General features: G+C 57.2%; 51 protein-coding genes, 1 rRNA gene and 1 pseudogene. 34 read left to right on the top strand and 19 right to left on the bottom strand.

Features of this window, described 5'->3' with window-relative positions:
* The 9 genes from LUQ43_RS10500 to LUQ43_RS10540 form a co-directional block, all read left to right on the top strand.
* Window positions 1-512: cation transporter (locus LUQ43_RS10500; protein ID WP_299967277.1), on the top strand; the 512-nt coding region annotated here is incomplete at its 5' end.
* 211 nt (window positions 513-723) lie between these two features.
* Entirely contained in the window at window positions 724-1,050 is a 327-nt protein-coding gene (locus LUQ43_RS10505; RefSeq protein ID WP_299967279.1) for a PadR family transcriptional regulator, read from the top strand.
* Window positions 1,037-1,630 (top strand): DUF1700 domain-containing protein, encoded by a 594-nt coding sequence (locus LUQ43_RS10510; protein WP_299967281.1) that lies wholly within the window; start codon window positions 1,037-1,039, stop codon window positions 1,628-1,630. The genes LUQ43_RS10505 and LUQ43_RS10510 overlap by 14 nt, the downstream gene beginning before the upstream one ends.
* On the top strand, window positions 1,627-2,475 hold the full coding sequence (locus tag LUQ43_RS10515) for a toast rack family protein (protein ID WP_299967284.1): 849 nt from the start codon (window positions 1,627-1,629) through the stop codon (window positions 2,473-2,475). The genes LUQ43_RS10510 and LUQ43_RS10515 overlap by 4 nt, the downstream gene beginning before the upstream one ends.
* A complete protein-coding gene (locus tag LUQ43_RS10520; protein ID WP_299967286.1) occupies window positions 2,472-3,773 on the top strand; it encodes an S-layer protein in 1,302 nt (433 codons plus the stop codon). Before LUQ43_RS10515 ends, LUQ43_RS10520 begins: the two co-directional genes overlap by 4 nt.
* The gene (locus LUQ43_RS10525) at window positions 3,755-4,969 is read left to right on the top strand and encodes an FtsX-like permease family protein (protein ID WP_299967289.1); all 1,215 of its coding nucleotides are present in this window, start codon (window positions 3,755-3,757) and stop codon (window positions 4,967-4,969) included. The genes LUQ43_RS10520 and LUQ43_RS10525 overlap by 19 nt, the downstream gene beginning before the upstream one ends.
* Before the next feature lie 2 nt (window positions 4,970-4,971).
* Entirely contained in the window at window positions 4,972-5,667 is a 696-nt protein-coding gene (locus LUQ43_RS10530; protein WP_299967292.1) for an ABC transporter ATP-binding protein, read from the top strand.
* Window positions 5,668-5,739: 72 nt separating this feature from the next.
* Window positions 5,740-6,411 (top strand): SprT family zinc-dependent metalloprotease, encoded by a 672-nt coding sequence (locus LUQ43_RS10535; RefSeq protein WP_299967295.1) that lies wholly within the window; start codon window positions 5,740-5,742, stop codon window positions 6,409-6,411.
* 52 nt (window positions 6,412-6,463) lie between these two features.
* Entirely contained in the window at window positions 6,464-7,000 is a 537-nt protein-coding gene (locus LUQ43_RS10540) for an N-acetyltransferase (protein ID WP_299967298.1), read from the top strand.
* 3 nt (window positions 7,001-7,003) lie between these two features.
* Here LUQ43_RS10540 and LUQ43_RS10545 read toward each other — a convergent pair whose 3' ends face one another.
* The gene (locus tag LUQ43_RS10545) at window positions 7,004-7,783 is read right to left on the bottom strand and encodes a SagB/ThcOx family dehydrogenase (protein ID WP_299967301.1); all 780 of its coding nucleotides are present in this window, start codon (window positions 7,781-7,783) and stop codon (window positions 7,004-7,006) included.
* Between the two features lie 106 nt (window positions 7,784-7,889).
* On the opposite strand from LUQ43_RS10545, the gene LUQ43_RS10550 reads away from it, so the two are divergent.
* From LUQ43_RS10550 to LUQ43_RS10565, 4 genes are all read left to right on the top strand, one after another.
* Entirely contained in the window at window positions 7,890-9,134 is a 1,245-nt protein-coding gene (locus LUQ43_RS10550) for a DNA methyltransferase (protein ID WP_299967304.1), read from the top strand.
* An 88-nt stretch (window positions 9,135-9,222) separates the two neighbouring features.
* Window positions 9,223-10,347: a hypothetical protein gene (locus LUQ43_RS10555; RefSeq protein WP_299967307.1), complete on the top strand. Its 1,125-nt coding sequence runs from the start codon at window positions 9,223-9,225 to the stop codon at window positions 10,345-10,347.
* Entirely contained in the window at window positions 10,344-10,808 is a 465-nt protein-coding gene (locus LUQ43_RS10560) for a hypothetical protein (protein WP_299967310.1), read from the top strand. The genes LUQ43_RS10555 and LUQ43_RS10560 overlap by 4 nt, the downstream gene beginning before the upstream one ends.
* 107 nt (window positions 10,809-10,915) lie before the next feature.
* Window positions 10,916-12,583 carry an AarF/ABC1/UbiB kinase family protein gene (locus LUQ43_RS10565; RefSeq protein WP_299967313.1) on the top strand — a complete coding sequence of 556 codons (1,668 nt, stop codon included), beginning with the start codon at window positions 10,916-10,918 and terminating at the stop codon, window positions 12,581-12,583.
* Between the two features lie 666 nt (window positions 12,584-13,249).
* Here the strand turns inward: LUQ43_RS10565 and LUQ43_RS10570 are convergent.
* From LUQ43_RS10570 to cofG, 4 genes and pseudogenes are all read right to left on the bottom strand, one after another.
* On the bottom strand, window positions 13,250-13,771 hold the full coding sequence (locus LUQ43_RS10570) for a DNA-deoxyinosine glycosylase (RefSeq protein WP_299967316.1): 522 nt from the start codon (window positions 13,769-13,771) through the stop codon (window positions 13,250-13,252).
* Window positions 13,772-13,780: 9 nt separating this feature from the next.
* On the bottom strand, window positions 13,781-14,065 hold the full coding sequence (locus tag LUQ43_RS10575) for a ferredoxin-thioredoxin reductase catalytic domain-containing protein (protein ID WP_299967319.1): 285 nt from the start codon (window positions 14,063-14,065) through the stop codon (window positions 13,781-13,783).
* A 337-nt stretch (window positions 14,066-14,402) separates the two neighbouring features.
* Window positions 14,403-15,104: pseudogene (gene purC, locus LUQ43_RS10580) on the bottom strand (phosphoribosylaminoimidazolesuccinocarboxamide synthase); the annotation flags it as partial.
* Window positions 15,101-16,090, bottom strand: coding sequence for a 7,8-didemethyl-8-hydroxy-5-deazariboflavin synthase CofG (cofG, locus tag LUQ43_RS10585; protein WP_299967409.1), 990 nt, complete (start codon window positions 16,088-16,090; stop codon window positions 15,101-15,103). The pseudogene purC and the gene cofG, both read right to left, overlap by 4 nt.
* A 162-nt stretch (window positions 16,091-16,252) precedes the next feature.
* Between cofG and LUQ43_RS10590 the strand changes: the two genes are divergently transcribed.
* From LUQ43_RS10590 to LUQ43_RS10600, 3 genes are all read left to right on the top strand, one after another.
* Window positions 16,253-17,008, top strand: coding sequence for a HAMP domain-containing sensor histidine kinase (locus LUQ43_RS10590; protein WP_299967322.1), 756 nt, complete (start codon window positions 16,253-16,255; stop codon window positions 17,006-17,008).
* Between the two features lie 148 nt (window positions 17,009-17,156).
* Window positions 17,157-18,194: a hypothetical protein gene (locus LUQ43_RS10595; RefSeq protein ID WP_299967324.1), complete on the top strand. Its 1,038-nt coding sequence runs from the start codon at window positions 17,157-17,159 to the stop codon at window positions 18,192-18,194.
* A 91-nt stretch (window positions 18,195-18,285) separates the two neighbouring features.
* Window positions 18,286-18,843: a phosphatidate cytidylyltransferase gene (locus LUQ43_RS10600; protein ID WP_299967327.1), complete on the top strand. Its 558-nt coding sequence runs from the start codon at window positions 18,286-18,288 to the stop codon at window positions 18,841-18,843.
* A gap of 17 nt (window positions 18,844-18,860) precedes the next feature.
* Here the strand turns inward: LUQ43_RS10600 and LUQ43_RS10605 are convergent, their stop codons facing one another.
* Window positions 18,861-19,394: a GyrI-like domain-containing protein gene (locus LUQ43_RS10605; protein ID WP_299967330.1), complete on the bottom strand. Its 534-nt coding sequence runs from the start codon at window positions 19,392-19,394 to the stop codon at window positions 18,861-18,863.
* Between the two features lie 63 nt (window positions 19,395-19,457).
* Here LUQ43_RS10605 and cofC point away from each other — a divergent pair, with 63 nt between their 5' ends.
* Both cofC and LUQ43_RS10615 read left to right on the top strand, forming a co-directional pair.
* Complete coding sequence (gene cofC, locus LUQ43_RS10610; RefSeq protein WP_299967333.1) at window positions 19,458-20,084, top strand: 2-phospho-L-lactate guanylyltransferase; 627 nt, start codon at window positions 19,458-19,460, stop codon at window positions 20,082-20,084.
* Between the two features lie 33 nt (window positions 20,085-20,117).
* Window positions 20,118-20,855, top strand: coding sequence for a putative dsRNA-binding protein (locus tag LUQ43_RS10615; protein WP_299967336.1), 738 nt, complete (start codon window positions 20,118-20,120; stop codon window positions 20,853-20,855).
* Between the two features lie 7 nt (window positions 20,856-20,862).
* Here the strand turns inward: LUQ43_RS10615 and LUQ43_RS10620 are convergent, their stop codons facing one another.
* Complete coding sequence (locus LUQ43_RS10620; RefSeq protein WP_299967339.1) at window positions 20,863-21,345, bottom strand: YkgJ family cysteine cluster protein; 483 nt, start codon at window positions 21,343-21,345, stop codon at window positions 20,863-20,865.
* 377 nt (window positions 21,346-21,722) lie between these two features.
* Here LUQ43_RS10620 and LUQ43_RS10625 point away from each other — a divergent pair, with 377 nt between their 5' ends.
* The 3 genes from LUQ43_RS10625 to LUQ43_RS10635 are packed head-to-tail and all read left to right on the top strand — an operon-like array spanning window position 21,723 to window position 24,980.
* Window positions 21,723-23,063, top strand: a complete 1,341-nt coding sequence (locus tag LUQ43_RS10625) for a hypothetical protein (RefSeq protein WP_299967342.1) — start codon at window positions 21,723-21,725, stop codon at window positions 23,061-23,063.
* Window positions 23,064-23,073: 10 nt separating this feature from the next.
* Window positions 23,074-23,757, top strand: coding sequence for an ABC transporter ATP-binding protein (locus LUQ43_RS10630; protein WP_299967345.1), 684 nt, complete (start codon window positions 23,074-23,076; stop codon window positions 23,755-23,757).
* Window positions 23,754-24,980: an ABC transporter permease gene (locus LUQ43_RS10635; protein WP_299967348.1), complete on the top strand. Its 1,227-nt coding sequence runs from the start codon at window positions 23,754-23,756 to the stop codon at window positions 24,978-24,980. The genes LUQ43_RS10630 and LUQ43_RS10635 overlap by 4 nt, the downstream gene beginning before the upstream one ends.
* 573 nt (window positions 24,981-25,553) lie before the next feature.
* Here the strand turns inward: LUQ43_RS10635 and LUQ43_RS10640 are convergent.
* Window positions 25,554-26,120, bottom strand: coding sequence for an archaellin/type IV pilin N-terminal domain-containing protein (locus LUQ43_RS10640; RefSeq protein ID WP_299967350.1), 567 nt, complete (start codon window positions 26,118-26,120; stop codon window positions 25,554-25,556).
* A 1,140-nt stretch (window positions 26,121-27,260) separates the two neighbouring features.
* Between LUQ43_RS10640 and LUQ43_RS10645 the strand changes: the two genes are divergently transcribed.
* Window positions 27,261-27,653: a hypothetical protein gene (locus tag LUQ43_RS10645; RefSeq protein ID WP_299967353.1), complete on the top strand. Its 393-nt coding sequence runs from the start codon at window positions 27,261-27,263 to the stop codon at window positions 27,651-27,653.
* 307 nt (window positions 27,654-27,960) lie between these two features.
* On the opposite strand, the gene LUQ43_RS10650 is transcribed toward LUQ43_RS10645, so the two are convergent.
* Both LUQ43_RS10650 and LUQ43_RS10655 read right to left on the bottom strand, forming a co-directional pair.
* Window positions 27,961-30,015: a protein kinase gene (locus LUQ43_RS10650; RefSeq protein ID WP_299967356.1), complete on the bottom strand. Its 2,055-nt coding sequence runs from the start codon at window positions 30,013-30,015 to the stop codon at window positions 27,961-27,963.
* Window positions 30,008-30,775 carry an FHA domain-containing protein gene (locus LUQ43_RS10655; RefSeq protein WP_299967358.1) on the bottom strand — a complete coding sequence of 256 codons (768 nt, stop codon included), beginning with the start codon at window positions 30,773-30,775 and terminating at the stop codon, window positions 30,008-30,010. Before LUQ43_RS10655 ends, LUQ43_RS10650 begins: the two co-directional genes overlap by 8 nt.
* Before the next feature lie 439 nt (window positions 30,776-31,214).
* On the opposite strand from LUQ43_RS10655, the gene LUQ43_RS10660 reads away from it, so the two are divergent.
* The 4 genes from LUQ43_RS10660 (at window position 31,215) to LUQ43_RS10675 (ending at window position 34,590) form a co-directional block, all read left to right on the top strand.
* A complete protein-coding gene (locus LUQ43_RS10660) occupies window positions 31,215-31,370 on the top strand; it encodes a hypothetical protein (protein WP_299967360.1) in 156 nt (51 codons plus the stop codon).
* Window positions 31,367-33,685, top strand: a complete 2,319-nt coding sequence (locus LUQ43_RS10665) for a glycosyltransferase family 39 protein (RefSeq protein WP_299967362.1) — start codon at window positions 31,367-31,369, stop codon at window positions 33,683-33,685. Before LUQ43_RS10660 ends, LUQ43_RS10665 begins: the two co-directional genes overlap by 4 nt.
* Before the next feature lie 24 nt (window positions 33,686-33,709).
* The gene (locus LUQ43_RS10670; protein ID WP_299967364.1) at window positions 33,710-34,111 is read left to right on the top strand and encodes a GtrA family protein; all 402 of its coding nucleotides are present in this window, start codon (window positions 33,710-33,712) and stop codon (window positions 34,109-34,111) included.
* A gap of 92 nt (window positions 34,112-34,203) precedes the next feature.
* Complete coding sequence (locus LUQ43_RS10675; protein WP_299967366.1) at window positions 34,204-34,590, top strand: hypothetical protein; 387 nt, start codon at window positions 34,204-34,206, stop codon at window positions 34,588-34,590.
* A 29-nt stretch (window positions 34,591-34,619) separates the two neighbouring features.
* Here LUQ43_RS10675 and LUQ43_RS10680 read toward each other — a convergent pair whose 3' ends face one another.
* Together LUQ43_RS10680 and LUQ43_RS10685 are read right to left on the bottom strand one after the other, a co-directional pair.
* Entirely contained in the window at window positions 34,620-35,051 is a 432-nt protein-coding gene (locus LUQ43_RS10680; protein WP_299967369.1) for a universal stress protein, read from the bottom strand.
* 31 nt (window positions 35,052-35,082) lie between these two features.
* Window positions 35,083-36,864 carry an MFS transporter gene (locus LUQ43_RS10685; RefSeq protein ID WP_299967372.1) on the bottom strand — a complete coding sequence of 594 codons (1,782 nt, stop codon included), beginning with the start codon at window positions 36,862-36,864 and terminating at the stop codon, window positions 35,083-35,085.
* Between the two features lie 319 nt (window positions 36,865-37,183).
* Between LUQ43_RS10685 and LUQ43_RS10690 the strand changes: the two genes are divergently transcribed.
* Window positions 37,184-38,008: a class I SAM-dependent methyltransferase gene (locus LUQ43_RS10690; protein ID WP_299967375.1), complete on the top strand. Its 825-nt coding sequence runs from the start codon at window positions 37,184-37,186 to the stop codon at window positions 38,006-38,008.
* Between the two features lie 43 nt (window positions 38,009-38,051).
* Here LUQ43_RS10690 and cofE read toward each other — a convergent pair whose 3' ends face one another.
* The 4 genes from cofE to glyA are packed head-to-tail and all read right to left on the bottom strand — an operon-like array spanning window position 38,052 to window position 41,725.
* Complete coding sequence (gene cofE / locus LUQ43_RS10695; protein WP_299967378.1) at window positions 38,052-38,828, bottom strand: coenzyme F420-0:L-glutamate ligase; 777 nt, start codon at window positions 38,826-38,828, stop codon at window positions 38,052-38,054.
* Entirely contained in the window at window positions 38,825-39,637 is an 813-nt protein-coding gene (folP, locus tag LUQ43_RS10700) for a dihydropteroate synthase (RefSeq protein WP_299967381.1), read from the bottom strand. The genes cofE and folP overlap by 4 nt, the downstream gene beginning before the upstream one ends.
* Window positions 39,619-40,467, bottom strand: coding sequence for a bifunctional methylenetetrahydrofolate dehydrogenase/methenyltetrahydrofolate cyclohydrolase FolD (gene folD / locus LUQ43_RS10705; RefSeq protein ID WP_299967383.1), 849 nt, complete (start codon window positions 40,465-40,467; stop codon window positions 39,619-39,621). The genes folP and folD overlap by 19 nt, the downstream gene beginning before the upstream one ends.
* A gap of 19 nt (window positions 40,468-40,486) precedes the next feature.
* Window positions 40,487-41,725: a serine hydroxymethyltransferase gene (gene glyA, locus LUQ43_RS10710; RefSeq protein WP_299967385.1), complete on the bottom strand. Its 1,239-nt coding sequence runs from the start codon at window positions 41,723-41,725 to the stop codon at window positions 40,487-40,489.
* Window positions 41,726-41,971: 246 nt separating this feature from the next.
* On the opposite strand from glyA, the gene LUQ43_RS10715 reads away from it, so the two are divergent.
* From LUQ43_RS10715 to LUQ43_RS10730, 4 genes are all read left to right on the top strand, one after another.
* Entirely contained in the window at window positions 41,972-42,508 is a 537-nt protein-coding gene (locus tag LUQ43_RS10715) for a hypothetical protein (protein WP_299967387.1), read from the top strand.
* A 12-nt stretch (window positions 42,509-42,520) separates the two neighbouring features.
* The gene (gene smc, locus LUQ43_RS10720) at window positions 42,521-45,967 is read left to right on the top strand and encodes a chromosome segregation protein SMC (RefSeq protein WP_299967390.1); all 3,447 of its coding nucleotides are present in this window, start codon (window positions 42,521-42,523) and stop codon (window positions 45,965-45,967) included.
* The gene (locus tag LUQ43_RS10725) at window positions 45,960-46,847 is read left to right on the top strand and encodes a ScpA family protein (RefSeq protein ID WP_363318514.1); all 888 of its coding nucleotides are present in this window, start codon (window positions 45,960-45,962) and stop codon (window positions 46,845-46,847) included. Before smc ends, LUQ43_RS10725 begins: the two co-directional genes overlap by 8 nt.
* Window positions 46,848-47,014: 167 nt before the next feature.
* Window positions 47,015-47,926, top strand: coding sequence for a Fic family protein (locus LUQ43_RS10730; protein WP_299967392.1), 912 nt, complete (start codon window positions 47,015-47,017; stop codon window positions 47,924-47,926).
* 43 nt (window positions 47,927-47,969) lie between these two features.
* Here the strand turns inward: LUQ43_RS10730 and LUQ43_RS10735 are convergent, their stop codons facing one another.
* Window positions 47,970-50,237, bottom strand: coding sequence for a PAS domain S-box protein (locus LUQ43_RS10735; RefSeq protein ID WP_299967394.1), 2,268 nt, complete (start codon window positions 50,235-50,237; stop codon window positions 47,970-47,972).
* Between the two features lie 283 nt (window positions 50,238-50,520).
* Between LUQ43_RS10735 and LUQ43_RS10740 the strand changes: the two genes are divergently transcribed.
* Together LUQ43_RS10740 and LUQ43_RS10745 are read left to right on the top strand one after the other, a co-directional pair.
* Window positions 50,521-51,603: a PEGA domain-containing protein gene (locus LUQ43_RS10740; protein WP_299967397.1), complete on the top strand. Its 1,083-nt coding sequence runs from the start codon at window positions 50,521-50,523 to the stop codon at window positions 51,601-51,603.
* A 91-nt stretch (window positions 51,604-51,694) separates the two neighbouring features.
* Complete coding sequence (locus LUQ43_RS10745; RefSeq protein WP_299967400.1) at window positions 51,695-52,636, top strand: DUF4013 domain-containing protein; 942 nt, start codon at window positions 51,695-51,697, stop codon at window positions 52,634-52,636.
* Between the two features lie 28 nt (window positions 52,637-52,664).
* Here the strand turns inward: LUQ43_RS10745 and LUQ43_RS10750 are convergent, their stop codons facing one another.
* Window positions 52,665-53,168 carry a hypothetical protein gene (locus LUQ43_RS10750; RefSeq protein ID WP_299967403.1) on the bottom strand — a complete coding sequence of 168 codons (504 nt, stop codon included), beginning with the start codon at window positions 53,166-53,168 and terminating at the stop codon, window positions 52,665-52,667.
* Between the two features lie 632 nt (window positions 53,169-53,800).
* Window positions 53,801-54,019, bottom strand: a complete 219-nt coding sequence (locus LUQ43_RS10755; RefSeq protein WP_299967406.1) for a hypothetical protein — start codon at window positions 54,017-54,019, stop codon at window positions 53,801-53,803.
* 555 nt (window positions 54,020-54,574) lie between these two features.
* On the opposite strand from LUQ43_RS10755, the gene LUQ43_RS10760 reads away from it, so the two are divergent.
* Window positions 54,575-54,688, top strand: a 16S ribosomal RNA gene (locus LUQ43_RS10760); the annotation flags it as partial.

The raw sequence follows: 54,688 nt of genomic DNA on the forward strand, positions 1-54,688 counted from the left end.
CAAGCATTGCCGATTACCACCACTGGCATACCTACCAGAACCGTTCAAAAGAGGATCCTTCGCCGATCATGGAGTCGCAGTGGCGCCTGCGGAGGGCCAAGACCTTCTCCAATCTCCTCCTCCTCTTTGCGCTGTCGCTCTCGGTTCTCTGCATCCAGTACGACTGGGCGCATTATATCGACCCCATCGTCTCGTTCATCATCATCGGCTTCCTCCTGTTTGCCGGGTACCGCGAGTTCTCCTCCTCCCTTCCGGACCTCTTTGACAAGACCCTTGACGAGGAACTCCAGATCGTCATCCTCCATGAACTCGCCTCCTCGTTCGACAAGTACAATGAGTTCAACGGCGTCCGCTCGCGCCGGTCCGGGAGCAGGATCTACATCGAGATCTTCCTCGGGTTTGACCCGGAACAGAAGATGGGGGATGTCCAGGATTTTGCCGGCTCCCTGAAACACTCCTTAGAGGCCAAGATTGCGGGCAGCGTGGTCTCTGTTGTTTTGAGCCAAGGTTGAAATGATCTATCGGTCATCCGACCCGGACGAGTCCATGCGATTGAATTATATACATGGCATTCTCAACAATAGTAAGTACCTTGCATAGCAAGATACTGTGTTAAACACTTGACACGTGCAGGCCCGGGCATGCTACCCTCTGCACTCTCCCCCGGTGCCGCGACATCCGCGGTGCCGGGGACCGGGCATGCCACGGGGCCAGGGAGATCCCATGAATATCCAGTTCAAAAAAGGCGTACTCGAGATCTGCGTTCTCTCCGTTCTGGCACACAAGGACTGCTATGGCTACGAACTGGTGGGCGAGATCTCTAAGAGGATCGATATCTCCGAAGGTACGATCTACCCGCTCCTGCGGCGCCTCAAGGACGAGGGTTACGTCACGACCTACCTGCAGGAATCGGTGGAAGGCCCGCCCCGGAAATATTACCGTCTCACGGAAAGCGGAAGGACTGAAGAACATGACCAGAAAGAAGAATGGATGCGGTTTGCGTCATCGGTGAACGCGCTCCTGGAAGGTACAACCGATGCTGCAGACTGAACAGGAATATATCCGGATCTTAAGGAGCCGGCTTGAGGGCACCCTCCCCCACGACGAACTCGACGACATCCTCTCCGATTACACCGAGCACTTCCGGATCGGCAAAGCGAACGGGCGGTCGGAAGAAGAACTGTTTTGCTCGCTCGGGTCACCCGAGGATGTGGCACGCGAGATCCGGGCCACCCACTTCGTGAAGAAGGCAGAGGATACCAGGAGCTGCAGGAACATCTTCCACGCGGTGCTGGCAACCCTCGGTCTCGGTCTCTTCAACCTGGTCTTTGTACTCATACCGTTCATCCTGCTCGTGGTCCTGCTGTTCGTCGTATTCATACTCGGGATCGTGTTCACGGTCCTCGGGCCTGTGGCGTTCATCTACTCGGTCCTGCAGATCGCAGGCATCCCGGCATTCGCGATCTGGCTGTCACCGGCTGCGGGAGTGTTCTTCTCCATCGGCATCACCTCGTTCGGCCTCCTGCTCGTGCTCGGCGATTACTACCTGGCGAAGTTCTTCTACCGCATCGGCATCCGGTACCTCAAGTGGAATATCGGCGTCATCAGCGGAACGGAGTGTGTCACATGAGTACCGATAAACAAAAACCGGCCTCGTCCTCCTGCATCGCCTGCGGCCTCCGGTTCAGGGGCATCAGCGCGACCCGGATCATCCTCTGGCTGGGCGCGATCACCCTCGTATCGTTCGCCATCGGGTTTTGCATCCTGGCGCTCTCCGGGAATTTTCCCCCCACGCCCGGGCATGATCTCACTCCCTTCCGACAGGGTTCCACGCTCGTTCCCAATACCACGACAGTCCCGCTGGACGGGGCCACGGTCGGGGACGTGCAACTCACCCTCGGTGCGGGCGATCTCACCCTGCAGGGAAGTGCGCCCGATGACGCACTGATGGAGGCCACGATCTTCTCCCAGGCCGCCGAATGGCAGCCGGAACTGGTCCAGACCACGAACGCATCCCGGAAATTCGTTACCCTGATCGAGAAGGGACACAAGGGAAAGGAGTGGTTTGCGGTTGACTCTCCCAACCGCTGGGATATCGACCTGAACAACAAGATCCCCCTCCGGCTCGATGTGACGGTCGGTGCCGGTGACACCCTGGTCAGCCTCGGATCGCTCAACCTCGAGTCCCTGGCCGTCCATACCGGCGCGGGCGATACCACGGTTGACCTGGGCGGGTACCATGGCGGCCGGTTCGATGCCGTCATCAAGAACGGCGTCGGCGACCTGACCCTGCGCATCCCAAAGGACAGCAACACGCGTATCCAGGTGCATAACGGCATCGGCGATATCAGCGACGACCACGGGCTGGTACAGCATGACGACACCTATATGACCGACGGGTTCAACACGTCGCTTGCGGTCAACGAGATCACCCTGAACCAGGGCGTTGGTTCTATATCTCTGGAGACTGTATGAACGTGTACAGAGACAACCGGAATGAAACCATGAGAATCATCAGCACCATCGTAGCATTAGGTATCCTGTTCGGGCTCACGGTCCTGCTGGTACCTACGGCCCTTGCAGCCGATGCACCGACCGTAACGATCACCAATTACACCGTATCCCCGTCGGTACTTATGCCCGACAGCCTTGGGACGGTAACGATCATGGTCAAGAACACCGCATCGAGCGCTTCCGTGAGCGAGAAGTCCGGGAAACTGGCAGTGGACGACTATTCCGTGGTCAAGACAACGGATATCAATGTCAACATCGAGAATGTCCATCTCGAAGGAAACGGTATTTCAGTCCTGACAAAAAATTATGACCAGGTCGGGGACATCGGCCCGGGCCAGGCCCTCATGTTCACCTTCACGATCCAGAGCCCGTCAAAGAGCGGGATCTATTACCCCGAGATCTGGATTGATACCAAGGGCGGAACGAGCGTGAAATACCCGTTCCCGGTCAATGTCAACACCGCAGTCGGGATCCAGAAAGAGTCCATCCTGATCATGAACAGCTCGCTGACCGGCAGCGTGAACCCGGGCGACGAGATCCCGGTGACCCTGACGATCACCAATGCCGGCCAGCTCCTGGCCGATGACGTGACCCTGACCGTGACCAATGTCAGCGGGAAGCTGGCGCCAAAGACTTCCGATCTCTACCATGTCGGCCTGATCAACCCGGGCGAGCAGAAGACCGTCAGCCTTTTCCTCCTTTCCGATAAAGAGGCGGACGCCGGCCTGGTCCGGGTGCCGGTCACGATCGGCTACAATTCCATTGACGGGACTCCCCTCTCGCAGGCAACCGGTATCGACGTGATCCTGAAGGGCAAAGCCGAACTGGGTTTTGTCTCGGTGGACACCAACCCGGCACGGCTCGCGGAAGGCACCCCGTTCGACCTCACGATTCGGATCGAGAATACCGGCACGGGCGAAGCAAAGCAGGTCTCGGGAACCGTGGACATGCCCGCGGAGGGGAAGAAGGAGGCGTTCATCGGGAAGATCAAGCCCGGCAACGATGCACCGGCCATCTTCCTGCTCGAGGGAATGAAAGGGGGCAATTACCCGTACAACCTGACGATCAGCTACACGGACGATATGGGCGTTCACACGATGACCCGGCAGATGAACCTCCGTGTCTCCCCTGCCGACAATTCCGGCAACCTGATCCTCGTGCTCATCATCCTTGGCATCCTCGGGTTCCTTGCCTACCGGTACTGGTACCTGCCGAAAAAGAACGGCGACGGTAAATTCCCATGGGAAAGAAAGAACTAAAGGTCGCCTTCCTGCTTGCCCTCCGGTCGCTCCAGCGGGGAAGCAGGTCGAGCGTGATCCTGACCGTGCTTATCGTCGGGATGTGTTTCACGAACATGATCTTCCTCCCGGGCCTCTTCAACGGGATCGGGCAGAGTATCACCAAACAGGTCGTGGACTACGAGATCGGCAACGTACTCGTCAGCCCCAAGTCGGGCGACCAGTACGTCTCGGATCTTGGCGCAACGCTCGACCTCATCAACGGCATGCCCGGGGTGGAACGGGCTACGCCGCATTTCTCCAGGGGGGCGACTCTCAAGTACCGGCAGCGCGTGCTCGGCGCAACGGTGCGGGCGATCAGGCCCAATGACGAGAAACTCGTCTCCCCCCTGTATACCAAGATGATCGCCGGCAGTTATCTGGGCGACGGGGATACCGGGGAAGTGATCATCGGGAAGCCGGTGGCAGGAGATTCCTCGGTCAAGGAGGAGGACGAGTTCCAGTCCTCTCTCGGCGGTGTGCGGGTAGGGGATTCGATCACGATCGATTATGGCAACGGGTACGTCAAGGACTACCGGGTAAAAGGGATATATTATACCGGCTGGAGCCAGGCGGACAGCGCGGTCTATGTCACTTCGGCAGACATGGCGCTGGTGGATCCAAAAGCGGTGGATAATGCGGATTACATCACCGTCAAGGCGAAACCCGGCTATTCCGAGAAGTTCATCAAGGACGAGCTCCAGCAGTACGGCGTTTCTGAGAAAGTGCAGACGACGAGCGATCTTCTCTCCAAGGTCATGGGCCGGGCGCTCCAGAGCTTTGCGATCATCAACATGGTATCGATGATCGTGAGTATCATCATCACGACGGTCGTGCTCTTCATCGTCATTACGATCAAGACCCTCAGCAGCCGGCGCCAGATCGGGATCCTCAAGGCAATCGGCGTGGACAAGGAAGTGATCATGCATAACTACGGGTTCCAGGTGATCATCATGGCGGTCCTGGGGATCATCCTCGGACTCGTGATCACCCTGCTCATGGCAGCGTACCTGTCAGCCCACCCCGTTGTCACGCCAGAATGGTCGGCGACCCTGTATCTTACCCCGATGGATCTGTTCCTGAACTCCCTGATCCTCTTTGCCGCGTCCATTGTCGCGGGATATGTCCCTGCCTACCAGGTATCGCGCGAAGATATCCAGAGCGCCATGAGGGCCTGAGCATGATCGGGATCCAGGACCTCACGAAAATCTACCGGATGGGGAGTGTCGAAGTCCGGGCGCTGGATGGCGTGACGCTGGACATCGCCAAGGGAGAATTCATCGGGATCATGGGGGCGAGCGGGAGCGGCAAGACCACGCTCCTCCATATGCTGGGCCTGCTGGACCTGCCCACTTCCGGCAGGATTGTGATCGACGGCACGGATATCGCGAAACTCACCGATTACGAAAAGACGATGTTCCGGCTCTACAAGCTCGGGTACGTCTTCCAGGATTATGCGCTGGTCCCCGACCTGACCGTGATGGAGAATGTCTCCCTGCCGGCAATGCTCCGGAAGGACCGGAGCGAGGAGCAGATAACATCAGACAGTGCCTTAATCCTGCAGAAGACCGGCCTCTTCGACCGGCGGGATCACCTCCCCCGCGAACTCTCCGGGGGCCAACAGCAGCGGGTCTCGATTGCCCGGGCCATCGTGAACAAGCCGGATATCCTCTTTGCCGATGAGCCGTGTGCCAACCTTGATTCGGAGAATTCGCGGATGGTGCTGGACCTCTTCCGGGAGATCAACGAGGAGATGCACCAGACCATCGTCATGGTCTCCCACGAGGACTGGCACAAGGACTATTTCAACCGCATTGTCCGGCTCCGTGACGGCAAAGTTGTGAGCGACGATATCATCGAACGGAAGGCCTCCTGAAGCCGGTGTCGTATCCCGTACCTTTTTTCCCGCAGCCGCCAACCGTACAGGAATATCCGGGTGTTACGGTACATGGACGAGATCCGCATTGATTCAGTAGTCCGCTCCCGAAGGAGGACGATCGCGCTGGTCATCACGCCCGAAGCCCGGCTGATCGTGCGGGCGCCCCTCCGGGCCCCGGTCGCGCTGATTGACGAGGCCGTCCGGGAGAAAGCAGGATGGATCCGGAAGAAGATGGCCGAGATGCATGCCCGGCCGCAGGCCGTCTGCCATGCTTACGAAGAGGGCGAGATCTTCTGGTTCCTCGGGCGCTCCTACCCGCTGCACATTGCCGATGATGGCCGGGGGATCATCGAACGCACCGACCGGCTCGTTGTCTCGCAGAACGCCAGGCCCGATATCCCGACAGCGATACACCGCTGGTACATCGATGAGGCAAGGAAGGAGATCAATGCCCGGTGCATGTACTTTTCCATGATGACCGGCTATTCCCCAAAATCGATCTCTCTCTCAGGTGCACGCCGGCGCTGGGGATCCTGCTCGACCCGTGGCACGATCAACTTCAGCTGGCGGCTCATCCAGGCTCCCCTGGAGATCGTGGATTACGTCATCGTCCACGAGTTTGTCCACCTCCGGCAGCACGATCACTCGAACCTCTTCTGGGCAAAAGTGAAGGAACTGATGCCGGACTACGAGCGCCGGCGGAAGTGGCTGCGCGAGAACGAGCGGCTGATGAGGATATGATCTCCTGATCAGGAGACGATCCCTTATCTGTCTGCCCGTCCAACAGGTAGAGATGGATTCCTTTTTTATCCGGCCTGAAGAGCCTGAAGATGCCCCCGCAATATTCGAGGTTCATCGCCAGGCATTTGCTCAGGACCGGGAATCACGGCTCGTGGATGCCCTGCGGGACGAAGGCGATATCAACCCCGATCTCTCCCTTGTGGCCGTTCACGATGGCAGGATCATCGGGCATATTTTGTTCTGCCCGATAACCATCGTCTCCGGTACGGTGGAGACCCCCGCGCTTGCGCTTGCAACGCTCAGTGTCCACCAGGATTACCAGGGCATGGGGACCGGCAAGGCCCTCACCGAAGCAGGGCTCAGCGAGTGCCGGCGTCTCGGCAACCGCATCGTGATCGTGATCGGCCACCCCGGGTATTACCCCCGGTTCGGTTTCACCATTGCCAGAGAGTCTCATATCCTGGCACCGTTCCCGTGTGCGGACGATGTCTTCATGGCGCTGCCCTTAAAACCCGGCGCGCTCGATGGCATCGGCGGGACCGTCCGGTACCCGCCCGCATTCGACGCGGTCGGTGCCCATATTGCGTGACCCCTAATTCGGCCGGTCATCCAGTTCACTTTTTTTCCCCACGGTTGCGAGATAGATCAGGAACTGGTCGTTTCCGTTAATACCCAGAATTTCGTTCATGGCGTCGTCATCGAATGCCGCGATTGCACAGACCCCGCACTCCACGGCCTCGGCTGCAAGGTACAGGTTCTGGCAGACGTGGCCGCAATCGAGATGGAGGTCGCGGTAACCCCGCTCGCCGTACCGCCAGGTCATCCGGTACGGGACCGCCGTCCAGAGGAAGGTCACGCCGCTCCGGAGGATGAACTGCTGGTCGAAACAGGCGCTCGTGACCCGGTGCGCAACGGTTGGATCGGTATCGATCTGCTGGAGCCGGTGCGTGAGCGCGAGATAGCGGTACAGGCCCGGCTCCAGCGTCTCCACATCGTTGACGAGCAGGAACGTCTCGAACGCGTGGCGGGCGCCGGCCGAGGGGACCGTGCGGAACGTGGCCTGTATCCCGGACCGCGTCTTCACCCCCTGCGTGCACCAGAGGAGGAAAGAGAGTTCATCCGGCGCCAGGGGTTCGTGCACGTAATTCCGGATGCTCTGCCGCGATTCAATCGCTTCCCGGAGATCGAGAGTTGGTATATCCACTGTGGCCGGCGGCGGGAGATCGATTATCGGTCTCTCCGGATCCACCGGCAGTTCAAGCGGCGGCTGGGGCAGGCCCTTCTGCTGGTCGCTCTTCCCGAGATACCGGTATTTTGTCCGCTCCATGAACTCCCGGCCGGTACCGGGCCCGGTCTCGTTGCTGGACTTCATTGCAGTGCCTCGTACAGACCCTATAGTCCACCCGGTATGTCAGCATATCGGTGCAGGCACGTACCGCACAGCATAATACCCTTGTTCCCCAAGCTGTTGTTACGCCATGGCGACCGGATCCACCCTTTCTGCTGCCGATGACCTGCCGGGTTACCTGCACCAGTATACCTCCCTGTCGGGCCAGCCCGTGCAGGAAGATCAGGTCACTATCGGGAGATCTGAGGTCAGGAAATTCACCGGTGAGTTCTGGACCTCCCGGCAGCGGCAGGGCGGATCGATCCACGAGGTCTCGTACCGGGCGTGCTTCAAGCCGCAGCTGCCCCGGTTCTTCATCAGCCTCCTGACAAAGAAAGGGGACACGGTCTATGATCCCTTCAGCGGGAGGGGAACAACCGTCATCGAGGCCGGCCTGCTCGGGCGCAGCGTGATCGCAAACGACGCCAACCCCCTCTCACGGATCATGACCGAGCCCCGGTTCTTCCCCCCGGATAGTGCCGCGGTGGAAAAACGGCTTGCCACCATCCCCCGTGAAGGCGGGGCAGCGGGTCTCGACCTCTCGATGTTTTACCATCCTGAAACCGAGCAGGAGATCGTGGCCGTGCGGGAGTACCTGCTCGCCCGCAGGGAGGCCCACCGGGACGACATGATCGATCGCTGGATTGCCATGGTTGCAACCAATCGCCTGACCGGCCACTCGAAAGGGTTCTTCTCGGTGTACACGCTCCCGCCCAACCAGGCGGTCTCGCAGCAGAGCCAGCGGAAGATCAACGAGAAGCGCAGCCAGGTACCGGAGTACCGGGATACCCGGAGGATCATCCTGGACAAGACAAAGAGCCTGCTCCGGACCCTTACCGATGAGGAGAACCGGAACCTTGCACGTGCCGGGAAGAATGCCAGACTCCTGTCGGAAGATGCGCAGGCAACCGCGGAGATCCCGGACGAGTTCGTGCAGCTGACCGTCACCTCGCCGCCGTTCCTTGACATCGTGCAATACCGGGAAGACAACTGGCTCCGCTGCTGGTTCAACGGCCTTGATGAGAAAGCGATTGGCAGACGGATCACGATGGCGCGGACCGTGAACGACTGGTCTTCTGTCATGGGCCGGGTCTTTTATGAGCTCTATCGCATCACGAAACCGGGCGGCTATGTTGCATTCGAAGTCGGGGAGGTGCGCAAGCGGACGATCCGGCTCGAGGAGCACGTGGTCCCGCTGGGAACGGACGCAGGGTTCTCGTGCAATTCCCTCCTGATCAACCAGCAGGTCTTCACCAAGACCTCCAATATCTGGGGTGTTGACAACAATGCCTGCGGCACCAACACCAACCGGATCGTGGTCTTCCGGAAGCCCTGATCGGGGTCTCAAAGGGTATCTGCGGCCAGAATACGGAACCAAACCGGCAAATCTTTTGATACCTGGAGTACAATACCTTCTGTTAACAATGCAGGCATTACCAACGGTTTTTTTTAGAAACTTCGCTTGCGGGTCCGTTATCCGCGAGGGGAAATTACCCGCGGGATCCCGCCCCTTTCTCATCTTTGCCTGCCTCGTGGCGGTGGCTGCCCTGCTCGTTCTTCCCGTTGCCGCTGCGGATACGACACCTGCCCTGCACACGGTCGGGATCCGGCAGGCACACCTTGCATGGACCGCACTGGACAAAGATGTCGAGATGAACGCTGCTGTCACGTACTGCGGCACGCTCTACGGTTCGGACACAACCACCATGAGCCGGCTGCTCGCGGAGTTCCGGGCTGAAGAGGCACGTATCCCGTCTGCTGCCACGGGAAAGGAGCTCGATATGCTGATCGCCGAGATGCGCACAACAACCGGGCAGTTCCGAAGCGAGACCTGGACGGTCATGACAAAAGGGCAGGGAAAATGGGATGACCTGGAAGCCCAGATCGCGAAGGCCAGGGACAATAACCCGTACATCCAGGAAAAAAAGGATACTTACTGGGCAGTGCGGAAGGCCAGCCAGCTGGCGGATTTTGACGCATGGGTGGACAACGGGCAGCAGATCCTCGACACGCTCAAGGCGGGAGGCTATGACACTACCTCCGCACAGCGGGCGCTCGATGTCTTCTCGTCAAAACGTCCCGAGGTCGAGGCTGCGCTCACCGCCAGATCGGAGCTGGCAGTCCAGTCCGCAGGCCAGCAGATCCTGCCGCTGTCGCAGGAGTTCAACACGAAACTCGCGCTTGTGCAGAACCAGGTGCCGGATAGTATACGGCTGCAATTCTTCATTGACCAGGCTGACCGGGCCGTGGGACTGGCTGACGGGATCAATACCGAACTTGTCCCGATCATGCTCGATATCGGCGATGCCGAACCGGTCCTTTCGAAGACCAAGACCGATCTCACCACTGCCCGGAAGGTGCTCGCTACCGGGAACCTTGAATCCACGAAAGTCCCGCTGAGACTGGTGAAGAAGGACCTGGTGGATCTTGCAGAGGCCTATCGCAACATCAGGGTCTCGGTGAGCCTGCCTGCCGCTCTCTCCACGGAACTGGAGACCATGGTGATCCGGCTGGAGAATACTGCCGACACGATGGGGGCTGCCTTATGAGATCAGTACCTGTGGCATTTGCCGTGTTTGCTGTGATCCTGCTCGTCATCTCGCCGTTTGCGGCAGGCTGCCTGAGCATCCCGTCACCGGATGCCAAGCCCAAGACGAGTGTAGTCACTGCTGCGGCAACATCCGCGGTATCGCATACGGAGAAAGTGACCCCGGCACCAACCCCGGGAAAAACCTCCCCGACGCTGGCTGTAACCACAACAACCGCTCCTGCTGTCACGGCGGTGCAGACCGGGGAAGGGAAGTACGATGCCGGGACCTGTTCTGCCCAGGGAGGGATCGTGGTTGCACCTGGCCAGCAGTGCAAGGGTACGTATCTTGCTGCCACCGACACGTTCAGCTGCTGTCCGGTCAAGCCGGTTGCCGTGGGGAGCGCAAACGCGTCCATTACGGTCGCAGCGTTCAACATCTCCGTCAACCTTGACGACAGTCCCGGCAGCATCCTGCCGTAACATCCGGTCTCCGGACGGGATTCTCTTTTACCGGGCGATCCGGTCAGCCGCCCTGCGCATACCGATAAAAAGCACGCATTAAGTATCTCGACAACCAAGTGGTACGCATGGTCACCCGTATCGTGCGGTATGCTCAGATCGTGGATATCCTGAGCAAGTATGGTCTTAGCATCGGGCTTGAGAGGCTCTTCCCGGGGCGTGCAAAGTTCAGACTCCCCAGCTCCGGAAAACCGTCCGAAGGCTCCACCATCTACGAACGGATACGGCTCGCCCTTGAGGAACTCGGGCCCACCTTTGTGAAGTTCGGGCAGATCATGAGCACGAGGACGGAACTGCTCCCCCCGGAGATGATCGAGCAGCTCAAGAAACTGCAGGACCATGCCCGGCCGATCCCCTTCTCGCAGGTCATGGAGATTATCGAGGAGAACTGCCCCAACTGGGAGGATTACTTCAGCGAGATCGAGGAGACGCCGGTTGCATCCGCATCGATCGGCCAGGTGCACCGCGCCTACCTCAAGGATGGTACGAAAGTCGCCCTGAAGATCCAGCGCCCGGGTATCCCGGAGATCATTGAGCTGGATATCGGTATCCTCCAGTCCATGGCGGAACGGATCGAGACCGTCCTGCCCGAGACCCGGCTCTACAACCCGTCCGGGATGGTTGAGGATTTCGCCCACCAGATCTTAAAAGAACTCGACTTCACGCGGGACGCCCGGAATGCTGATCGGATGTCCCGGAATTTCCAGAACAGCCCGAACGTCAGGTTCCCGAAGATCTACTGGGAGTGCACAACCCCCCATTTCCTGGTGATGGAGTTCATCGAAGGGGTCAGGATCGATGACCGTGATGCGATCACGGAAATGGGTATTGACCCGCACCAGATCGGGGTCACCGGATTCCACGCGTACCTGAAGATGATCTTCGAGGACGGGTTCTTCCACGGGGACCCGCACCCGGGCAACCTGCTTGTGACCAAAGCAGGAGAGGTCGTCTTCCTCGACTTTGGTATCGTGGGTATCCTGCGGCCGGAAAAGCGCCAGAATTTCATCAACCTGCTCTTTGCGCTCTCCACAGACAATATTGAACTGATGATCCGGTCGCTCGAGGGCTTCGGCATCGTGATCCAGGAAGAGGACCGCGAGCCGCTCCGCGATGATCTCTACATCATGATGCACGACTTCTCGGGTGGCGACGCGGAAGGTGTGGCCCAGCTCAATTTCGGGCTGGTGGTGAGCGAACTGACCGAAGCGATGCGGCGCTACCGGCTCAAGGTGCCGATGAGCCTGATGCTGCTCCTGAAAGTCTTCGTGATGGTGCTGGACATCGGCGTGCGGCTCGACCCGAAGTTCAACTTCGGGAAGGAAGTTACGCCCTACCTCACCAAGCTTGCCGATACCAACACGTTCTCCGCGGGCTACGTGAAGCGGGCGTCCATGGCGCTCCTGGAAGGGGCTGATGCCCTGCTCGACATGCCCCGCAACCTGAACCTGATGCTGCGCCGGCTCTCGACCGGGACCTTCAAGCTGGAGATCGTGGACACGGATATCCAGAAAGTGACGATGGCGCTTGACAAGGCGAGCGACAAGATGATGATGGGTATCGTTGTCGCATCGCTCGTGATCGGGTCATCGCTCGTTCTCCAGGTCTCGTCGGTCACGCTGCCGACCCAGATCTCGTGGCTTGCGATTGCGGGTTATACTGCGGCAGTGCTCTGCGGGTTCTATGCAATCTATCACGTGATCTTCCTGAGGTTCCGGATGGACCGGCAGAGCTGATCGTTTTTATACCAGGTTTTTCTTTTTTGTATAGCGGACAATCATTGATGATTTTGATAAAAAAAACAGTTCATGAAATTGTCCTATGGGATTTTTTTTTAAACGTGAATAGTGATACAAAATTTATCCGGGCATTACTGTTTTGCAGGATGGGGCAGGTGCTTGCTGATAAGGGAAGTGCGGTGTCCGGGCCGGTGACGGTGTGAGGGAAAAAGAGAGCTCAAGAATCGGAGAGGCTCATCGGGACCTCCACGATGAGAAGTGAGGCGTAACAGTCCTTCGGTTTCTGATGACCAGTCGCACGTCGGAGCACCCCTTCATTTTGGGGATACGCCAATCCGGGCCTCCTGCGGGCTCCGTTGTACCACTTTTCCGGAACCAGAGGGAATAATTCCGGAAAACGGGGGAATAACTCACTTGGCGTCATCAGTTCTGACGCCTGAACGCCAGAGGTCATATTTAGCCACATTCTGTGGGCGGAATGGTGGGTAAAACGGGTTTTGGTTCATGGCAGGGGGTCCGGATCGGACCGGCAGGGCGCTGTGGTCGTTTCCGGGGGTGATCGGGTTTTACGTCGGAGAATCCGCTGGAATCCAGCGTTTTGTCTCATCTCGTTCCCCGGAGGTTCTGCCCGCCCGGATCTTCGCTTTCATGAGGCCGGGCTGTTCAGGTCTTCAGGTATCCGGTGATGATCTGCCACGCCCGGACTTTCTCCTCAAACCCCATCGCAGCAAACGCCGGACTCGTGGAGGGAAGCGTAACAGAAGCGAGGCCCGGCACTTCCGCGAGCCGGTGGTAGAGCCGGCCCGCGGTCTGCCCGTTCAGCGCCACGAGCCGGAGGGTCGGGTGTGCCCGGAAATATCCGGCAATATCATTGGCGACCGGGTTTTTGATCCGGCTGTCGGCGCTGCCCGGCCGGTCGCAGGCCCGGACAACATCCCAGAGTGCAACCCCCTGCTGCGTGAGCCGGGTGATCCGGTCCGGGTACGGGAGACCGGCCGGGACCGCGAAGAGTTCGTCCATGATCGCCCAGAACCGGTTCTTCGGGTTACCATAATACTCCTGACGCTCAAGCGAGAGGACGCTGGGAAAACTTCCGAGAATGAGAACCCGGGGATCAGAGCCGGCACGTGCAAAAAGACCGGAGCCGGTTGAACGTTCCGGTATATGTGGCGAAGAACCGGACATAAAAAAAGATTATTGTGGGTCTTTGAAATAGAGGCGACAGTGGCAGAATCCCTGGTTGGCCACCTCTTCCTTGTGATAGACGCAGGGGCACTCGATGGCCCGGTCTTTCTCCTCGTCCCCGCTCCGGAGCCGGCAGGGGCAGTACGGGTGCCCGAACTTTGTCTTGTTCCGCACAAGGCCGCGGATCACGGTACCAAGCTGCTTCTCGTCCGCGTTGAGCGACCAGCCCTGCTTGTGGGCATACCCTTTCGCCCACTTGAGCATATCCGCTTCGTCTGTTTCAGTATCGTTCATGGTATCAGATCCGGCTCTCTTGTCAGGATCATGTATACACCCGGCACATTAGCCTTTGCGATCAGGGAACCGGGGTATCGCATGCTCACCGCTTCTTTGCGGCCTTCTTCGCAACCGGTTTCTTCGGCGCAGTTTTCTTTGCTGCAGACTTTGCCGGTGTTTTTACCGTTGCAGGGGCACGCGTTGATGCGGGAACCCCTTTACCTTTTGCCGGTTTTGTGGCAGCCTTCTTTGGAGCCGGCCGGGCAGCGATTTTCTCAGGTGCTGCCTTGACATTTACCGGCTTGGTTGCTGCTTTCTTTGCGGGAGAACTCTTTGCAGCGGGGGATTTTGTCTTCTTCGTGATCCGCTGTGCAACGCGGTTGTACGTTGCCATCACGTCGCCCTTGTTGAAGCGGTACACGTCCTTGTCGAGCGACTCTTTTGTCACCTTGTCCCAGAGGCGCATCGAGTCCATGCTGATCTCGTCGCCGAGGTAGATCGCCATGCCCGCACGCCCGAACTCGATCTTGAAGTCCACAAGCGTGATGCCCTGCGCTGCCAGCATCTTCACGAGAAGCGCGTTGATCTTCAGGGCCGCCGTCTTGATCTCTGCGAGCTCTTTTGCGGTCGTGAGCTTCAGTGCAACGATCAGGTCGTCATTGAGCATCGGGTCGTGCCGTGAATCGTCCTTGTAATCGATCACGATGACCGGCGGGTCGAGTTTTATCCCTTCCTTGAAGGGATAGTTCCGCACGATCGATCCTGCCGCGAGGTTCCGCACGATCACTTCGAGCTTGATCATCTCGAGTTCGCGCACCACCATCCGGTGCGGGTCGAGCATCTTTACGAAGTGGGTCTTCACACCGTTCCTGGCGAGGTACTCAAAGATGAAGGCCGAGACTTCCGCATTGTAACTGCCCTTGTTCCTGAGGGTGTCCTTCTTCCCGCCGTCAAACGCGGTGATGTCATCGCGGAACTCGACGATCAACTGTCCTTTTGTGTCCGTGCGGTACACGGACTTTGCCTTGCCGGTATAGAGGAGGCTCTTCTGCTTCAAAGTCCACTGCTCCTTGCCTTTACTGTTTGTGCGAGCCGGTTTATCAGGGGTTGCATGCCGGGGTCAAACCAGCCGCGCTCAATGTACTTCGGGTAGATACAGAGCCGTTCTACGAGTTTCGCGTCACCAGCGATCGTTTTGAGTTCCTCCAGCGCCGGCCACGGGTGCTCGGGGTTCACGTAATCGATGGTGAGGGGCGAGACGCCGCCCAGGTCATCGACCCCGCACGCGATCAACGTACTCGCATCGATCAGGTTCGGCGGGATCTGGATGGCGATATCCGGCTGGAGAATCTCCCTGGCCATATGGATCGTGGCCGCGATCTCCGCTGTTTTCGGGACCGGGCTCTGCGCGAGCGGGGTTCCGGGTTTCGGGCAGAAGTTCTGGATGATGATCTCCTGGATGTGGCCGTAGCGCTTGTGGAGCTCGCGGATCGCGTAGAGCGAGTTCTCGCGGTCGTTCATGGTCTCGCCAATCCCGAGGAGCAGGCCGGTGGTGAACGGGATCTTCAGCTTCCCTGCGTCTGCCATCATCGCGAGCCGGACATCCGGTGATTTCCCGATCGATGTCGCATGGGCCGGGATCTCTGCGGTGGTCTCCAGCATCAGCCCCATGCTCGCGTTCACGGGGCGCAGCCGTTCCATCTCCTCGTACGTCATGATACCGGCGTTCGTGTGGGGAAGGATCCCGCACGCGATCGCCTTCCTGCACATCGCCTCACAGTAATCCAGGATCGTGGCATAGCCGAGCGGGGCGAGCATGGCAGAAAACCCCGGCTCCTCCTCCGGCCTTTCGCCGAACGTGAAGAGCGCTTCGGTGCACCCGAGCGCTGCGCCGTTCTCCAGGGTCTTTTCCACCTCGGCCTGCGCCATGACGCAACCCTCCTGTACGGGTGTACGGAAACAGCAGTACCCGCACCGGTTCCGGCATACGGTCGTGAGCGGGAGGAAGACGTTCCGTGAGAAGGTGATGGTGCGGTGCTGCATGTACATGGAGTTCATCCTGCAAGGACTAAAAAGCTGGGGATTCTGTCACGCACCCGCGATTGCGGGCGGTGTAAATGATACTCATAAATAATCCCGCCGGCATATACCTCAACTGAGTATCGGGTCGTGAATTATTTCACGGCATATCCGGGGTTGTTGTCGTTGGGAGATCAGGAAGGCGGGAATGCCGGGGAGAACCGGGAGGAGGTTTTCCTGTCACCGGAAGAGGAGATCGCGAGCCTGAAAGCACGCATTTTGTTCCTTGAGAAGAAACTCAATCTCGTTGGCAGCGTGACCCGCCACGATGTCCTCAACCAGCTGACTGCCGTTGTGGGTTACAACGAACTGCTCGGGATGGTTATCCAGGACGAGACGCAGAAATCGTACCTCGAACGGGTGCAGAAGGCAACGGATAAGATCCGGCGCCAGTTCCGGTTTGCCAAGGATTACCAGAATATCGCGGCAGAACCCCCCCGATGGCAGGAAGTGGGAGGTGCCGTGCATGCTGCCCGGGAAGCCCTGGATTCGCCGGCAGTGAAGATCACGGACTGTACCGGCAGGGCAAAGGTCCTTGCCGACCCCCTTCTCGAACGGGCCTTTTTCCATATCTTCGAGAATACCCTGCGCCATGGAGGCAGGGCAACCGGGATCCGTATCACCCTGCACGAGGAGGGGGATCATGCCCTGCTGGTTATCGAGGATGACGGTACCGGGATCCCGGCAAGCGACAAGGAGAAGATCTTTGAGCGGGGGTTTGGCAAAGGGATCGGGTGGGGCCTGTTCCTGGCCCGGGAGATCCTCGCGATCACGGGTATCACGATTGCCGAGACCGGTGAACCGGGTAAAGGTGCCCGGTTCGTACTCACACTGCCGGCCGGGACGTTTCGGGAGAATGGAAAAGAGTCCCCGGTGCTGTAAAAAAGTTCAACTGTTTCCGGACCCTGCAAGGCCGGATCACATTTTTGGTGCAGACACCGGGCGGGTGCTGCGAACGATACCTTCCGGCAGGACCGACGCAAATCCGAAGCCTTTTGATAAATGTAGTAAAATATTATTTTGAATTTCTATGCGAACCGGACCAAAGGTTTCCCTGCGGGAAGCGGTAATTATCATCGTCATCGCCCTTGTTATTGCGGCCGGATGCTCTGGCCCGGTGACCGGCCAGGCAACCCCCGCACCCGGGGCATCGCAACAGCCCTCCCCCGTATCCCCAACGCCGTCTCCCGTACCCACCATGGAGCCCATGCGTCCGCACTATCTCCCGTCCCATTACAATTCCCTGTATCTGATGCAGAGAAACCTTCCGGGCAACATGACGCTCGCGCTTCCCACGTACCTGCCGGATGGCTTCTTCTTCTATTCCGGTACATCGGCGCTGCGGACCGGGGATAAAAGTCCTGAGAGCCCGGGATACTGCATCTTCACCTACCAGCGTGGCCAGGAGGAATGGGTCACGATCCAGGAACAGCCCCGGGGTCCGGCAACCTGCCCGGACAAACCCGTGTTTGAGCCGGCAGAAGCGGGCTCACTCCTGGCAAATAAAGGAGCCACGGGGGAACTGAACTGGGGGAGCGATACATGGTGCCTCAACCTCTCCGGCACGCTGCCCCGAAAAGAACTGGAGACGATTGCATCTTCGGTGGAACCAATACCGTATCGCGAGGGGGTCATGCCGCCGTACGAGTACCAGCCCCCGGCACACCCGCTGGTCCGGACATTTGACGTGAACCGGAGCGCAACAGCAAACGGCCTGACCATCACTATCAGGTCACTCGCATGCGGACCGGAAGCATGCATGGTGAAGATTCTCCTTGGCGAAGATCTGAAATCACCGGTCACCCTGGCACCCGTTGTCACGCTGCCCCCCGCCAACCCGGACCTACAGGCGGAGTGGCGGGTGGACGGGGGCCGGCCCCTCCTGACCATGCCCGGCGGGGGATTCATGTTCAATACCACGCACGTGACCTGGAAGATCGAACCGTTGCCGGAGGATTCGCACGAGCTCGCGCTGAACGTTTCCCGGATGCGGGGCGTCTCCGGCCCGTGGGTGATCACGGTCCCGCTCGATACCGGTACGGGCACCAGCCAGCCGGGTTCCTCCTGATCGTTGTCGGATAATTGCTGAAGAGCCTGAGGCAGGCCGCATTCACACCGGACCAGTGGGTTTTAGTCTCCTGCGGAAGTACATTTCTCCCATGAAGGAACTCGTCCGCCAGCTGGTGCACCTCATCTTCGGCCTTGCTGTTGCGGGGATGGTCCTTGTGGCTGGCCAGCCGGTCGCGATCGCGATCCTTGCCGGGGGTCTCTTCATCGGGATCGTGATGGTTGATCTCATCCTCCGCGGACGCCGGGTCCCCCTCTTCTCGCCGCTTGTCGATGCCTTTGACCGGGGGGATCGCCTGCCCGGCCGGGGAGCGCTCTATTTTGCGGTCAGTGCGCTGGCCTGTGTGATCCTCTTCCCCGTCACGATTGCCGTGCCGGCACTCGTCACCCTTGCGGTACTCGACAGCGTGACCACGATCGTGGGGGTGCGGTTCGGCCGGCACCGGATCCACAATGGCAAATCATGGGAGGGAACGCTTGCCGGCATCATCGTAACCGTTCTTGTCCTGCTCCCGTTCCTTACGGTCCCGGGCGCTGTTGTCGTTGCCATCGTGGCCGGGGTGATCGAGCTCATCTCCCCCGTTGATGACAACCTCGTCATCCCGGTTGCCGTCTGCGTGGTACTGGCGCTCGTGCCGGGGCTTTTATAAAAAAAGATGAGCGGCGATCAGGCCGTCTTCTCCATGTAATCCTTTGGCTCGACGGCCACGCACACTTCCACTTCCTTGTTCAGCGGGCGGGTGAACCGTTTGTCGTACAGTTCGAAATCGTACGTGTACGTCCGAGGGAGATCCGATGACCAGACATTTGCCCAGACTCCGAGGATCTCGGCAGGCATCATGCCCCTTGCCCGGAACACGGCATAGGTCTGTTCCGGGATCGTCCATGCCTCCATGCCCTCCGGGACGTTATCCGCCCGCGTCACGCCGCAGCCCAGCAGGTACGTGTACGGGCCGGTCCAGTCCTTCTCGTACTGCGAGTATACTGCGTACATGACCGGGGGAATGGACCGGTGTGCGATCCGCGCCGGCGCATTCTTCATCAGGAATTCCTGCCAGCAGGCAGGAATCGTCTCCGCTGCCACCGCGTTTGACGTGCGGCGGGTGATCCCCACGACCGTCCGGGCAGGCAGCTTCTTTATGGTATAGTTCAGGCCCTCCATTGCGAGAAGATAGATCTGCCGGCATGATAAATCCTGCATCTTTGACCGCCATGAATCCATATCAGCACCTTTTTTTTATCGCCCTGCCTAGGAACTATTGACATGTGTCCGCACGCCATGATCCCCTACAAGCCGAAGAACCCGAAGACCCGGCTCTCCGCTATCCTCTCGCAGGAGGAACGCGAACAGTTCGCATTCGCCATGCTCGAGGATGTTGTCAGCGCGGCTCGGGATGCGATGTGCAGCCCGGTGGTTGTCGGGACCGAACTGTTCGATTCGGATCTTGTCCAGATCACGGTCAAGGATGCGGACCTGAACCAGGCCCTGAACGAGATCCTCCCCACGGTCGAGCAGAACATCCTGATCCTCATGGCCGATCTCCCGCTTGCTGACGGGGCCTCGATCCGGCGGGTCACTGCCACCCAGGACGACGTGGCAATCGTTCCCGGGCGGGGCGGCGGTACCAACGTGATCTTCATGAAGGACCCGAAGAAGTTCCACGTTGACTATTACGGCACGAGTTTCTCGAAGCATGTGGCGATTGCGAAGGAAGCCGGGCTCTCGGTCGAGGTGATCGACTCGTTCCGGCTCCATACCGACATGGATGAGGAGGACGACCTTGTGGAGCTGCTCATCCACGGGACCGGCAGGAGCCGGGCATACCTGGAAGGGCTCGGTTTTTCCCTTGAGAGCGAGAAAGGCCGGGTCCGCGTGGCCCGGAAACGATAGGATTATCGGGTTGCTTTGCGAGAATTGCAGGATATGAACGGGCAGGCCGGACGGTCACTGATCGAACTTCTCCGTTCTCCTGATCCGGATGTCAACCGGATCGTCAGTACTTTTGTCACCCGTTTCAACGCAGCCTATGGCCATCCCGGGACGGACCGCTGGGATATCTCCAAGGAGGACTGGCAGCGGTACGAGTTTCTTGGGGACCGGGTCCTGAACCTGGTCGTTGCCCAGGCATTATTCACGCAACGGGACGTTGTGCTCGATGAAGGGGAGATGACCCGGATCCTGAGCGGGATTGTCTCGAACCGTGCTTTGGACACGCTCACGCGACAATATGGGTCAGCGATCGTTACCCGGCTTATCCCCCGGGTGATCGGCGAACAGGAGACCTATGGCGAACGGATCACCGGGGGAGCATTCGAGGCGTTCATCGGGGCATTGTACTGTGAGGCCGGGTTCGATGATGTTGCGTATTTCCTCACAACGATCCTCGCGGAGACGATCAGCCATCCCGAGCTTGATGAGAACGCAATCGGGCACCTCCAGGAATATTTCCAGAAGCGGTACAAAACCGTTCCTGCCTATCGCCAGGTTGCCCGTACCGGGCCGGATCACAAGCCGGTCTTTACCTGCGAGGTCCTGTTCAATAACGAAATACTGGGCACGGGGAGCGGGGATAGTATCCGGAAGGCACAGCAGGAGGCAGCACGCAGGGCGCTTGCATGCCTGAAAAAAGACGGGAAGATCGATTCCGGTAATGGCGCCTGATTTTTAACTATCGTATTACCTGATACCCTGCCCGGGTAAGGGTCTTCTCTACGTGCTCCTCCCAGAGCGCTTCATCGGGGATTTCAATGCCCGCGATCTCCCGGTTCCAGACTGCCCGGAGATCCGGATCCATGGTGGTAAAATAGCGGGAGGCATCGACCACCCGGCCGAGCCGTTCCCCCCCGGGCCTGAGAACAAGGATGTGGAAACAGGAATACTGCCGGCAGAGATCGGGGCGGGTATAGTGCACGGTGCAGATTACCGTCCCGTGCGTGGTTTCCCGGAGAAACGGGCAGGCCATGGGCCGGCGCTTCCGGATATCCTGCGAATCAAAGAGATCCTGTTTTTCCGGATCGATCCAGACCCGCCGCTCTTCTCCGGTAATCTTGAACCAGATGATATACTCTGATGGCCCGGCCTGCTCCTTTATGCCGATTACATCCCCCATGGAGCTGCAACACTCCCCGCACTGACGGCACTGGAACGCCATTGCCCTACATCATCATGTTCCGGTTCTTGTGCGGGAATGGATAAATCAAGCGATGTGCTTTTTTACAGTTGTCCTGTGATGCGGGGATCCGCCAGCACGTGTTTCGCCAGCGGAACGATTCCCGGCCCGCGGGAGCGCTCCGGACCGATCATGGCGGCATCGTTTTGACCCCGCTCTTGTAGTCAGGGATATAGGTAACTTCGGAGTTCAATTAATCCCGTTTCCGGATAATAATTGGCCTCCTGCCGTGATGTGAATATAATAGACCCGGGATGTATGGTTTACCAAACATTTTGGGGAGCACCGGGTCGGGAACAGGAAAAAGAATGTTCCCGGACCGGAGGAAACCCCGCATACCCCAATGGAATGTGTAAACCATGAAAATACCCTCACTACGAACAAGTTGTATCCTGCTGGTGCTTCTGGCACTGGCAGTCATCCCGGTGGTTAATGCTGCCGATATTGTTGAAAAATCGGGCGGCGTGTCCTATGTTTATGTTACCTCGGTTGATATCGAACCTGAAGTATTCTATCCCTATGAACAGGGTTCGGTAACCGTAACGCTGACCAACAACGGCAACTCATCAATTGGCGTAAAGAACCCGAATCTTCTCGCGTCTTCGAATGATATCAGCATCGTGAAAGAGGACAAGTGGCAGACCATGAGTTACCTTTCCGCTGGTAACTCGATCAGTTATACCTTCCTCGTGACCGTGAACGGGATGGATGGCAAGTACTTCGGTCTCTTCACGACAGAAACCTCGGAAGAGGAAAACCTCCACTACCCCCTCACGTTTGAGGTGGATTCGGAGGATCTGCACGCTGCCATATCCAAGAGGCCGGAGACTTTCACCATTGACAGTGAATCGGATGTCAACCTGAGCCTGATCAACGCGCGTGACGGGGCGATCACGAGTGTCTATATCACGACCTCTGACAGCGGGTCGGATATCACGCCGTCAGTGACCTTCATCAGTGAACTCCCGGCAAACAGTGTAACCGAAGTACCTTTTGCCATCACGCCTCATCAGGCAACCAACATAACCTTCAACATCAGTTACCAGAACGGTGATATCAAACGCGAGGAATCTGTGGTCATGTCGGTTAATCCCGGCAATGCAAAAGATGCAGCAGTTCCAACGATCAATAACCTTGCGCTCACCTCATCAGGTAATACCTATGACCTGACCGGGGATATCACCAATACGGGTGTAACGGATGCAAACGGTGTTGTTGTATCGGTGGGCCTGCCCGCCAAGGGAACGGGTACTTACCCTGAATATGCCGTAGGCAGCCTGGCTTCCGATGACTCGTCAAGTTTCGAGGTCACCTTCACCTGCACTGATCTGTCTTCAGTCCCGCTGGTCATCCACTGGAAGGACTCTAACGGTACCGATTATTCGGTTACCAAGACCCTTGATCTCACGACATATTCCAACAGCTCAGGAGGCATGCCGTCTGATGGGACAAGCAGCTCTACCAGATCATCAAGCTCCAGCAGCTCGATGCAGGGACCCGGAGGCGATATGGGCGGCATGAGCGGCGGACCCGGTGGCTCGTCCTCATCATCGAGCAGCAGTGTCCTCTCCAGCATCACCAACCCGAAGGGCGGCATCAGCTCGTTCTACCCGGTCATCGCCATGGTCGTCCTGATCATTGTCGGTGTTGTCGGGTATACCAAGCGGAAATGGATCATGTCAAAGCTGAAGAAGCAGTAAGGGGTCAGATATGACCGACACTCCCCTTATCAGCCTGGTGGATGTCACCAAGACATACCACCTCGAGAGCGGGGACTTCACGGCGCTCAATCACGTCTCGCTCGATATCAAGGAAAATGATTTCGTGGCGATCATGGGACCGTCGGGCTCCGGAAAATCGACGATGATGAACCAGCTGGGAATCCTCGACGTTCCTAGCACCGGGGAACTCTATATCGACGGTAAAAACGTGGCGAAGATGAGCAACCTGGAGCGGACGCACCTCCGGCGCGACACAATCGGGTATATCTTCCAGAAATTCTACCTGATCCCGCTCCTTTCTGCCTACGAGAACGTGGAATACCCGCTCATCCTGAAGTACAAGAAGCACGATACAACGGGCAGGACATCAGCCCTGCTTGATGCCGTGGGAATCGACAAGGAAAAGGCCATCCACCGCCCCAACCAGCTCTCCGGCGGTCAACAGCAGCGGGTCGCGATCGCCAGGGCCCTGGTTAACGACCCGAAGATCCTTCTCTGCGACGAGCCAACCGGCAACCTTGATCGCAAGACCGGGTTCCAGATCATGGAGATCCTCTGTAATCTTCAGAAAGATGGAAAGACGGTGATTCTTGTCACCCATGACCCGAAGGTTGCGGAGTACGCGCACCGGACAATACGTCTTGATGATGGCAGGATTGTGGAGGAAACATGATCGGCGATATTTTCTTCCAGCTCTCGGTACGGAGCGTGAAGTTGAACTTCACGCGTTCGATCCTTGCATCGATCGGTATTGTGATCGGTGTTGTCGCCATCTCGGCCATGGGAATGCTCGGGACCAACATGTCCCTGCAGGTCGAGGACCAACTCTCATCGAGTGCGAATACTATTGTTATTACCGCTGATGCCATTCGGATGGGGCCGCCCGGGTCCAGTTCATCAGCATCGTATATTTCCAAAACCCAGCTGAACAAGATCAAATCTGCAGTGGGGACGAACGGGACCGTCATCCCGCTCTACTCTACCACTACGCAGTTCACATCAGGAAATGTCCAGGGACGCGGATCCATTTACGGGATGAACCCGGATGATGTGAATGAGTTCCTCACCATCGGGAACGGGACCAATATTGCCGGCATCAACGAAGCACTCATCGGGTTATCCTTATCAGAGTCGCTTGGCGTGGAAGTGGGTGACCGGATCAAGGTCAGTTCGGCATCGGATGGTCCGCCCACGAATGCCTCCTCGTCGGCATCCCGTGCAACGCTTACGATCGCCGGGATCATTGATGACCGCGGCACCGTTGCGGACAGCGTAAGTACCGATAACGGCATTGTGGTCTCCAAAGAGTGGTATACTGCCCAGTACGACGGTAAAGACGAGTATACTCAGGTCAACGTGATCGTTGATGATACCGACATGATAGCAGAGATCGAGGATGCAATCGATGCCAAGATCAACACGGACGAGAAGAAACCGTCCATACGGATCACGGACGCCAGTTCGCAGCTCGATACAATATCCTCAACGCTGAGTACGCTGACCACGTTCTGCCTGGCAATCGGAGGCATCTCGCTCATCGTTGCGGCAGTCAGCATCTTCAACGTAATGATGATGTCGGTCAACGAGCGTGTGCAGGAGATCGGTATCCTGCTCTCCATCGGTACGGAAACCGGGGAGGTCCGCCGGATGTTCCTGTACGAGGCCTTCATCCTGGGTATCGTAGGTTCAGGGATCGGAGGACTGATGAGCGTTGTCATCGGGTACTCGGTGGTGGACGCCATGATCGGAACCACGGAGTTCTTCTTCATGCCGTCCAGCATCATCTACGTCCCTGCAGGAATGGTGGTGGGCATGGTGGTCTGCGTGATCTCCGGGCTCTACCCTGCATGGCGTGCATCGAACATGGACCCGATCGACGCTCTCAGGAGCGACTAGATCCGGAAACGGTAGGTCACGATAAGGAGAATGCGGGGGATGGGGGACCTCCGAGATCCCATCCCCCGGGCAGTACTGGATAAACGGGAACATTATACCCGGAGGACCGGAAAGCCTGTATCAATACAATCATACCGGATGGGGTATGTCAGGAGAACCAGAAACTCCCGTTTGAGGAAGATCAGGACAAACGGGGGGCGCAAGAGAGGGGGTGGCCACCCGAAACTCCCCAGAAAAACCACGCCCTCCATCTCGCGCATCCCCCGAAAAACGCAGGCTTTTCATGCCGGTATCCGGCAGGTCCGGGAGACTTCATGAACCACGGGTCGCCGGGGATGAAATTCCCGAAATATCCAATTGCATCTGATCAGGCGTGGGTGCCCAACCCCCTTTTTTCTCTCACCTGGGGAACACGCATAGTTTTTCCTTAGCCGTGTGGATTGCCCTGTTCTACGCTAAAGATTGTTCTCACTAATTCAAACCGGCGTAACGACACTTATCCAAGCACAGATATGTTCTTGCCTTGATCGGTGAGACCTTCACCCAATCGAAAAAAGGAGCGTCTTTGTTATCTCAATAGACTTCATAGACCTGATCGTGAACCAATGCCGGAGGAGCTGTCCGCGTAATCGGGAGTGCTGCACCCTTATCGGGTTTCACTTCGATGGTGAACCTCTCGTTTGTACTGATTGCTGCCTGCGAAACCTTGACCGTGATTTTATCCATCTCCAGGGTACTCAAAAGCTCAGAATCCGCTCCCTGAACACGGTCGCGGGTGATATACTCTGTTTGGTCAGCTGTATAGGTCTTCAGGAAATCCGAAGTGGAGACCGTATAGACGACCTTCGACATATCAACAGCAGTTCCTCCTGCTGCAACCTGGAGATAGATAGTAACTGTTCCAATTGCAATCGTGGATGATGCTTTCGCAATGACGTTCCCAGATATTTCAAGGGCTGAACTGGCCTGTCCAACAGCAGTGTGGACTGACTCTTGGCTCTTCTGTGTGGTGAAGAACCCAGCACCCAGTATAACATACGAGAATGTTGCCGCTACAACGACAAAAGCAATCAGTACAATCGCAGCCTCAAGGCCGGTAAACCCAGCTTCGTAACCCGGAGTTGAATCAAATCGGTCCATAACCCTATCACCATGTCATCATCTTCACAAATTGGATACCATAAAATTGAGGTTGGACATAAATATAAATTTTATTGTCATTTTTGACAATAAAAACATTAAAATATGGGCAGTTTGAGATGAATGGCCCGGCACTCCTTGATGGTTATACAGCTGCCCGGTATTATTGACTGTCCAGTACAATTAATGCCGGAGGCTGTGCTATATTTCACCCCCCTCATACACTGAATATAATATCTGCCGCGGATATCGTGATGCAGGATGATTACCCGGCAGGGCAGTCATCAGACCATGGAGGTGGTTACAAAGAATCAGTGATCAATGATTCGGCAATACCATACCGACCATGATGTCGCCATTCCTGCCTCTGAAGGACTGTGGGGGGTGGGACTGATACGAGTGGCCGGACTTCTGTGGGCAAGCGGGCTATAAAGCCATACCAGTGGGGCCCGCATATTTTGGTCTTTAAAAAAGACCCGATGAGGATGCACAAGGTTCAGGAGAAGTACAAAAACCCGAGAAGGACAGGATATAATCCGTCAGTGAACAGGGGCCCCGTGGGGGAGAAGCAGCACAACAAACCCCCCGATCATCCGGCTCAGGTTCCCATCATCAACTCATTCTCCGGGAGCAGAGGGCGGTGCCCACAGCACCTTCCTGCATACCGGCATAGCGGACAGGGATGAGGATCCCCTCAACCCTCCCAAACCCTCTTTTTCCGGCTCGTATGAATGGTTTTCCTCAACTGCCCCGGTACGTGGCATGAAGATACAATACTTCTGGAATTTCTCAACCCGAAGATTGAGCAGGAAATGATAATGTACACTCATCAGTTCAATTTATCCGGTTTGAGGGTTAGTATTTCACTTGGATCATGCTTCAAATATAAAAGCGACGGTCCCCAAGATGATATCGGATGATCCCCTCAGGGGAGATCATTAGCAAAGACGGAATCGGACCAACCCTGCTGTCTGATCCTGCGGCTTAATGGTACAGGCAGGAAGCACTCACAATGTTTCCGGTTGTTCCTTCAGAGCCGCATCCCGGGAACCCCCCGGACGGACCCCCAGCATCGGCACACGATCCCCACTCCGGCCCATCTGGAATGATGGCAACCGGACCGTCAAGGAGACATATCCCATGAAAAGAAGCATTATTATCATGTTGGTCGCTTCAGCGATCCTAGTAGCAGGCATCTTCGTCGCCGGCTGTACATCAGATTCCGGAAGCTCTTCCGCGCAATCTGCTGTCACGACATCGGCGCAGGCCGCTTCAACAGCAGCGCCATCTGAACAGTCAGCAGTACCCTCCGGTACACCGCCAGCAGATGTTCAGGGTAACGGCACGGCACCCGCAGGTGGAATGGGTGACATGCAGAACGGTACAGCACCCGCCGGTGGAATGGGCGGCATGCAGGGCAATGGCACGGCACCCGCTGGTGGACCCAGTGGTGACATGAAGGGTAACGGCACGGCACCCAGTGGCGAGAAGCCCTCGGGCACCCCTCCCTCTGGTACTGCCTCGACCAGCTAAAGGCATACCTTCAGGTACAATGAGATGCCCGGAACGGGCAGAATAAATCCTGAAAATTATGAAGAGCAGATTCCGGGAACCGATCAGTTCCCGGAATCTGTCCCCCGGTTTACCTTATTTTCCATAATCTTCGGCCGATGACTTATGTCTTCGATGTTATGATCTCACACAATGACAGGCTTTTTTAGAAACCGTTGGTGAGAAGAACTGCACCGGAAACCAGAATGTGTTTTGGAAAGATCGTTGTGCACAGCCCCATCAATACGGGAGTTCAGGATCCGTCCCGTTGCCCACCCACGTATCCGGATTATTCTCCGTGGTCCAGGTGCTGGAGATCGTCAAGGATCCCTGCAACGGAGGCATACCGGTCCTTCGGCTGCTTTTGCAGGCATCTGGTGATGATGGCCGTGATCGCGTCCGCATTCCTGCCTGCAGGTTCCGGTGGCAGAGGGTTATTGTGGAGGATCGCCTGCGTGATCTCTCCCATGCCGGAGCCACTGAATGGAAGTCTTCCGGTGGTCATTTCGTAAAAGAGGACCCCGAGCTGGTAGATATCCGTCCACTGCCCGGCCTCTCCGTAAATATTCGGGGCAAGCTGTTCGGGTGCAGCATAGTTCAGGGAGAAACTGATAAGGCCAGTCTGCCGGGTATCCGAGAGTGCCTTCGCCAGGCCCCAGTCTGTGATCTTAGGGACATCCTCAACAGTTACGAGAATGTTCTCGGGTTTGATGTCGCGGTGGACGATGCCTTGCTCATGGGCATACTTGAGCCCTTCTGCCACGCCGGTTATGATCGCTACTGCCCTGTCTGTATCCAGGGGGAATTTCAGTGAGGCAAGGGAGGACTCGACGTATTCCATCTCGATATACGGCATGGGGAAGACGTTGGCCGCGTGGATTTCAACAATATTCTTGTGGTGGAGCCCCTGCCAGACATGGAGCTCCCTGGTGAACTGAGTCCCTGTCACCTCATCGAAACGGATGGGGATCTTCACGGCAACCATACGGTTCTCGTTTGCATCCCATGCCCGGAATACCCGGCCTACGCCGCCCTCTCCCATATATTCCGCATTTGGGTATTTTTTCTCTAGTCCCGACGGGAGCTGGGCTGCATAATACGACTGGTCTTTCCAGTCCCCGGCAGCCGAACCGTTTCCACCTGGTCTCTTTACCACGGTTGCATTGGCGGTGGGACTGACCTGGACATACTCGACATGACTGGCGGGCTGCACCTTCCTGCGGCTCCGTTCGAACCATACCCCCACAACAACGGATATAATGACAATGAGGAGGATCACCTCGATCAGGATGACGGGGAACATGCCACCCGGCGGGGGTGTCGTTGTCTCCCCCGGTACAGACGAGGGATTGCCGCCGGAAATCTGCGCCTGTCCTCCCGGAGTCTCGGAGACCGGTGACTGGGGTTGTTGTGCCTGTTGCAGCTGTTGCATGTTATCTCCCGCGACAGGCAGGTTGGCAGGCCGGTCTGTACCCTTATTACCCGTAATATTCCGTTCGCTGGAGGTGGTCTTCACGAGAAGGGTATATGAAGAGGGCTTACTGATAAGAGGCGCATGGTCACTGGTATCCGTTGTTCCGGAAGACTGGGTGGCTGATGTACCTTCCAGCACCGGGTATGCAGTATCGCCGACTCCGTCACCATCGTTGTCTGCCCCGGAGTATGCACTCCAGAAATTGCCCAGTTGACCGGAGAAACTGCTCCCATTATAGGTGTAGTCCTGCGGGCTCGATGACCACTGGGTGTCTGTTGACTGGCCATCCACATCCTCCGTGTTGTTGAACTGGTTCAGGAAGAATGAATTGGACCGGGATGTGCGATCCACTGTGATCCCGATACTGTTGCCTGTGATAGAATTCTCCGAGAATATGTTGCTGTTGGCACTTTTCAATTCGATTCCCCTGCTCAAGTCCCGCACCGTGACATCGCTGATCCGGTTGTTGTTGGATTGCACGAGAAGTCCTATCTTGGCGGCACCTGATATGTTCAGGCCGTTGAGCGTGACCCCGTCTGCAGCAAGGATAATGCCGGCACGGGAATTCGACGTAACAATCTCCGGAAGGTGATCCGTGTCCAGTGCACCAAAGACGATTGCGCGGTCGATGACAAGGTTCTCGTAGAAGGTTCCTGCAGGCAGGAACACCGAATCGCCGGCGGTTGTGGTGTTGATGAGGTTCTGGATTGATCCCCCGGTCCCATTATACATATAGACCGTTGCGGAGGCCGGTGGGATAAGCAGGAGAAGGGCAACGAAAAGCAGGGCTGTGAGTGCCGCATATTCCCTGCGGATGCCCCTGAGATCTGATTCCCGCTCGAAATAGTCCACCATCAATCGTTCACTCATTTACTACGAACAGGAACCGTGCCGAACTTTCTCCGATCGCAAGATCGATGACCTCCCCGTTCTTCAGCGGGGTCCGGGTCATCGGGGCAATGTGCTCGGCATTGACATACGTCCCGCTCGAACTCCCCCGGTCCTCGATAAACCATCCCTCTGCAGTCTTGAAGAGGATTGCATGGGGTTTGCTGATCCGTGTCACTGCGGCATACTCCACAGGAAGGGCTATATCCCCCTCTTTTGCAGAAGCGGGAAAGTCCGGGTCGATCCTCCCGATATTGATCCGCTCCCTTTTCAGCAGGTAGGTCTTTCCAGCGGTTCCCCCTTCGACAAGATGCAGGGCCGGGAACTGTTGGCCGGACTGTTCGAGCAGCGCCTTTCTCAGGGGTTCCATACGTGCCTGGAGATCCCCGTATCCCATCGGGATGTTGATGCTTGAAAAGACCCCGATGTTCCGGATCAGTGTCTCGAGCCCCCCGTCAACAAGGGAGAATTTCCAGACCGGGTGGATTCCCTTGACGGTCTCGCGGCCAAATCCTGCCTCTTTCTTCACGAGGCCGATGACTACCAGCTGGTCGATGTGCTTCTTGGTATTGGCATAACTGGTGTCGATGCGGGATGCGATCTCGCTGATCTCGCGGGGCTCTTTCTCGATCACCTTGAGGATCTTCAGCCGCACCGGATTCGAGAGAACCTCGAGGTACTCAGACAGTTCTTTCAAAAACGCCGGATCGGTTGAAACGGAAACGGTCTGTTTGTCGGACATGGTTTGGATCACCCGGGTCAATCCCTTCCTGTGAGAATGGGATGGTGTGGATGATAGTAGTATTATTGTGCGGGATAAAATAGGTTGGTGTTTTTTGTTGAACGCATATGACTGCGTGTTCACACCCGGACAGTGAAAAACCCTGTTTTGGAATTCCGATGGTCCGGTGCCTCATTTTTTACCTGAGCAACGGTGTTCAACCGTTCGTGTTTTTCAGGGGAATTTCTCGTGAATTTGAGTAAAAACGGGTAATATATGATCCACCCGGGTTCAATTCATTCCCCATCCCGTGCAGCATTTGACCGCACCCGTGTCATCAATATATCAGTCCCGGTTCTTCATGGGATGACCACGTGATTTGGGAGAGTGCAATGATGATCTGGATATTCCGGGTGCAACGGGTATTATATTTCCCTGGAACTTCAGGGAGGGGATCAGCATGAACGTGGACAATGCATGGTTTCTTATAACGTCCGAAGAGATCGAGGCGATCATGATGCAATTACAGGATGTCAGGGATGATATCCCGGACAAGTATGACCATGTACGGCAGATACAGGGCATCATCAATACGGTCAGGAACCGTCTGGTATGACAGGCAACTTCCTGGTACAAAAATACCGGTATGAGCTCCTTCTTGCCGGTATCCTCCTCCTTGCAGCATTCCTGAACATCTGGAACATCTGGAGCCAGGGTATCTCGAATGCCTATTATGCGGCGGCTGTCAGGAGCATGCTGGAAAATCCGGCCATGCTCTTTTTCAACTCATTTGATGCAGCGGGATTCATCACTGTCGACAAACCTCCGGTCGGCCTCTGGGTCCAGGCTGCGAGTGCGGCACTGCTGGGATTCTCGGGCTGGTCGCTCGTCCTCCCGCAGGCGCTTGCCGGTGTTGGTTCCGTTGCGCTGGTGTACCTGATCGTCTCCCGGGCATTCGGGAAACCCGCCGGACTGGTATCGGCGCTTGCCCTTGCAATAACGCCGATCTTCGTTGCAGTCTCGCGGAACGGCACCATGGACGGGATACTTATCTTCGTCCTCCTCCTTGCGATCTGGATTGGCCTGAAGGCTGCCCGGGAATCGTCCCTGCCCTGTCTCCTGCTTGCCGTGATCCTGGTCGGCATCGGGTTCAATATCAAGATGATCCAGGCATTTATTGTCGTTCCTGCGATCATTGCCATCTATCTCCTCGGGGCCCGGGAGATATCGCGCAACAAGCGGATTCTTCATATCTTCCTTGCCATTGCCGTTCTTGTCGCGGTATCCCTCTCGTGGGCGGTTGCCATCGATATGATCCCGGCGGACCAGCGCCCGTATATTGGTGGCAGCGGTGACAATACCGTTCTTGGCCTCATCGTCAATTACAATGGTGTTCACCGGCTGGAAAGTGACTCAACCGGCCAGGGTGGGAACCCCGGAGGATTTGCGCAGGGTACCTCAACGGTAAATGGAAATATGCCCCCGGATAGTCAGAGCGGCATATCGTTTGCAGCAGGCGACATGCAGAACCAGACTGTTCGTGATAATGCTGTCGGGAACCCGATGGACCGGACCCGTGGGGCTGACCAGCAGCCTCCTGACAGGGCTCAGGATTCGGGTATGATGGAGGGATCCGCGATGGCAGGCATGCCCCCATCTGGTATGAACAGTACCACCCGTCCGGGAGATTCAACCCTCTCTGCACCCGGCAACACGCGTGGCGGAGGGATGGGGGACGAGACCGGGACGCCCGGGATCGCCCGGCTCTTCAGCGAAGGGCTTGCCAGCCAGATCAGCTGGTTGCTTCCTTTTACGCTGATAGGATTACTGGCGCTCTGGAAACGGCCGACTGCACTCTCGCTCAAAGGGCTGGAGGATGCAGGTCTTTTCCGTGAAAAAGGATTGACTTTCATGGCAATGGGGCTCTGGCTCCTGCCCGGCCTGCTCTATTTCAGTCTCACCACCGGGTTCTGGCATACCTACTATCTTGCCACCATCGCCCCGCCGCTGGCAGCGCTGGCAGGTATCGGTGCTGTGGCAATGTACGGTGCATTCGTCAGGGGAGACGTACGTGGGTGGGTCCTGGTTGCTGCCATAGCAGTGACCGGGATCGTCCAGATGATCTTCCTGATGTATACGGCCGAATGGTCCGGTCCTCTGGTAGCGATTGTCGGATGCGGGGCATGTATCATGGCCATCATGCTGGTAATCCTGAAAGTAAGAGATCAGGAGGAACCTGCCATACTTCCGAAGATCGTTGCGGCCGGAGCAATCGCGCTCCTCTTCATAGCACCGTTTGTCTGGGCCTTCACCCCGATGATGTACGGGTCGGGGAACCTGCCAACCGCAGGTCCCCGGCTGTCAGAACAGGGTTCCGGGGGTACGGGTATGAACAGTATGCCCGGGTCCAGCGGTAATGTCTCGAACCTCGCGGACTACCTTCTCTCGCACTCAACGGGTGAGACCTGGCTTGTCGCCGTCCCGAGCAGCATGAGCGGCGCAGAACTGATCATCGGGACGGGAAAACCCGTCATGTCGCTCGGGGGGTTCGCAGGCAGCGACAGTGTCCTGACCGTAACTGCACTGAAGAACCTGGTGGATGACGGTAAGATCCGGTACTTCTACCTCTCCGGAGGACAGGGTGGCGGAGGCAGCTCCGGCAACAGTGAACTATTCAGCTGGGTTGAGGGTGCCTGCACTGCAGTCCCGTCATCCTCGTGGGGTGGCACGTCCGGTACTGTTGTCTCCGACCAGGGAACACGGGCACTTTCCGAACGTGACAACCAGACGTTCCCGGACATACAGAGCGCCATGCAGGACAGCATGCCCGGCATGTCTGGAGCCAGTGGATCAACAGCCCCGGGTTCAGCAACCGGCAACCAGAACAGCCTGTACGACTGCGCAGGGTACATGGGACAGTCCGTGGCATGAGGCCGGGATCCTGTTGGTGAAAGAATGACCTGTATCTCTGCTGCGTCCGGCCGGGAACACCTTGGGTGGTTCTTTGTCGTAGGTGTGATATCATCGCTTGTCGATATCGGGCTGCTGTATTACCTCTGCGAGTTCCGGGAGATCTGGTACATCCCGGCTGCCATGGTGTCGTACTGCACCGGGATCGTGGTCAGCTACGGTCTGAACAAGTATCTCACGTTCCACGATGTGTCCGGAGCCACGCTCCTCCAGTTCTCCACGTTTGCAGCAATTTCGATCAGCTGCCTCATGGTGAATGTCTGCATCATCTGGCTTTCTGTGGAACTGGTATCGCTCAGTTATCTGGCAGGAAAAGTGATTGCAACGATCTGTGCATTCTTCTGGAGCTATTACGGGCAGAGCCGTATCACGTTCCGTGGGTACTGACCAACGATCCGGATGGTCACCGGGTGTATTCGCAGGATTAATATCATTGCGCTGAAAAAATCCTCATTCAGCAGGTCCCGCAGGTGGTCCGGATGTTTGACCGGTTCTTCGAAAAGGATGCAGAAGGAGTCCTCAAGGCGCTCACGCTGGAATGGCCATGCCCCTCATGCGGGGGGACGAACTTCCGGATTCTCCCGGCAGAAGAGCGATCCCGCGGAGAATATCATAACCGGTGCCGGTACTGCCGTACAAAATGCCGGGTTGCCTTTACCCCCCCGGGGGCGGACGTTGAAGGCGAAGCGGAGTTCATGGAGCGTATCGGTTATGAGGATTTCACCGCAGAGGAGCGAATCGACATGATCCGGTACTTTGCCGAGATCGCATCGCTGGCCGTGGACGGTGCTCCCCCGGCGGTCCTCCGGGAGAAAAGAAAAGCGCTGGAAGAGAAGATCGCGTTTGCGAAACGGCGGAGACGGTAGGCGTCCCTGTCGTTTGCTCCGGCGATCTCTCACTTCACGACAAGAACTTTACAGGGTGCAGTCCGGATAACCTGTTCTGCAACACTGCCTAGGAGCAGCCGTTCCAGGCCTTGTTTTCCCCGGGTCCCGATCACAATGAGATCGATCCCCTTCTCCTGGGCGAACTTTACGATCTCTGCAGCCGGTTTCCCGTCAAGGGTCACGGTCTCCAGGGTTACGCCCTCTGCCAGGGCACGGACACGGTCAAGTGCGGTCTCCGCCTCCTTCTGGACAACGGCCCAGGTATCGCGTATCACCATGTCGGCTGATGCGGATTTGAATGCACTGAGATCCATCACATACACCGCAAATACTGTTGATCCGTATCCGCGGCCGATCCTCAGGGCTTCATCCACCGCAGCCCTGTTCTTTTCCGATCCGTCGGTTGCGATCAGGATCTTCTCAAATATCCGGTTGGTCATGGTAAGCACCTCATGTTTTCTTCTGTCTCGATCATTTTCTCATCTCTCCAGATACCTGTTGCGGTTCTGTCTCCTGGTGGGATCCATCTTCGCCAGGTGCATGGATCTCATGCACGTATTTCTCCCCTCCTCTGGCGCATAATCCTGCTGCTATGAGCGAAAGAACCGCCCCGAAGATGAACGTGGTGGCAAGGGACGGCATGAATGCCTGGGCCAGGGTGGTCGGGAACCACGTTACGCCGGTCAGGAGAGCGAGCGTGGCCGGGGGAATTGTCCCCGTAACTGTAAGGGGCATCCCGGCCAGGATCATCTGCACCGGGTTGTAGCCAAGGAACGCGGCGAAGAGTGCGCCGGTCGGCGGGATGGTGCTCATCGCGGGGATGAGCTGGGCAGCCCCGGCATTCGTGAGGGCTGATGACAGGGCTGCCGGAAATTCCTTTGTCAGGCCGACGACAATGATGGTGAAGAACATTCCCATGCTGATGACGAATCCCGAGTTCATCAGGGTCGACATCATGCCGGATGCGACACCGCGGTCGCCCGGAGGGACGGAGTTCATGATTGCCGCGGAGTTCGGTGAGGCAAACATGCCGTTCCCGATACCCATGACCAGGAGTGCAATGGCGAAGGTCAGGTAGTCGAAGTCATAGGGCATGAGGGCAAGCATGACAAACGAGAGTGCCACAAGCAGCATCCCGCCTGTGCTGATCCACCGTGCGCCGTACCGGTCCGAGAAGAACCCCGAGATTGGCCCCATGATGACAAAACCGATGGTCAAAGGAAGCATGTATACCCCGGCCCAGAACGGGGTGGACTCGAAACTGTAGCCATGCAACGGGAGCCAGATGCCCTGCAGGAGCATGATGAGAACGATCATCACGCCGCCCCGGGCAATGGCGGAGAGGAACCCTGCGGCATTACCATATGCGAAGTTACGGATCCGGAAGAGATCGATGGAGAACATCGGGTCTTCCACCCTGCTCTCGACAAAGGGGAACGCGATCAGAAGCAGGAGACCGGCAATCATCGATGCGATGACCCATGGATTTGCCCAGCCCATCGCATCGTTCCCGTACGGGATGAGCGCATACGTGATCCCGACGAGGAATATTGTCAGGCCCCCGATAAAGGTCAGGTTGCCCCAGAGATCGATCTTCCGGGTCTTCTTCGGGTATGCCGGCTCTTTCAGTTTCATGAACGCCCAGATGGTGCCGATCACGCCGATGGGGACGCTGATGAGGAAGACGTACCGCCAGTGCCAGACCGCGAGGATGCCGCCGATCAGAAGGCCGATGAACTGGCCGGAGAGGGCTGCCACCATATTCAGGCCCAGCGCCTTGCCCCGCTCATCAGGTGGGAAGGCGTCGGTGAGGATCGCGGCGCTGTTGGAGAAGATGAACGCGGCCCCGACAGCCTGCAGGAGCCGGAAACCGATCAGCTCGATGGCGCCGGCGTCACCGGTATCCGGGGTGAGGAAGAGGAGGATGGACCCTGCCGTGAAGATGGCAAACCCGATATTGTAGAGCCGCACCCGCCCGTACATGTCGGAGAGGCGGCCGAAACTGAGCAGGAGGGTAGCGGTGACAAGGCCGTACCCCATCATCATCCAGAGAAGGTACTGGAAGGAGGTGAGGGGATTGATACTGATGCCATTGAAGATGGCGGGGAGGGAGATGAGAATAATGCTCCCGTTGACCGTGGCCATGAACGTGGCAATGGTCGTGTTCGACAGGGCGACCCATTTGTAATGGATGCCTTTGCCGGAATCGTTGCTATCCGAAATGGTGTTGCCGGGTTGCGTGGTGGTGTCCAAGGTCTTCACCCGAGATATGTATTACAATGGAGATGCCAGGCAGATCCTGGTATCCTCTCTCTAGCATGTTACCGGGGATCTCATGTATAAGGAATACTATGCGGAATGACACTTGCTTTCTTTTTATGGAGTACGTGGAGTTTCCTGTAAATATAGGTGCTGCGGCAGTCTGACTATCATGAGCCATGAACCGGGTCCGGTACGGGAGGGTTCACAGCAGGGTATGTCGCGGACCTGCATCCTCTCACCGTACCTCCCTCTCCGGCCATCCCCTTGTGCCGGCGGATTTATCCTTCAGCGGTACGCACCAGTATGCGATATGAGCATGTCACCGGATCCGGCAATCGCTCCCGGAAAACCCGGTTTTTTCAAAGGAAAGGCCGGTTACTATGCACGCTACCGGAAGGGATATCCTGACGGTGTCTTTGATGCCATCATCGCCGGGTTCAGCCTGACCCCCTCATCGGAGATCCTGGATCTCGGCTGCGGGACGGGAAATGTGGCGATACCCCTTGCGGAGCGGGGGTTCCGTATCCATGCGGTGGATCCTGACCCGGGGATGATTGCGGAAGGTCAACGGCGCATAAGGGATCCCGGTGCCTGTCGGATCCGCTGGTGTGCCGGGGCAGACTCGACGGTCGCTACGCTCGGGCTCCCCCCGCTGCGGCTCTGTACCATGGGACTGAGTTTTCACTGGATGGACCGTGCAGCGGTACTTAAGACGCTGGATGGCATGATCGAGCCGTGCGGCGGGATAGCCTGCGTGAACCGGAATGACAGTTTCTTCTCGCACCTGGAGAACGGGTGGGGCGATGCGGTCAGGGAGGTGCTGACCGGTATGCTGGGCGATGGCTGGGATTATTCGGGCCGCATGAAAAAACGGCAGGAGATGCGCCATGAGGATGTCTTTGCAGCATCCCCGTTCCCCGTTATTGAAGAACGAGCCTTCACGGTCAGGGAGACCCTGACCCCCGATGATATCATCGGTCTCCAGCTGAGCACATCCTATGCCGCGCCCGAGCTCCTCACGGACCGGTACGATGAGTTCCGCACCCGTCTCAACCGCCGACTCCTGGATCTCGAACCTTCGGGGCAGTTTACCGAAGAATCCGTGATTCACCTGATCATGGCAAAACGTTCATGAAAAAAAGGAGACTCTCCGGAAGGGTAATCCTTCCCGGACCGCATTACCAGGGTTTCCTGTCCTTGGCAAATGCGCCCATGAACAGGCATTCGGTGGCATCGATCGTGTCAACCCCAAGATGATCCCCAAGGGGAAGGCCGGTGCCGCGGATGATGACCGCGGGTGTGCACTCGTCTGCCTCGCCCATCACCAGTTCTGCGGCAGAGGCAAGGTTGTCGGCAATCGCCCGTTTCGTGACCTCGAGTTTGCGCCCGAACAGGTCGGACCTTCCCCGGTCATCGATCACCGACGGGAAACCGGCCGATCCGATCGCAACACCGCTGCACCCGAGGCGCATCGCGTGGGTGCGGCTGTCGGCCACGATGACCCCGATCTTCACGCCGGTCTTTGCCTCGATGGTCTCTTTGGCCAGAAGGGCGCTCTGGTCAGGATCGGCAGGAAGAGGGGTGACACAGCCGGGCGGGGCGTTCGATGCATCCACCCCGGCATTCGGGAGGAGCGTGCCGGCCTTCATGCAGAGGAGGAAGCCCGGGATGCCCCCGACAATGGAGTCGCTCTCCTGCAGGACGACCTCTGCAACGCGGGGATCGAGATGGTACTGCCCGGCAAGTTCCTGTGCACGGGCGGTCGGGTGCACGTGGGAGAGGTCGATGACGTTCCCCTCGGATGTTGCAACCGCGGTCTCGGCAAGGACGAGGATGTCTCCCTCCTCAAACCCGCCGCAGGTCTTCTCTGCGGCCGCAAGGACGCGGTCGGTAATGGATTCGCCGCTCCGGATGATCCCGGTTGCGAGCCCGAAGACCTCGTACGAGGAGTTCATGGGGCATCCACCATGCGGGAATACACCCTGATTGCATCAACGGTCTCCTTCACATCATGCGTCCGCACGATCGATGCACCCTTCTGGAGCAGGAACATAGTGACGGCAAGGCTTCCCGCGAGTCGTTCTTCCGGTTCGCGTCCAACGAGATTCCCGATGAAACTCTTGCGGGAGATGGCGGCAAGGAGCGGCCGGTCGAATATACAGAACCGGTCGAAATGCCGGCAGAGTTCCCAGTTGTCGTCATAGGAACGCTGCGGCGTCCAGATCCCGACACCCGGATCGAGCACATACTTGTCGATCCCGGCAGCCTCGCATCGTTTGACAACGGTGGCAAGTGCCGCCTCTGTTGCATCGAGACCGGCCGCATCTCCCGGCGTATAATCGGTTGCCATGACGAATGCGGGTATGCCTGCCTGCGCTACGCGTTCAACATAGGCTTTCGAAGCGAATCCGGCAATATCATTCACCGCATGGATCTCGTGCTTCAGGCAGACATCCAGCACCCACGGGTTCATCGTGTCCACCGAGATGGTGAACCCGGTCCCGTCCAGTTCCTTTAAGGCGGCGTCGATCCGGTTTGCCTCTTCCGTGCCGCTGATCGCCTGGGTATTGGGTGCCGTGCTCCGTGCGCCCACGTCGAGCATGTCGGCGCCCTGCTCGATCATCTCGACGGCTTTTTTGTGAATCTCAGCGGTGGGGATAAAAGAGTCGTGGTAAAAGGATTCCGGGCTGCAGTTGAGGACGCCCATGACACGCGGCGGTGCCCCGCCGCCGATCGTGAGCTTGTTTACAACACACGATCGCATGCCCTCTCCTTTGCCGAACGGAAGGTGTTCTCCATCAGGGTTGCGATGGTCATCGGGCCAACGCCCCCGGGCACCGGTGTGATCGCCGAGGCAATATCCTTGACCGCCTCGAAGTCCACGTCGCCGACCAGTTTCCCCTCAAGCTGGTTGATGCCGACATCGATGACCACGGCGCCTTCCTTTACCATCTCCCTGGTGATGAAGTGCGGCTTGCCGATCGCGGAGACGAGGATGTCCGCTCTCTTCAGTTCCTCGGCAAGATCTTTAGTCTTGCTGTGGCAGATCGTGACCGTGGCATCTGCGTTCAGGAGGAGCGCAGCCATGGGCCGTCCTACGTCAATGCTCCGGCCAACAATGACGGCACGGGCACCGGCAACGGGTATCTGGTATTCAGCAAGGAGAGTCATGATCCCGGTTGGCGTGCAGGATGAGAACCGGGGTCTCCCTAAAAAGAGGTTGCCCATGTTCTCCGGGTGGTACCCGTCCACATCCTTGTTCGGGTCGATTGCCCCGATCACCCGTTCCGCATCGACCTGTTGCGGCATCGGGAGCTGGACAAGGATACCGTCAATCGTCCCGTCGCGGTTCAGCGCCCTGACCTTGTCGACAACGCTGCGGGTCGATGCGTCCGCGGGAAGTTCCACCCCGACCGACCCGATCCCGACCTGTTCGCAGGCCTTGTGCTTCATCCGCACGTACATCTGGGACGCGGGATCGTTTCCCACGATCACCGTTGCAAGATGCGGGCGGAGTCCTGAACCTGCGATCTCCTCCTTGAGGATCGCAAGGCGTTTTTCCGACGTCTTTTTCCCGTCAAGGATCGTGCTCATGACAACTCCAGTATGGGTATTATTCCGGGTAGAGGGTAAAGCGGCTGGCGAGTGCTTCCACTTTCACGTGGACATCCTTGATCGCGGCTTCATTGTGGACATCCTTGACCACGGTTGCGATCCAGTTCCCGATAAGGCGCATCTCGGCCTCTTTCATGCCCCGCGAGGTGACGGCGGGCGTGCCGATGCGCAGGCCGCTCGTCACGAACGGGCTCTTGGTCTCGTTCGGGATCGTGTTCTTGTTGACCGTGATGCCGGCTTTTCCGAGTGCGGTCTCGGCTTCAAGGCCGGTGATGCCCTGTTCCGTCATGTCGAGGAGCATGAGGTGGTTGTCGGTGCCGCCCGAGACGAGCCGGAGTCCGCCTGCCATCAGGGTCTCGGCAAGGGTTTTCGCGTTTTTAATGATCTGCTTGTTGTATTCCTTGAACGAGGGCTTGAGCGCCTCCTCGAAGCAGACTGCCTTTGCGGTGATCGTGTGCATCAGGGGACCGCCCTGCATGCCCGGGAAGACCGCCTTGTCGATGAGCGTCCCGAGATCCGCATTGCACATGATGGCGCCGCCGCGGGGTCCGCGGAGGGTCTTGTGCGTGGTGGTGGTAGTGAAGTTGACCACGCCGACCGATGTCGGGTGGAGGCCGGTTGCACAGAGACCGGCGATGTGGGCGATATCTGCCATACAGTAGGCGCCAACATCGTCAGCGATCTCCTGGAATGCCTTGAAGTCGATGGTGCGGGGGTAGGCCGAGGCACCGCAGACGATGATCTGCGGCTTCTCCTTCTTTGCCATCTCCGCTACTGCACCGTAGTCGAGCATCTCGGTCTTGGGGTCAACGCCGTATTGCGCAACCTGGTAGAACTTTCCGGTGAAGCTGACCGGGGACCCGTGAGAAAGGTGGCCTCCCTGGTTGAGCTTCATACTCAGGATCTTCTCTCCCAGTTTCATGTACGCAAAATAAACCGCCATGTTGGCCTGGGTGCCCGAGTGGGGCTGGACATTGGCATACTCGGCGCCAAAGAGTTTCTTGAGCCGGTCGCGGGCAAGGTTCTCGGCCATATCGTGGAACTCGCATCCGCCGTAGTACCTCTTGCCGGGGTAGCCCTCGGCATACTTATTGGTCATGATCGATCCCATTGCTTCGAGTACCGCTCTCGAAACAACGTTCTCGGACGCGATCAGCTCCAGACCGTTAACCTGGCGGAGCCTCTCCTTTTCGATGATATCTGCGATTGCTGGATCCGTTTTTGCCAGATACGACATATGGGGAAAGGTTCGCTGTTAAGAGGTAATACCTTTTCTCGTCCGGGGACCCGCAGGGAATTCCTGGTGTCGCGGCAGCCTCTGTTCGGACGAAACGCCGTTGTTTTTGTGAGCCGGCCCCACATATTCCCTGATATCAGATAAGAACGGCAATAATCGAGCAAAACCCTTTTTACCTAGTCAGGCGATCATTACTATTATTATTAATAAGGAATGCGCCGAACCAGTACAGTAAGTGTTCCGCGTATGGCGCAACCCGATGCAAAGATCAAATTCCTTGAGCACGAACTCGATCAACAGGAGAGAATGATTCAGATGATGGAAAATTCCGCTGGCGAGGACCGCATTGCCGCCCTCGAAAAGAAGGTACGGGAGATGGAGGCGCTTGTCAAGGGGCTCACCCAGGAGCTGCTCGATCTCAAGTCCATTGCAATGAAGATGTCCAAGCAGACCGAAGAGCGCAGCAGGCAGGAACTGAAGCGTGGCCCGATTGTGCAGAGCACGCAGCCCGCAGCCCCCGCGTCACCGTCGTTCCAGTCGTCTTCCGGCAGCACGGTTATCCGCCCGAAGGGACGCCCGGAGCCGGCAGCACCCGCCGAGCCGGTCATGGATATGATCATGCAGCCGGATGGCACGATGAAACTTGAACCCCGCCGCGGGGAGAAGGACTATATCATTGCCCGCGCCGGCTATGGCCGGAACAAGAAGGGCACTTCCCAGCCCAAGCAGGGCGAGCTCATCTATGCCGCCGAGGATGACAAGAAGGATCCTGCAAAGAAGTAAGGAGCCGGATCTTTGCATATCACAGGACTTGAGATCGATAACTTCAAGTCTTTTTCAAAAAAGACAAAAATTCCCTTTTTAGAGGGTTTTACCGTCATATCCGGGCCCAACGGCTCCGGCAAGAGCAATATCATAGATTCGATTCTTTTTGTTCTTGCCCTGTCGAGTTCGCACAATCTCCGGGCCGAGAAGCTGACGGACTTAATCAACCTGAACTCCGGCCGGAACACCGCTGAGGTCGCCCTTGAATTCTCCGACGGCACGAAGATCCGCCGCCGGATCAAGCGGACCGGCAACGGGTACTATAGTTACAACTATCTCAACGAGCGGCTCTGCAAGCAGAGCGACATCGTCGAGCATCTCGCAAAATCCGGCATCATCCCCCATGGCTATAATGTCGTGATGCAGGGCGATGTCACCCGCATCATGGAGATGAGCGACAACGAGCGCCGGAAGATCATCGACGAGATCGCCGGGGTTTCGGAGTTCGATACCAAGAAACAGCAGTCGCTCGCGGAACTCGACATCGTGCGGGAGCGGATCGAGCGCGAGGAACTTCTTTTAATCGAACTGACCAAGCGGGCAAACGAGCTGAAGAAAGAGCGGACCCATGCCCTCGAATACCAGAAACTGCAGGACGAGCTCACCTTCTACCAGAACTGCCGCTCCGCCGCCCAGCTCCACGAACGGGAGAAAGAGTTCACCACGCTCCAGCACTCGACCGAGGACCACAAAATCCAGCTCACCCGCATCGCCTCCGACCAGGGGATCGAGGAGAACGAGCTCTCCTACCTGAAGGCGGACTTAAAGGATATTGACGAGCTGATCAACAAGAAGAGCGGGGCCGACTATCTTAAGCTCATCGCCGAGCTGGAAGAGGCCAAGAGCGGGATCAAGCTCGCCGAGCAGACGATCGTCCGGATGAAGAAAGAGAAGGAGACGAACCTTGAGGCGATCAACCGCGTGTACATGGACAGCAAGCGTGCGGAGACCCGGGTAGCGGAGTGCACGGACCAGATCCGCACCCTGACCATCGACCGCACGAACATCGCTATGGAGGTTGCCACTGCAAAGGCGCAGCTGGAGAAGATCGAGACCGAGATCAAGCAGCACAGCGAGGACACGGAAGGGGCCCGCGACCGGCTGTTTGCGCTCTTCCGGGAAGTCGAGGAGAAGAAAGGGCAGCGGTCGGGCATCCTCCACCAGCAGGACCTCTTCATCGAGAAGAGCCGGATGCGGACCACCGAGCTCGAACGCCTCACCGGCCTGCTCAGGCAACTCGACGAAGAGTATGCTGCAAAGCAGACGCAGCTCACCGACAGCCAGAAGAGCGTGGAAGATCTCGTTACCGAGAAGAAGAACCTAGACCGGAACCTCTCGGAGCTGGAGAGCGGGCTGTTTGCGCAGCGTTCGACCCTTGAACGGCTCAGAACGGAGATCCGGGACCGGGAGCAGGACGCGATCCGGCTCGAAGCAGCCCAGCAGGCCCGGGGCGAATCCGGCGGGAGGGCAATCGAGGCGGTCGCGTCCATGGAAGGCGTGCACGGCACGATTGCGGATCTGGGAAAAGCCCCGGCCGAGTATACGACCGCCCTGAATATCGCAGCAGGCAACAAGCTCAACTTCGTTGTCTGCGACACCGACCAGATCGCTGCGGACGCGATACGGTACCTGAAGGAAGAGCGGCTTGGCCGGGTCACGTTCCTCCCCCTGAACAAGCTCAAACCCCCGCAGTTACCCCCGATCAAGGAGCCGGGCGTTGTCGATTATGCGGTGAACCTGCTGGAGTACGATCCCCAGTACGACCGGGCCTTCTCTGTTGTGCTCGGAGGGACGGTCGTTGTCGATACGCTCGAACGTGCCCGGAAACTGATCGGGAAGTACCGGATGGTCACCCTCGAAGGCGAACTGATCGAGAAGAGCGGGGCAATGACCGGCGGTTCCATGAAGAAGCAGTCCGGTCCCCGCGGCTTTGGGGCTGCCGTGGACGACGAGATCATGCGGATCCGTTCTCACCTTGGCGAGCTCCAGGGCGAGGCGGCAACGCTCGAAGCTGGTGTGAAACGGCTCACCGAGGAAGTGGACGCAAAACGCGGGGCACGGAACGATATCGACCAGAAAGTGGCCCGGTTCGGGATGTTCACCGAGGAGTTCACGCGACGGTTCGATGCGATCACGGTCGAGAAGCAGACCATCGAGGCGGCGGTTGCCCGGCAGCAGGAAGAGACGAAGAGCAGCACAACGGATCTCACTACCCTCGAAGCCGATCTCGACACGATCACCGGGGAGATCAATACCCTGAACGGCGAGATCGATGCGATCAAGAAACGCCTTGACGATACCAACATCCCTACCCTCACCGAGCAGATGGAGAAGAAGCGCCGGGAGATCGAGGAGTCCGAGCGCCGGCTCCGGAACAAGGATTCAGATATCACCGATGCCCAGCGGGACCGCCAGCACTTCACCGTCCGGATCGGGGAACTGGCCGAGGAGCGGAAGCGGCAGGACGAGGCCAACCAGCGGATCGATGCCGAGATTGCCACTTCAGGAGAACAGATCGCGGCCCACAAGACGCAGATCGCAGCCCTCGAGGAGCGGCAGAAGGAGTTCTCGGGCGAACTCGACGAGCTGCGGGGAAAACGCGGCGAGGTCTCGCAGCACATCCAGGACTCCGAACTCAAGCTGATGAAGCTCGATGCCGGGAAGGAACGCATCACCACCGAGCTGGTGGCCATCGAGGAGAGGGCAAAGACGCTCGGCATCGAGATCGCAATGCTCAGGCAGCAGGTCGGCGAAATGGACACGAACCTGACGCTCTCGGAGATCGAGGGGAAGATTGCCGAGGCGGACGGTGCCCTGCGGAAGATCGGGGCTGTCAACATGCTCGCGATCGAGGAGTATGACAAAGTCCAGAAGCAGGTGACGGAGCGTACTGAACGGAAGGAGACGCTCTCCACCGAACGCGAATCCCTGATCGAGCGGATCCAGCAGTTCGAGCAGATGAAGTACGAGGCATTTTCAACAGCGTTCAAGGCAATCGATACGAACTTCCGGGAGATCTTTGCCCGGCTCACGAGCGGCAGCGGCCACCTTGTCCTCGAGAATGAGGAAGATCCGTTCGCCGGCGGGATGACCTTTGCCGTGCAGCCCCGGGGCAAGAAGGTACACCTCCTGAACTCCTTATCGGGAGGCGAGAAGTCACTCACCACGCTTGCCTTCATCTTCTCGATCCAGCACTATATCCCGGCACCGTTCTATGCCTTTGACGAAGTGGACATGTCTCTCGATGGCGCGAACGTGGAACGGATCGCCTCCATGGTCACGGAACTCGCACCCAATTCGCAGTTCGTCATTGTCTCGCTGCGTAAGCCGATGATCGAGGCAGCCCAGCGGATCATGGGAGTTACGCTGCGGCCGGACAAGAGCACGCTCGTTACCGGGGTAAAGGCGAATGGCTGAAGAGCCTGGAAAGATTGCCGGGGAGAATCCCGGACAGGTTCCCCCAAACGAAACAATACCTGAATCTGGTGAAGTGCCTGCCGACCAGACCGTATCTCCTCCGGTGACCATGGGGGTTGTCGAGGACCCGGTCGAGATCTTGGTGGGCCTGGCGGAACGCGGGGAGATTGACCCGTGGAACATCGATATTATCGAGGTGACCGACCGCTTCCTCTCCGAGCTGGAACGGCGGCGTGAACTCAACCTCCAGATCTCGGGACGGACGCTCTTCTACGCAGCCACGCTCCTCCGGATGAAGTCCGAACTGCTGGACGTCGTGGAGGAACCCGACGATGCCGGGGAGGGTGAGGACGACGACCTGTTCGGCGACGGGTACGCGGGCGGTGACGGGGAGGATATCGCCTATTCCAGCCGGCTCGGCCCCATCGAGCGGCTGGAAACCGAGATCCAGCGCCGGCTTGACCGGAAGAACATGAGAAAGAGCCCGACCACGCTCTTCGAGCTGATCACCGAGCTCAAGAATATCGAGAAGGAGGAGCGCCGGCGCCGGAGGATGGCAAACGGGTCCGCAGACCTTACCGACGATTCCCTGATCGATGCGGACGACGTAGTCAGCATCGCCCACGAGGAAGGATTCCAGGAATCCTCCATGACCCGGCTTGCGGAATATCTCGAAGGGCTGGAGATCAACGAGGAGATGACGCTCGCGGAACTGTGCAAGCGGATGGAGTGGGGAATTCCGGAAGTGTTTATCCCGCTCCTCTTCCTTGCGCTTGACGGGCGGTGCACACTCCGGCAGGAAGAGTTCTATGGTGATATCTGGGTGCAGATATGCAGGGTGGAAGAGTCAGAATCCACCTCTGGTTCCGCATCAGAATAGGTCAGCAGGCCGGTTTTGTTTATCTGAATCTCCTCACTTCCCCGTGCGGCGCATGCCCGGGATCCGGTATCCCCACATCCATTTCCTCGTATCCATTCTTCACGTGACAATACCTTCAATATCTCCCGCACGAATATCGGATCAATCAAAAAACTGCCGATACCGATATGTCACAACCCGATACTCAGCTGATGAAATGGATCCGTGAGAAGCACGAGCGCCTCGAAGCAATGCGTCCGCTCGACCGGGACACGGTCGCACGGCTGCACGACGAGATGCGGCTCCTGCATACCTACAACTCCAATGCCATCGAGGGGAACACCCTCACGCTCTCCGAGACCAAACTCGTTCTTGACGAAGGGATCACCATAGGGGGCAAGACCCTCCGCGAGCATCTGGAGGCCACCAACAATGCGCAGGGATATGACCTCATCGTCCGGCTGGCACGCGAAGAATCTCCCATCAGTCATGTCACCATCCAGCAGGTCCACGAGGTCGTGACACGGGGAATTCTCGAAAGCGCCGGGCGATACCGGACCCGCAACGTGCGGATCACCGGAGCAGTCCGCTCACCGACGGACTGGATGCACATCGCTAGCGAGATGGATGATCTGATTGCGGAGATAAAAAAACCGGAACTGCCGGTTGTTGAGACGACCGCCTATCTCCATCACCGGTTTGTGGCAATCCATCCTTTTACTGATGGGAACGGGCGGGTCGCCCGGCTGCTCGGGAACCTGTACCTTCTCCGGCACGGATATCCCCCCATCGTGCTTGACCAGAAGAGCCGGCAGCAGTATTATCGTTCTCTCCGTGAGGCGGACACCGGCAATCTCGTACCGTTCACGTGTTTCATCGCCCGTGCTGTCAGCGATGCCCTCTCCCGGTACCTTGCCGTTTCCGGGGGAAATGAATCGCTTGTCCCCTTACGTGACCTGGCAGCACAGTCGCCGTACTCGCAGGAATACCTGAGCCTTGCCGCCCGGAAAGGACTTCTCGATGCCGCCAAGATGGATGACACCTGGTATGCGAGCCGGCGGGCGCTTGATACCTATATCCGCGAGCATGGCAGGAAGTGACATCCTGTGAGAGGACCACGAAGAGAACCGGATGGCAATTCCTTCATTCCACCTCTGTTCCCGTAAACCGGTACGCATTGTCCGGGACATGTATCTCAAACCGTGCTCCCGTCCCCTCCATGCCCGTCTCCGTTATGGTAATGCCGGTAATACTAAGAATCTCCCTTGCAAGGAAGAGCCCGAGACCTGTGTGTTTCCCGTACCCCCTCTTGAAGATCTTCTCCTTCTCAGCAGCCGGGACACCCTTCCCGTTATCTTCAAAGACAATGGTAAGTCCTTCAGGATCCGGATGGGATTCCATCCGGATCTCCGTTACCTCTCCCCCATGCCGGACCACGTTGTCAGCAAGGTTCTGGAACACGTACTCGATGAGGAGGTCGGCAAAGATCTCAAGATCGCCCAGTTCGTTTTTCACGACGATGGATTCGGGGAGATGTGCCCTCGCCAGGCTCTTTACGGGTTTCTGCCATTCCGGCTCTTTTGTCCCGAGATTCTGGTAGATCCGCGTGAACTCCATCTGCGACTTGATGATCCGGGTTGAGGACTCGATCCGTTCAAAGAGTTTCGGGTAATCCGGTGGCGGACCCCCGGCCATATGGGTGATCTCGATGTATCCCAGAATGATGGCAACCTTGTTGAGGACATCGTGACGGGTAATACTGGAGAGCAGGTTGAGCTGCTTGTTGGTCTGGCGGAGTGCATCCTCCATGCGTTTCCGGGCGCTGATATCCCGGAGTGAGATGATGATGGCAGGTACGTTTGCAAAGACGATCCGTTTTCCTGTTCCCTCGATCCAGATCTTCCGTCGGGAGATTGTCATGGCTTCCGCGTTCAGCGGGAAACATTCCTTCTCCTGAGGGCTCCGGTTGAAGTTTTTCTGGAGTTCGTCTCTCGCGTCAGGGAGAATGAAATCCAGCAGGTTTGCCGATCTCATCCGGTCAGGTTCGCTGCCGGCACAAAAGATATTCGCTGCTGCCCCGTTGCAGAACAGGATCATCCCGGTCAGATCGGTGATAAGGATCCCATCTGGGGACTCTTCGGCCAGCATCCGGACCTTCTCTTCGTTCTCCCGCTTTGTGTGTTCACGCTGGCTGAGATCTTCAGTATCTGCCCGTACTCCCTCATCTGGGGCAGTGAACTCTTCGGACTTCTGTACCAGATCCGGATTGACCTGGTTCAGCGGTTTCACCTCCAGGATCATGGTCATGCTGGCAGGCTGGTTGCTGATGGTGACCGGAGTTGTTGAGAAGAAGACATGGACCGATCTCCCGTCCTTTACCTTCAGCGAGAGGGGCATGTCCGCGATCCTGCCCGTCATGCCCATACGCGAGACCAGCCGGGTCGCATCATTGGTTGAGAGGAGCCCGATTTCGCTCGGGGTTTTCCCGAGTACTTCTGTTTTTGCATACCCGCTGACGTTCAGGAACGCTGCATTCACGGTTACAAATTTCATGTCCGGCATGCTGTTGATGGCGATGGGATACGGGCTGTTCTCGAAGATGGTCCGGAACCGGTTCTCGCTCTCGCGGAGGGCAGATTCCGTCAGTTTACGGTCGGTAACGTCCTTGAATATTCCCCGGGTGTACTGCGGTTTTCCCTCGTGTATTTTACAGCTGGCAAAACCTTCCACGTACACGGTTCTCCCGTCTTTGGCCCTGAACGCGAAATCGATGATCCCGACATCCTCTCCGCCAATAACCCGGGGGAACAGGTTCCGGCAGTGCTCCCTGCTCTCTTCGTGGATGAGATCAAAGAGCGTGAGCATAGCCAGTTCGTCTTCGCGGTACTGAAGAGTATCCCGCCATTTTTTATTAACAAACAGGAAATGCCCGTCCGGGGCGATACTCTGGATCAGATCAGTTGCATTCTGGAGATCATGGTAGCGCTGTTCCTGTTCGACAAGGGAGATCTCTGCCTGCCGCATCTGGATGGCCCTGCGAAGCACGTGGATAAGTTCGGCATATGCCGCATCAGGATCACCTCCCTTCTGGAGATAGAAATCCGCACCATTATTCAGGGCGTCGATGACCACTTCTTCCCGGCCCCGGCCGGTGACGATGATGAACGGGACATTGCCTACGGATAAACGGACTTCCTTGAGAAATGCAATGCCGTTCATGACCGGCATCTGGAAATCGGAGACGATAGCATCGTATCGCTGGTTTTTAAGGTGGAGTAATGCCTCCTTTGCGGAAACTCGCGTATCGACAGCGAATTCCTGTGAACTTTCAAGAAATTCTTTTGCTACTTCCAGGAGATCCGGCTCGTCATCAACATACAGGACTGCATAGGGAGGATGCACAATATCCACGTCTGGAATAATCAGAGTCCGTTTTTTATCTGATGCGAGATATATCTTTGGATATTTACTTCACGCCGGACGTTAGATCCTGACTGGTACGTACAGGTTCCGGCTGGAGATAACCCGTTGCCGTGAAAACACCGGCTATCCTCCCCGTGACCATGCCTGACGGGGCCGCCGGTGCTTCTTTCGTCTCCGGGATGTCATGCCTCCCAGTGGTTCAGTTTGGGTGATCGGCCGCCATGGTTTTAACCCGGTCCTTTTTTATACAATCCCTGAATATTCAGGTACTATGCCTCTGAATCGCCGGTCCCTTGTGTTCATGGGATTAATTCTTGTCTGCCTCGTTGCCATGATCTCCCCGGTTGCCGCTGACAGCCCTCAGTTCCGTGTCTACTCGACCCCGTCGGGAGCCTCGTTCTGTGTTGATTACCACTGCGGGTATTCGACCCCTGATGATTTCGCAGCTACGCCCAACTCCTGGCATACCATCGTCGTCACCATGGATGGGTACCAGACGTGGAGCGACAGCGTGTACCTGGATGACTATGGAACCACGGTTGTCAATGCGAATCTCTATCCCAACCCCGTTGCAGTCGGATTCCTGGACATCACCTCGTTCGGTGCGGATATTTACGTTGACGGCATCTACAAGGGAAACGGCGATCAGACGATGTCGCTCTCCCCGGGCAGCCACAAACTCCTGCTCCAGAAGCCCGGCTATTACGATCATGAGGAGCAGTTTACCATCTCCGCTGACAGGACAACCACCCTTGCCCCCGGGATGACACCGTACCCGACGTCGTCCCCCTACGGAGACCTCCAGATCCAGTCGATACCCCCGGGAGCCGGAGTCACCGTGAACGGTGATTACAAAGGCACCACGTACCCGGGAGACCCCGTGTATGTCACCCAGCTGACACCGGCAAGCTATACGGTCAGCCTATCCATGCCGGATTACCAGACCTACACCGAGACCGTGGCGGTCCAGGCTAATGCGGTCAAGGTCATCACGGCAACCATGGTTCCTGCACCGTCGGGATCCGATACAACCGGGCAGCTGACGGTTGGCTCCACTCCATCAGGAGCAAATGTCTATCTCGATACAACATTCCGGGGCGTTACGCCCATGGTGCTTTCGGATATCCCGGCCGGGAACCATGTGATCGTGCTGCGCGAGAGCGGGTACCAGGACTGGACATCGTCGGTTGCCGTGACCGGGGGAAGCTACACGGCAGTATCCGGGACGCTTGTATCCGGTACCACGCCAGCAACTTCCGCATCCCAGCCTACAAAGTCACCGCTGCCGGTGTTTATTCCCCTGGCCGGCATCGGCATCTGCTGTGCGTTGGCCATCATGAGAAACAGGGAGTAGATCTCTCTCTATTACACCGTTTTTCCTGCGTTCTGCCCAGGATCCACATGCCTATTTGTACCCCTGATGCCAATCATTGATTGCATACGCTATGGATCTCAGCCATTTTATCCGGGAATCTGCGGCCTTCACCCGGGAGACCCTGACCGGAAGATGGTCCCGCTGGCTGATCCTCGTCCTGCTCGCCCTGCCATGGCTGGCGCTCTCATCGCTTGCCGGCAGCCTGAATCTCATCGAGAGCAACCGGATACACTGGGCCCTTATGCCCTGGGGAGAGGCCGGTCTCCTGATCGCTCTCGGGCTCCTGTGTTATTTCCTGATCTCGGGATATGTCGTGCGCCTCCTGAAAGGCGATTCTGCCCCCCCGGAGTTCGACAACAGGATCCAACTCATTCTTGATGGTATCAAAGTCAACGCGATCCCGCTTGTCTGGATCATTGTTCCTTCCATCCTTGCGTTCATCGGGTATTCGGTTGCCGATGGCGGAATACTACCCGGTCTCCTCAAGGGAACGACTCTTGGATGGGTAGTTATCCTCATTCTTCTGGGTATCCAGCTGGTGATCCTCTTCATTGCTGCACAGTATGTCATTGTCGGGGCTATACGGTTCGCCCGGACGGGATATGTCCGTGAGGCGTTCAACGTCCTGGCTATCAAGAGGACCATGGATCATATCGGGATCGTGAACTATTTTATTGCCTTGGGAATTGTCACCCTTACCGGGCTGCTCTACATGTATGGTCTCCGTGCCGTTTCGTTTGTGCCGTATGCCGGGGGATATATTGCCCATGTGCTCTGGCCGCCTGTGATGGTGTTCACCGTCCGCTTCATGGCGCATTTCTGCGACGAGGATATGACACCCGGGGGAAAAAAGACGGTCATGGACCTGGGAGCCCGGGCCCTGTCACGGATAACTGCTCTCGGCATGATACCGGAGATCCTGGCCTGGCTTGCCATCGTTGCGGTGCTCAGTCTCATCAGTTTCACACCCATGGTTCTCGTCGTCGGATCGATCAGCGGGCTCTTTGCGTGATCGTGGCATGATCTATTGGTGTCGTGATCTATACCAGTGCCGGCACAGAGTCAGTCCAAATCTCTACACGCTTACGGATCGCGTCATCCAGGTAGGATGAGAGCGTGACCCGGTCGCGGGCAATACTCAGGAAATATACCTCCCCGTCCGGGTCATGGCATTTCAGCGTGACCGAGAAGAGGTCGGCGGCCTTTATGTGCTTCACCGTCCCGCGATGGGAGGCGATGTTGGCCATATTCGAGATGATGGCAGCAATGCCTGTCTCATAGCCATCAACAGAATCGTACATATCCAGCCCATAGCCGATGCGTTTCCCTTTGGGATTCATGTACAGGAACTTTGCCGTGTACATCTCCCGGATCTTCTCTACGGGCGGATGGCTCTTCCTTACGCTCATATAGGATGTGCACCCGAACGGGTTTTTCAGGATGAATGACTGGACAACGGCCTGGAATGCAGAGACGTCAGAAAACGGGGTTTTCAACCAGTGGACTGCACTCTTTGCACTGCTTCTTGGGATGAACGGTGCCATGGATTATCTCACCTGGATGGTCAGACTGCGATATTTTTGATAATACATATTGGCAGAACAATAAATTCTTGGTGGTCGGATGCACGGCAGATGCGGGGGTCGGGCATAATTTTTCAAGGGTTCATGGTTGTTTCCGTGGCGGGTCGATTCTCTCCAAGAAGGATTCAGTCTCCCGTCAAAGATGCACTGCTTGCGTGGGCGAATGATCTGCAACAATCTGGTGCGTCCATAAATTTTCCCGGTCTAAAAATGTGTCCGACCCCCTACATGTCGTTTTAATCCAAAGCCGGATTGTGCCAGTACATTAGTGCATTATTATGACGAAAAAAAAGCAGAAGATAAGATAGGAATACTGCAAGGTGAGCTGCAGGGGGTCGGGCAGATATTTTGGGATCTGATGCGGGTGCAAGTTTGATCCGGCATCTGCCACGGTAAACCGGACCTGTTCACTGGGCATACTACGGGTCCGGCCATGGTTCGTCCCATGCGTATAACTGCCACACACATGCGGCACCTCCCCCATTTTCAGGCCCCTGGCCCGGAAAAATATGCGCGATCCCGCGTACCGCTGAACGCGATCAGGATCCGAACGGGATCACATGGAGATCGAAATGGCCCCTGCATCCCGGATTTCACGTCTTTTCGTGTATGCGCGATTGCGGCAAGGATCCGGTCAGGATTGCTATCACCTGCATAATCTCCGACGTAATCATCGTTTTCAGCGTTCCGCGCTTCCAAAAAAAATCCGCAGGGGCCCGCAGGCCGGGTGTGCGATTGTCCCTTTCGCGCAGGATCTGTGTAAGGATCCTGGAAACGGTAATTTTCGGAATCTTTCCTGCATTGGAATCCATTTCCAGATTATCCGCAATCTGAATATTGTTTCAGCAATAGATCCCGGCTGAATATACGGGGAAAACAGGGGGATCATCTTTAAATGGTTGACTGTGTTATATGTAGATCCACAAAATCTGATGACGAACCGACGAAAACCGCCCCCAAAAGGGACAGGTGTCGGTTCCGAGGGAAAAACAATCAGGGCAACAAGGTTTATATACCTCAATGCCCTACATTGTAAGCCCGTGAATGCGTGAAAAATCACGACGAAATTCACAGTTCAGATTCCCTTGATGAAGAATCAAACACGCAGGTTTTACCTGCCTTGGTTCCGATGGGAAAAAACTGCATGTAACAAGGTATAAATATCCTTGAAACATACAGTAATAGCCCGTGTTCAATCAAGCAACACGACGAAACAATAGCACAAATTTTCTTTGATGGAGATCCAACGATACCTGGCTTGACCAGAGTTGGTTCTGACGTTGATACTGGCAATGCGGAAATTTGTTTAGTAACCGCTAATTCCTTAGAACAAGTTCAGATACGTGTGCGTACGAAGAGTACAATTAATTCTGGTTGATCCTGCCAGAGGCCACTGCTATCGGAGTTCGATTAAGCCATGCGAGTCGAGAGGTGCAAGACCTCGGCATACTGCTCAGTAACACGTGGACAATCTAACCTAC

The organism is Methanoregula sp. (genome assembly GCF_028679125.1).
Classification (GTDB): domain Archaea; phylum Halobacteriota; class Methanomicrobia; order Methanomicrobiales; family Methanospirillaceae; genus Methanoregula.

Coding starts and splice junctions, on each gene's coding strand:
- LUQ43_RS10550 (WP_299967304.1), top strand. CDS start 7,890: ATGGCGACCGGATCCACCCTTTCTGCTGCCGATGACCTGCCGGGTTAC.
- LUQ43_RS10525 (WP_299967289.1), top strand. CDS start 3,755: ATGGGAAAGAAAGAACTAAAGGTCGCCTTCCTGCTTGCCCTCCGGTCG.
- LUQ43_RS10650 (WP_299967356.1), bottom strand. CDS start 30,015: ATGAGTGAACGATTGATGGTGGACTATTTCGAGCGGGAATCAGATCTC.
- folD (WP_299967383.1), bottom strand. CDS start 40,467: ATGAGCACGATCCTTGACGGGAAAAAGACGTCGGAAAAACGCCTTGCG.
- LUQ43_RS10655 (WP_299967358.1), bottom strand. CDS start 30,775: ATGTCCGACAAACAGACCGTTTCCGTTTCAACCGATCCGGCGTTTTTG.
- LUQ43_RS10535 (WP_299967295.1), top strand. CDS start 5,740: ATGGACGAGATCCGCATTGATTCAGTAGTCCGCTCCCGAAGGAGGACG.
- LUQ43_RS10515 (WP_299967284.1), top strand. CDS start 1,627: ATGAGTACCGATAAACAAAAACCGGCCTCGTCCTCCTGCATCGCCTGC.
- LUQ43_RS10540 (WP_299967298.1), top strand. CDS start 6,464: ATGGATTCCTTTTTTATCCGGCCTGAAGAGCCTGAAGATGCCCCCGCA.
- LUQ43_RS10745 (WP_299967400.1), top strand. CDS start 51,695: ATGGATCTCAGCCATTTTATCCGGGAATCTGCGGCCTTCACCCGGGAG.
- LUQ43_RS10545 (WP_299967301.1), bottom strand. CDS start 7,783: ATGAAGTCCAGCAACGAGACCGGGCCCGGTACCGGCCGGGAGTTCATG.
- LUQ43_RS10690 (WP_299967375.1), top strand. CDS start 37,184: ATGAGCATGTCACCGGATCCGGCAATCGCTCCCGGAAAACCCGGTTTT.
- folP (WP_299967381.1), bottom strand. CDS start 39,637: ATGCGATCGTGTGTTGTAAACAAGCTCACGATCGGCGGCGGGGCACCG.
- LUQ43_RS10730 (WP_299967392.1), top strand. CDS start 47,015: ATGTCACAACCCGATACTCAGCTGATGAAATGGATCCGTGAGAAGCAC.
- LUQ43_RS10665 (WP_299967362.1), top strand. CDS start 31,367: ATGACAGGCAACTTCCTGGTACAAAAATACCGGTATGAGCTCCTTCTT.
- LUQ43_RS10600 (WP_299967327.1), top strand. CDS start 18,286: ATGAAGGAACTCGTCCGCCAGCTGGTGCACCTCATCTTCGGCCTTGCT.
- LUQ43_RS10670 (WP_299967364.1), top strand. CDS start 33,710: ATGACCTGTATCTCTGCTGCGTCCGGCCGGGAACACCTTGGGTGGTTC.
- LUQ43_RS10715 (WP_299967387.1), top strand. CDS start 41,972: ATGGCGCAACCCGATGCAAAGATCAAATTCCTTGAGCACGAACTCGAT.
- LUQ43_RS10680 (WP_299967369.1), bottom strand. CDS start 35,051: ATGACCAACCGGATATTTGAGAAGATCCTGATCGCAACCGACGGATCG.
- LUQ43_RS10510 (WP_299967281.1), top strand. CDS start 1,037: ATGCTGCAGACTGAACAGGAATATATCCGGATCTTAAGGAGCCGGCTT.
- LUQ43_RS10660 (WP_299967360.1), top strand. CDS start 31,215: ATGAACGTGGACAATGCATGGTTTCTTATAACGTCCGAAGAGATCGAG.
- LUQ43_RS10505 (WP_299967279.1), top strand. CDS start 724: ATGAATATCCAGTTCAAAAAAGGCGTACTCGAGATCTGCGTTCTCTCC.
- LUQ43_RS10605 (WP_299967330.1), bottom strand. CDS start 19,394: ATGCAGGATTTATCATGCCGGCAGATCTATCTTCTCGCAATGGAGGGC.
- LUQ43_RS10620 (WP_299967339.1), bottom strand. CDS start 21,345: ATGGCGTTCCAGTGCCGTCAGTGCGGGGAGTGTTGCAGCTCCATGGGG.
- LUQ43_RS10595 (WP_299967324.1), top strand. CDS start 17,157: ATGCGAACCGGACCAAAGGTTTCCCTGCGGGAAGCGGTAATTATCATC.
- LUQ43_RS10645 (WP_299967353.1), top strand. CDS start 27,261: ATGAAAAGAAGCATTATTATCATGTTGGTCGCTTCAGCGATCCTAGTA.
- LUQ43_RS10625 (WP_299967342.1), top strand. CDS start 21,723: ATGAAAATACCCTCACTACGAACAAGTTGTATCCTGCTGGTGCTTCTG.
- LUQ43_RS10630 (WP_299967345.1), top strand. CDS start 23,074: ATGACCGACACTCCCCTTATCAGCCTGGTGGATGTCACCAAGACATAC.
- cofC (WP_299967333.1), top strand. CDS start 19,458: ATGTGTCCGCACGCCATGATCCCCTACAAGCCGAAGAACCCGAAGACC.
- LUQ43_RS10635 (WP_299967348.1), top strand. CDS start 23,754: ATGATCGGCGATATTTTCTTCCAGCTCTCGGTACGGAGCGTGAAGTTG.
- LUQ43_RS10570 (WP_299967316.1), bottom strand. CDS start 13,771: ATGTCCGGTTCTTCGCCACATATACCGGAACGTTCAACCGGCTCCGGT.
- LUQ43_RS10640 (WP_299967350.1), bottom strand. CDS start 26,120: ATGGACCGATTTGATTCAACTCCGGGTTACGAAGCTGGGTTTACCGGC.
- LUQ43_RS10555 (WP_299967307.1), top strand. CDS start 9,223: ATGCAGGCATTACCAACGGTTTTTTTTAGAAACTTCGCTTGCGGGTCC.
- LUQ43_RS10560 (WP_299967310.1), top strand. CDS start 10,344: ATGAGATCAGTACCTGTGGCATTTGCCGTGTTTGCTGTGATCCTGCTC.
- LUQ43_RS10530 (WP_299967292.1), top strand. CDS start 4,972: ATGATCGGGATCCAGGACCTCACGAAAATCTACCGGATGGGGAGTGTC.
- LUQ43_RS10565 (WP_299967313.1), top strand. CDS start 10,916: ATGGTCACCCGTATCGTGCGGTATGCTCAGATCGTGGATATCCTGAGC.
- LUQ43_RS10520 (WP_299967286.1), top strand. CDS start 2,472: ATGAACGTGTACAGAGACAACCGGAATGAAACCATGAGAATCATCAGC.
- LUQ43_RS10615 (WP_299967336.1), top strand. CDS start 20,118: ATGAACGGGCAGGCCGGACGGTCACTGATCGAACTTCTCCGTTCTCCT.
- glyA (WP_299967385.1), bottom strand. CDS start 41,725: ATGTCGTATCTGGCAAAAACGGATCCAGCAATCGCAGATATCATCGAA.
- LUQ43_RS10675 (WP_299967366.1), top strand. CDS start 34,204: ATGTTTGACCGGTTCTTCGAAAAGGATGCAGAAGGAGTCCTCAAGGCG.
- LUQ43_RS10750 (WP_299967403.1), bottom strand. CDS start 53,168: ATGGCACCGTTCATCCCAAGAAGCAGTGCAAAGAGTGCAGTCCACTGG.
- cofG (WP_299967409.1), bottom strand. CDS start 16,090: ATGCAGCACCGCACCATCACCTTCTCACGGAACGTCTTCCTCCCGCTC.
- cofE (WP_299967378.1), bottom strand. CDS start 38,828: ATGAACTCCTCGTACGAGGTCTTCGGGCTCGCAACCGGGATCATCCGG.
- LUQ43_RS10575 (WP_299967319.1), bottom strand. CDS start 14,065: ATGAACGATACTGAAACAGACGAAGCGGATATGCTCAAGTGGGCGAAA.
- LUQ43_RS10725 (WP_363318514.1), top strand. CDS start 45,960: ATGGCTGAAGAGCCTGGAAAGATTGCCGGGGAGAATCCCGGACAGGTT.
- LUQ43_RS10755 (WP_299967406.1), bottom strand. CDS start 54,019: ATGGATTCCAATGCAGGAAAGATTCCGAAAATTACCGTTTCCAGGATC.
- LUQ43_RS10740 (WP_299967397.1), top strand. CDS start 50,521: ATGCCTCTGAATCGCCGGTCCCTTGTGTTCATGGGATTAATTCTTGTC.